General features: G+C 69.6%; 54 protein-coding genes and 1 pseudogene (1 of these 55 running past the window's edge). 20 read left to right on the top strand and 35 right to left on the bottom strand.

Going from position 1 to position 54698, the window contains the following annotated elements; all coding sequences use genetic code 11:
• From AOZ53_RS26035 to AOZ53_RS26025, 3 genes are all read right to left on the bottom strand, one after another.
• Nucleotides 1–156: the beginning of a hypothetical protein gene (locus AOZ53_RS26035; RefSeq protein WP_054428652.1), read on the bottom strand. It extends 219 nt beyond the left edge of the window; 156 of the gene's 375 nt are visible here — the first part of the coding sequence; it begins with the start codon at nucleotides 154–156; its stop codon lies beyond the left edge, outside the window.
• A 194-nt stretch (nucleotides 157–350) separates the two neighbouring features.
• Complete coding sequence (locus AOZ53_RS26030; protein ID WP_054428651.1) at nucleotides 351–710, bottom strand: DUF4148 domain-containing protein; 360 nt, start codon at nucleotides 708–710, stop codon at nucleotides 351–353.
• A gap of 365 nt (nucleotides 711–1075) precedes the next feature.
• The gene (locus AOZ53_RS26025; protein ID WP_006391018.1) at nucleotides 1076–1291 is read right to left on the bottom strand and encodes a SlyX family protein; all 216 of its coding nucleotides are present in this window, start codon (nucleotides 1289–1291) and stop codon (nucleotides 1076–1078) included.
• Between the two features lie 111 nt (nucleotides 1292–1402).
• Between AOZ53_RS26025 and AOZ53_RS26020 the strand changes: the two genes are divergently transcribed.
• Nucleotides 1403–3454 (top strand): TonB-dependent receptor, encoded by a 2052-nt coding sequence (locus tag AOZ53_RS26020; protein WP_054489975.1) that lies wholly within the window; start codon nucleotides 1403–1405, stop codon nucleotides 3452–3454.
• 140 nt (nucleotides 3455–3594) lie between these two features.
• Complete coding sequence (locus AOZ53_RS26015) at nucleotides 3595–4728, top strand: hypothetical protein (protein ID WP_156333521.1); 1134 nt, start codon at nucleotides 3595–3597, stop codon at nucleotides 4726–4728.
• 42 nt (nucleotides 4729–4770) lie between these two features.
• On the opposite strand, the gene AOZ53_RS26010 is transcribed toward AOZ53_RS26015, so the two are convergent.
• The gene (locus AOZ53_RS26010) at nucleotides 4771–5388 is read right to left on the bottom strand and encodes a nitrogen fixation protein NifQ (protein WP_054489957.1); all 618 of its coding nucleotides are present in this window, start codon (nucleotides 5386–5388) and stop codon (nucleotides 4771–4773) included.
• 159 nt (nucleotides 5389–5547) lie between these two features.
• Between AOZ53_RS26010 and AOZ53_RS26005 the strand changes: the two genes are divergently transcribed.
• Nucleotides 5548–8085, top strand: coding sequence for an ankyrin repeat domain-containing protein (locus AOZ53_RS26005; RefSeq protein WP_369816854.1), 2538 nt, complete (start codon nucleotides 5548–5550; stop codon nucleotides 8083–8085).
• A gap of 91 nt (nucleotides 8086–8176) precedes the next feature.
• Here the strand turns inward: AOZ53_RS26005 and cyoD are convergent, their stop codons facing one another.
• The 12 genes from cyoD to AOZ53_RS25945 form a co-directional block, all read right to left on the bottom strand.
• Nucleotides 8177–8527, bottom strand: a complete 351-nt coding sequence (gene cyoD / locus AOZ53_RS26000; protein ID WP_006391013.1) for a cytochrome o ubiquinol oxidase subunit IV — start codon at nucleotides 8525–8527, stop codon at nucleotides 8177–8179.
• Nucleotides 8527–9141, bottom strand: a complete 615-nt coding sequence (cyoC, locus tag AOZ53_RS25995) for a cytochrome o ubiquinol oxidase subunit III (protein ID WP_006387443.1) — start codon at nucleotides 9139–9141, stop codon at nucleotides 8527–8529. Before cyoC ends, cyoD begins: the two co-directional genes overlap by 1 nt.
• 3 nt (nucleotides 9142–9144) lie before the next feature.
• Nucleotides 9145–11121, bottom strand: a complete 1977-nt coding sequence (cyoB, locus tag AOZ53_RS25990; protein ID WP_054428647.1) for a cytochrome o ubiquinol oxidase subunit I — start codon at nucleotides 11119–11121, stop codon at nucleotides 9145–9147.
• Nucleotides 11121–12032 (bottom strand): ubiquinol oxidase subunit II, encoded by a 912-nt coding sequence (cyoA, locus tag AOZ53_RS25985; RefSeq protein ID WP_054428646.1) that lies wholly within the window; start codon nucleotides 12030–12032, stop codon nucleotides 11121–11123. Before cyoA ends, cyoB begins: the two co-directional genes overlap by 1 nt.
• A gap of 258 nt (nucleotides 12033–12290) precedes the next feature.
• Complete coding sequence (locus tag AOZ53_RS25980; protein ID WP_369816853.1) at nucleotides 12291–12845, bottom strand: response regulator transcription factor; 555 nt, start codon at nucleotides 12843–12845, stop codon at nucleotides 12291–12293.
• A 1-nt stretch (nucleotide 12846) separates the two neighbouring features.
• Nucleotides 12847–14049 (bottom strand): ATP-binding protein, encoded by a 1203-nt coding sequence (locus AOZ53_RS25975; RefSeq protein WP_054489953.1) that lies wholly within the window; start codon nucleotides 14047–14049, stop codon nucleotides 12847–12849.
• 182 nt (nucleotides 14050–14231) lie between these two features.
• Nucleotides 14232–14615, bottom strand: coding sequence for a DUF4148 domain-containing protein (locus tag AOZ53_RS25970; RefSeq protein WP_054428644.1), 384 nt, complete (start codon nucleotides 14613–14615; stop codon nucleotides 14232–14234).
• A 249-nt stretch (nucleotides 14616–14864) separates the two neighbouring features.
• The gene (locus AOZ53_RS25965) at nucleotides 14865–15356 is read right to left on the bottom strand and encodes a copper chaperone PCu(A)C (protein ID WP_054428643.1); all 492 of its coding nucleotides are present in this window, start codon (nucleotides 15354–15356) and stop codon (nucleotides 14865–14867) included.
• A gap of 25 nt (nucleotides 15357–15381) precedes the next feature.
• Nucleotides 15382–15999, bottom strand: coding sequence for an SCO family protein (locus AOZ53_RS25960; protein ID WP_054489950.1), 618 nt, complete (start codon nucleotides 15997–15999; stop codon nucleotides 15382–15384).
• Between the two features lie 59 nt (nucleotides 16000–16058).
• The gene (locus AOZ53_RS25955) at nucleotides 16059–16484 is read right to left on the bottom strand and encodes a DUF2946 family protein (protein ID WP_054489948.1); all 426 of its coding nucleotides are present in this window, start codon (nucleotides 16482–16484) and stop codon (nucleotides 16059–16061) included.
• A 34-nt stretch (nucleotides 16485–16518) separates the two neighbouring features.
• Nucleotides 16519–18036, bottom strand: a complete 1518-nt coding sequence (locus AOZ53_RS25950; protein ID WP_054489945.1) for an acyl-CoA-binding protein — start codon at nucleotides 18034–18036, stop codon at nucleotides 16519–16521.
• A complete protein-coding gene (locus AOZ53_RS25945; RefSeq protein ID WP_054428639.1) occupies nucleotides 18026–19309 on the bottom strand; it encodes an MASE1 domain-containing protein in 1284 nt (427 codons plus the stop codon). Before AOZ53_RS25945 ends, AOZ53_RS25950 begins: the two co-directional genes overlap by 11 nt.
• A 178-nt stretch (nucleotides 19310–19487) precedes the next feature.
• Here AOZ53_RS25945 and AOZ53_RS25940 point away from each other — a divergent pair, with 178 nt between their 5' ends.
• Nucleotides 19488–20261: a peptidoglycan DD-metalloendopeptidase family protein gene (locus AOZ53_RS25940; RefSeq protein ID WP_082380589.1), complete on the top strand. Its 774-nt coding sequence runs from the start codon at nucleotides 19488–19490 to the stop codon at nucleotides 20259–20261.
• 88 nt (nucleotides 20262–20349) lie between these two features.
• Here the strand turns inward: AOZ53_RS25940 and AOZ53_RS25935 are convergent, their stop codons facing one another.
• The 3 genes from AOZ53_RS25935 to AOZ53_RS25925 all read right to left on the bottom strand — a co-directional run bounded on the left by AOZ53_RS25935 (nucleotide 20350) and on the right by AOZ53_RS25925 (nucleotide 22655).
• Nucleotides 20350–21111, bottom strand: coding sequence for an amino acid ABC transporter ATP-binding protein (locus tag AOZ53_RS25935; RefSeq protein ID WP_054428638.1), 762 nt, complete (start codon nucleotides 21109–21111; stop codon nucleotides 20350–20352).
• On the bottom strand, nucleotides 21108–21788 hold the full coding sequence (locus AOZ53_RS25930; RefSeq protein ID WP_054429229.1) for an ABC transporter permease subunit: 681 nt from the start codon (nucleotides 21786–21788) through the stop codon (nucleotides 21108–21110). The genes AOZ53_RS25935 and AOZ53_RS25930 overlap by 4 nt, the downstream gene beginning before the upstream one ends.
• Nucleotides 21789–21869: 81 nt before the next feature.
• Nucleotides 21870–22655 (bottom strand): amino acid ABC transporter substrate-binding protein, encoded by a 786-nt coding sequence (locus AOZ53_RS25925; protein WP_006390998.1) that lies wholly within the window; start codon nucleotides 22653–22655, stop codon nucleotides 21870–21872.
• A gap of 192 nt (nucleotides 22656–22847) precedes the next feature.
• Between AOZ53_RS25925 and AOZ53_RS25920 the strand changes: the two genes are divergently transcribed.
• Together AOZ53_RS25920 and AOZ53_RS25915 are read left to right on the top strand one after the other, a co-directional pair.
• Entirely contained in the window at nucleotides 22848–23936 is a 1089-nt protein-coding gene (locus AOZ53_RS25920) for a P1 family peptidase (RefSeq protein WP_180180161.1), read from the top strand.
• Nucleotides 23937–24083: 147 nt separating this feature from the next.
• Nucleotides 24084–24707: a PAQR family membrane homeostasis protein TrhA gene (locus AOZ53_RS25915; protein ID WP_054428636.1), complete on the top strand. Its 624-nt coding sequence runs from the start codon at nucleotides 24084–24086 to the stop codon at nucleotides 24705–24707.
• A gap of 10 nt (nucleotides 24708–24717) precedes the next feature.
• Here the strand turns inward: AOZ53_RS25915 and AOZ53_RS25910 are convergent, their stop codons facing one another.
• Nucleotides 24718–25191 carry an Lrp/AsnC family transcriptional regulator gene (locus tag AOZ53_RS25910; RefSeq protein ID WP_020926585.1) on the bottom strand — a complete coding sequence of 158 codons (474 nt, stop codon included), beginning with the start codon at nucleotides 25189–25191 and terminating at the stop codon, nucleotides 24718–24720.
• A 138-nt stretch (nucleotides 25192–25329) separates the two neighbouring features.
• Here AOZ53_RS25910 and kynU point away from each other — a divergent pair, with 138 nt between their 5' ends.
• Nucleotides 25330–26580, top strand: a complete 1251-nt coding sequence (kynU, locus tag AOZ53_RS25905; protein ID WP_054489944.1) for a kynureninase — start codon at nucleotides 25330–25332, stop codon at nucleotides 26578–26580.
• A 58-nt stretch (nucleotides 26581–26638) separates the two neighbouring features.
• The gene (locus AOZ53_RS25900; protein ID WP_054428634.1) at nucleotides 26639–28045 is read left to right on the top strand and encodes an amino acid permease; all 1407 of its coding nucleotides are present in this window, start codon (nucleotides 26639–26641) and stop codon (nucleotides 28043–28045) included.
• 6 nt (nucleotides 28046–28051) lie between these two features.
• On the opposite strand, the gene AOZ53_RS25895 is transcribed toward AOZ53_RS25900, so the two are convergent.
• A complete protein-coding gene (locus AOZ53_RS25895) occupies nucleotides 28052–28957 on the bottom strand; it encodes a LysR family transcriptional regulator (RefSeq protein ID WP_054479465.1) in 906 nt (301 codons plus the stop codon).
• A 102-nt stretch (nucleotides 28958–29059) separates the two neighbouring features.
• On the opposite strand from AOZ53_RS25895, the gene AOZ53_RS25890 reads away from it, so the two are divergent.
• Nucleotides 29060–30193 (top strand): threonine synthase, encoded by a 1134-nt coding sequence (locus AOZ53_RS25890; protein WP_054489971.1) that lies wholly within the window; start codon nucleotides 29060–29062, stop codon nucleotides 30191–30193.
• On the opposite strand, the gene AOZ53_RS25885 is transcribed toward AOZ53_RS25890, so the two are convergent.
• Nucleotides 30165–31085 carry a LysR substrate-binding domain-containing protein gene (locus AOZ53_RS25885; RefSeq protein WP_054428632.1) on the bottom strand — a complete coding sequence of 307 codons (921 nt, stop codon included), beginning with the start codon at nucleotides 31083–31085 and terminating at the stop codon, nucleotides 30165–30167. The two genes, AOZ53_RS25890 and AOZ53_RS25885, sit on opposite strands and share 29 nt — an antisense overlap.
• A 109-nt stretch (nucleotides 31086–31194) precedes the next feature.
• Here AOZ53_RS25885 and AOZ53_RS25880 point away from each other — a divergent pair, with 109 nt between their 5' ends.
• Nucleotides 31195–32505, top strand: a complete 1311-nt coding sequence (locus AOZ53_RS25880; RefSeq protein ID WP_054489942.1) for an SLC13 family permease — start codon at nucleotides 31195–31197, stop codon at nucleotides 32503–32505.
• Here the strand turns inward: AOZ53_RS25880 and AOZ53_RS25875 are convergent.
• The 4 genes from AOZ53_RS25875 to AOZ53_RS25860 all read right to left on the bottom strand — a co-directional run bounded on the left by AOZ53_RS25875 (nucleotide 32477) and on the right by AOZ53_RS25860 (nucleotide 35764).
• Nucleotides 32477–32899, bottom strand: coding sequence for a VOC family protein (locus AOZ53_RS25875; protein WP_054428630.1), 423 nt, complete (start codon nucleotides 32897–32899; stop codon nucleotides 32477–32479). The two genes, AOZ53_RS25880 and AOZ53_RS25875, sit on opposite strands and share 29 nt — an antisense overlap.
• 111 nt (nucleotides 32900–33010) lie before the next feature.
• The gene (locus tag AOZ53_RS25870; protein ID WP_054428629.1) at nucleotides 33011–33703 is read right to left on the bottom strand and encodes a helix-turn-helix transcriptional regulator; all 693 of its coding nucleotides are present in this window, start codon (nucleotides 33701–33703) and stop codon (nucleotides 33011–33013) included.
• Between the two features lie 88 nt (nucleotides 33704–33791).
• Entirely contained in the window at nucleotides 33792–34754 is a 963-nt protein-coding gene (locus AOZ53_RS25865; RefSeq protein ID WP_054428628.1) for an alpha/beta hydrolase, read from the bottom strand.
• The gene (locus AOZ53_RS25860; RefSeq protein WP_054489940.1) at nucleotides 34751–35764 is read right to left on the bottom strand and encodes a tripartite tricarboxylate transporter substrate binding protein; all 1014 of its coding nucleotides are present in this window, start codon (nucleotides 35762–35764) and stop codon (nucleotides 34751–34753) included. Before AOZ53_RS25860 ends, AOZ53_RS25865 begins: the two co-directional genes overlap by 4 nt.
• 156 nt (nucleotides 35765–35920) lie before the next feature.
• On the opposite strand from AOZ53_RS25860, the gene AOZ53_RS25855 reads away from it, so the two are divergent.
• Nucleotides 35921–36871, top strand: coding sequence for a LysR family transcriptional regulator (locus AOZ53_RS25855; protein ID WP_054479457.1), 951 nt, complete (start codon nucleotides 35921–35923; stop codon nucleotides 36869–36871).
• 12 nt (nucleotides 36872–36883) lie between these two features.
• On the opposite strand, the gene AOZ53_RS25850 is transcribed toward AOZ53_RS25855, so the two are convergent.
• The gene (locus AOZ53_RS25850; RefSeq protein WP_054479455.1) at nucleotides 36884–37747 is read right to left on the bottom strand and encodes a hypothetical protein; all 864 of its coding nucleotides are present in this window, start codon (nucleotides 37745–37747) and stop codon (nucleotides 36884–36886) included.
• 127 nt (nucleotides 37748–37874) lie between these two features.
• Nucleotides 37875–38342, bottom strand: coding sequence for a CopD family protein (locus AOZ53_RS25845; RefSeq protein ID WP_054489969.1), 468 nt, complete (start codon nucleotides 38340–38342; stop codon nucleotides 37875–37877).
• Nucleotides 38343–38550: 208 nt separating this feature from the next.
• On the opposite strand from AOZ53_RS25845, the gene AOZ53_RS25840 reads away from it, so the two are divergent.
• The 8 genes from AOZ53_RS25840 (at nucleotide 38551) to AOZ53_RS25805 (ending at nucleotide 47071) form a co-directional block, all read left to right on the top strand.
• Nucleotides 38551–39060, top strand: a complete 510-nt coding sequence (locus tag AOZ53_RS25840) for a sigma-70 family RNA polymerase sigma factor (RefSeq protein ID WP_054428624.1) — start codon at nucleotides 38551–38553, stop codon at nucleotides 39058–39060.
• On the top strand, nucleotides 39057–40040 hold the full coding sequence (locus AOZ53_RS25835) for a FecR domain-containing protein (RefSeq protein ID WP_082380644.1): 984 nt from the start codon (nucleotides 39057–39059) through the stop codon (nucleotides 40038–40040). The genes AOZ53_RS25840 and AOZ53_RS25835 overlap by 4 nt, the downstream gene beginning before the upstream one ends.
• 112 nt (nucleotides 40041–40152) lie before the next feature.
• The gene (locus tag AOZ53_RS25830) at nucleotides 40153–42771 is read left to right on the top strand and encodes a TonB-dependent receptor (RefSeq protein WP_054489938.1); all 2619 of its coding nucleotides are present in this window, start codon (nucleotides 40153–40155) and stop codon (nucleotides 42769–42771) included.
• Between the two features lie 68 nt (nucleotides 42772–42839).
• Nucleotides 42840–43898 (top strand): hemin-degrading factor, encoded by a 1059-nt coding sequence (locus tag AOZ53_RS25825; protein WP_156333520.1) that lies wholly within the window; start codon nucleotides 42840–42842, stop codon nucleotides 43896–43898.
• Between the two features lie 10 nt (nucleotides 43899–43908).
• A complete protein-coding gene (locus AOZ53_RS25820) occupies nucleotides 43909–44742 on the top strand; it encodes a heme/hemin ABC transporter substrate-binding protein (protein ID WP_054428621.1) in 834 nt (277 codons plus the stop codon).
• Nucleotides 44726–45724 carry a FecCD family ABC transporter permease gene (locus tag AOZ53_RS25815; RefSeq protein WP_054428620.1) on the top strand — a complete coding sequence of 333 codons (999 nt, stop codon included), beginning with the start codon at nucleotides 44726–44728 and terminating at the stop codon, nucleotides 45722–45724. The genes AOZ53_RS25820 and AOZ53_RS25815 overlap by 17 nt, the downstream gene beginning before the upstream one ends.
• On the top strand, nucleotides 45721–46509 hold the full coding sequence (locus AOZ53_RS25810) for a heme ABC transporter ATP-binding protein (protein ID WP_054428619.1): 789 nt from the start codon (nucleotides 45721–45723) through the stop codon (nucleotides 46507–46509). Before AOZ53_RS25815 ends, AOZ53_RS25810 begins: the two co-directional genes overlap by 4 nt.
• Nucleotides 46510–46588: 79 nt before the next feature.
• Nucleotides 46589–47071, top strand: coding sequence for a YajQ family cyclic di-GMP-binding protein (locus tag AOZ53_RS25805; protein WP_008167359.1), 483 nt, complete (start codon nucleotides 46589–46591; stop codon nucleotides 47069–47071).
• A gap of 455 nt (nucleotides 47072–47526) precedes the next feature.
• On the opposite strand, the gene AOZ53_RS25800 is transcribed toward AOZ53_RS25805, so the two are convergent.
• The gene (locus AOZ53_RS25800) at nucleotides 47527–48975 is read right to left on the bottom strand and encodes an AlkA N-terminal domain-containing protein (protein ID WP_054489936.1); all 1449 of its coding nucleotides are present in this window, start codon (nucleotides 48973–48975) and stop codon (nucleotides 47527–47529) included.
• A gap of 145 nt (nucleotides 48976–49120) precedes the next feature.
• On the opposite strand from AOZ53_RS25800, the gene AOZ53_RS25795 reads away from it, so the two are divergent.
• Nucleotides 49121–49672: a methylated-DNA--[protein]-cysteine S-methyltransferase gene (locus AOZ53_RS25795; protein WP_197286524.1), complete on the top strand. Its 552-nt coding sequence runs from the start codon at nucleotides 49121–49123 to the stop codon at nucleotides 49670–49672.
• Nucleotides 49673–49679: 7 nt separating this feature from the next.
• Here the strand turns inward: AOZ53_RS25795 and AOZ53_RS25790 are convergent, their stop codons facing one another.
• From AOZ53_RS25790 to AOZ53_RS35130, 6 genes and pseudogenes are all read right to left on the bottom strand, one after another.
• Nucleotides 49680–50285, bottom strand: a complete 606-nt coding sequence (locus tag AOZ53_RS25790; protein ID WP_054489934.1) for a phosphatase PAP2 family protein — start codon at nucleotides 50283–50285, stop codon at nucleotides 49680–49682.
• Between the two features lie 108 nt (nucleotides 50286–50393).
• Entirely contained in the window at nucleotides 50394–50819 is a 426-nt protein-coding gene (locus tag AOZ53_RS25785) for a hypothetical protein (RefSeq protein ID WP_156333519.1), read from the bottom strand.
• Nucleotides 50820–50914: 95 nt separating this feature from the next.
• Entirely contained in the window at nucleotides 50915–52876 is a 1962-nt protein-coding gene (locus AOZ53_RS25780; protein ID WP_231690690.1) for a sensor histidine kinase, read from the bottom strand.
• Nucleotides 52786–53469 carry a response regulator transcription factor gene (locus AOZ53_RS25775; protein WP_054489961.1) on the bottom strand — a complete coding sequence of 228 codons (684 nt, stop codon included), beginning with the start codon at nucleotides 53467–53469 and terminating at the stop codon, nucleotides 52786–52788. Before AOZ53_RS25775 ends, AOZ53_RS25780 begins: the two co-directional genes overlap by 91 nt.
• A 110-nt stretch (nucleotides 53470–53579) precedes the next feature.
• Nucleotides 53580–54008 (bottom strand): arsenate reductase (glutaredoxin), encoded by a 429-nt coding sequence (gene arsC, locus AOZ53_RS25770; protein WP_054489932.1) that lies wholly within the window; start codon nucleotides 54006–54008, stop codon nucleotides 53580–53582.
• Between the two features lie 77 nt (nucleotides 54009–54085).
• Nucleotides 54086–54698, bottom strand: a pseudogene (locus AOZ53_RS35130) (PepSY domain-containing protein); the annotation flags it as partial.

The raw sequence follows: 54698 nt of genomic DNA, 5'->3' as shown, positions 1-54698 counted from the left end.
CAGCGCTTGCGCCACCGCCTCGTGGAAGGCCGGTTTGTCGGCCTTTGAGATCTGCGTGATGAGGGCGTTGTTCAACATGACGGCGGGCGCCGCCAGGACCGGCCCGGACGCGACGCCGGCGGCGAGTGCGAAAGCGATGAGACGGATGGTTTTCATTGCGGACTCCCTCGTTGTTGTCAGGGCCGCGCGGGCAGCCCATTGATGGTCAGGACCGATGGTACGCGAAGCGTCGGCGTCTTGTCTCGATCCGCCCGCGGCCAGGGGCCGCGGCTTGCGCACACGCAAAAAAAGCCGCCCGGCAGGGGCGGCCAAGGTACAACAAGGGGAGGGGTAAATCGATCGGCGCCGACTCAGTTGGCGCGGTGGTAGGCGCCCGAGAACGGCATGTCGTTGGGTTCGACGTTCGAGACCTGGCCGGCGGCCTTGGCGGCGGCCAGTTCGGCTTCCACCTGGGCGCGGGTCACGCCCGATTGGGGGGCGCCGTACACGCCCTGGAACGGCATGTCGTTGGGTTCGACGTTCGAGACCTGGCCAGCGGCCTTGGCGGCGGCGAGTTCCGCCTGCACCTGGGCACGGGTCGGGCCTTCATACGGGGTGCCGTAGACGCCCTGGAAGGGCACGTTGTTCGGTTCGATGTTCTGCGAGGCGTAGGCGCCGGCGCTCAGGGCGGCCAGGGACATCAGCAAAGCGGTGGCAAGGGTCTTTTTCATGGTGAATCTCCGATTTCAGAAGCCGGGGAGCGAATCGGCGGCCTATCCGTCGTAGTTCGTTGTTGTTTCCCGATGGCTCTATAGTGCGCCGGATATCACTAGGGATAAACCCGTATATCGGTAAAAGATCTTTCCATAAATGGAAGGAATAAGTAATTTCGAGCAATTAGTCGCCATCAATGGCAGCGATAGCCGGCGCAACGCCTTGCTGGAGCGCGGCGTGGAGAAGGGGGGAATGGCACGATGCCGGCAACAGGCGGCAGGCGATCCGGGCAGGCCGGGCGAGCTGTGGCGGGTGGGGGCGTTGGGGCAGACGGGAGCGACGGGACGCCCTGGAGCGGCCGGGCGGCCGCCCGCGGCCGGGGTCAGTAATGCGGCGGCAGTTCGTCGCGCAGGCTGCGGAACGGCGCCGCGCCCTCGGGCGCCTGCTGGCGCAGGTCGGCCACCTCGCGTTGCAGGCGGTCGATCTGTTGTTGCTGGCGCACGATGATCTGGTTCAACTGTTCCAGCAGGTCGTCGGCGAAACTGGCCTTGACTTCCAGGTCCAGCAGCCGGCGTTCGATGTCTTGCGAGTTTTCCATGGGAGTATTAGAACCCATTCCCCGCGACCCGCGCGCAAGGAGATCCGATTGACCGACGCACGACGCCGCCGTGGCGTGTTGGCCCGCCCGATCCTGCACAGCCTGCTCGGCATGGCGCCGGCCGTGGCCGCCATGGCCGAATCGCAGGCGCCGCAACTGGCGCCGGTCGTGGTGAGCGGCACCCGCCTGGGCGCGTCGCCCCTGGAAACCCCGGCCTCGGTGGACATCGTCGAGGGCGCGGAGATGCGCCGCGCCCAGCCGGGCATCAACCTGTCCGAGGGCCTGGCGGGCGTGCCGGGCCTGCAGATCCAGAACCGGCAGAACTACGCGCAGGATCTGCAGCTGTCCAGCCGCGGCTTCGGCGCGCGCTCCACGTTCGGCGTGCGCGGGGTGCGGCTGTATGTGGACGGCATCCCGGCCACCATGCCCGACGGGCAGGGCCAGACCTCCAACATCGACATCGGCTCGCTTGGCCGGGTCGAGGTGCTGCGCGGCCCGTTCTCGGCGCTGTACGGCAATTCCTCGGGCGGCGTGATCCTGGCCTATACCGAGGACGGGGCGGTGCCGTCCGAAATCGGCGCGTCGGCCTGGGCCGGCAGCGACCACACCTGGCGCTACGGCGCCAAGGCCTCGGGCACGTCCGGCGACCTGGACTACGTGCTCGATCTGTCGCGCATGACCACCGACGGCTACCGCGACCACGGCGCGGCGCGCAAGAACCTGGGCAACGCCAGGCTGGGGGTGCGGCTGGACGACGCCAGCCATTTGACGATCGTGGCCAACAGCGTCGACCTGAGGGCGCAGGACCCGCTCGGCCTGACCTACGCGCAGTTCCAGGACGCGCCGCGCAGCGCCGACCTGGCCGCGCAGTACGACACCCGCAAGACCGTGCGCCAGACGCAGGGCGGACTGGTCTACGAACGCCACGTCGACGGCGCCAACACCTTGCGCCTGATGCTGTACTACGGCCAGCGCGACACCACCCAGTTCCAGGCCATCCCGCCCGCGGCGCAGGCGGCGCCGACCCAGGCGGGCGGCGTGATCGACCTGCGGCGCCGCTATGGCGGCGCCGATCTGCGCTGGACCTCGGAGCTGGGGCCGGCGCAGCGGCCGCTGACCCTGGTCGGCGGCTTTGCCTACGACACCATGCGCGAGAACCGCAAGGGCTACCAGAACTTCACGGGCGAGGGCGCCAGCCGCCAGCTTGGCGTGCAGGGCGCGCTGCGGCGAGACGAAACCAACACGGTCTACAACGCCGATCCCTACCTGCAGGCCTCGTGGCGGGTCGCGCCGCGCTGGACGCTGGACGCCGGCCTACGCTACAGCACGGTGGACTTCCGCTCGCGCGACCACTATGTCGCGCCCGGCAATGGCGATGACAGCGGCGACGCGCGCTACCGCCGCGCGCTGCCGGTGGCCGCGGTGCGCTACCAGCCCGATGCGCGGACCAGCCTGTATGCCTCGTACGGCCGGGGTTTCGAAACCCCGACGCTCAATGAACTGTCGTACCGGCCGGGCGGCCTGCCCGGCCTGAATTTCGCGCTGGCGCCGGCGCTCGGCACCCATGCCGAAGCCGGCGTGAAGACCGGCCTGGCCGGCGGCCAACTGACCGCCGCGGTGTTCCATGTGTCGACCGAAAACGAAATCGTCTCGGCCGGCAGCACGGGCGGCCGCGCCACGTTCCGCAACGCCGGCCGCACGCGCCGCGACGGCGTGGAGCTGGGCTGGTCCGCCGGATTCGCCGGCCATTGGCGCGCGCAGCTGGCGTACACCTGGCTCGATGCGCGCTACCGCGACGACGGCGGCGGCGACATCCGCGCCGGCAACCGCATCCCGGGCATCGCGCGGCAGTCGGCCTACGCCTCGGTCGGCTGGGCGCCGCCGCAGGGGTGGCAGGCGGGCATCGAGGCCCGCTACCTGAGCCGCCTGTACGCCAACGATGCCAACGACGCGGTCGCGCCGGGCTATGTCGTGGCGGCGTTGTCCGCCGGCTACGTGAAACAGGCGGGGCCGTGGGAATGGCGCGCCCATGCGCGGGTCGACAACCTGTTCGACCGGCGCTATGCCGGATCGGTCATCGTCAACGAGAGCAACGGCCGCTACTACGAACCGGCGCCGGGACGCGGCGTGGGCGTGGGGCTGGGGGCGACGTATCGCTATTGAGGCAGGCGCTGGCGCGGGACGCCGCGGCGCGCGCGCCGGGAACGAGGGCAGGCCGAAATGTCGGACGGTTTGCCGGGTCGAGGCTTTAGGGGTGACCGATAAAATAGTTTTTACATTCTGATCATCCGGGAGCATCGATCGTGGCTGCAAGACTGAAGGGGCCACGCGCCTGGATCGCGGGGCTGGTTGCTGTCCTTGCGCTGTTGCCGAGGCTGGGGCATGCGCAAGCGGGTGTGCAAGGATGCAGATTGCTCGATGGTGGCGACACCGTGACGTTCCAAATACCGCCGTCGGTCAGTTTCGATCTTGATCGCCAGTTGCCCGGCGGCTCCATTATTTACATCAGCAAGAGCTATGAGTTCAGGTATCGCTGTTTCAACAATGCCACGACTCCGAAGCGGGTAGCGCTCGTGGTCCTTGGCGACTATGAGCCGATCAGGAACTCCCTGAGAGAAGCCTCGTTGAGGCTGTCAATCGTTTACGACAGCCTTTTTAAGGGGCAATGGAGCCCGGATCCCTTGTATCCGACGTACTTACCCTACTTCAGTGTCGATGAGCCTTACCTGGGGGATACCGGCGAACGCATCGGGCGCATCCTCATGGTTCTGAATTTGGAACAGAGGGTCTTGAAGCCCCTGCGTGCGTTCCTACCCGCCACGCATGCGTTCAAGTTGGTCGCGGATGAAAGCTCCTTGACGGCGCCTGGCATTTTCTTGAACACCACGCCCTCGCGTTTCCAGTATGTCCCCTCCTGCGTCGGCTCGGTCAATGTCGATAACACGGTCACATTCGACACGGTGTTGACGACGGCAAGCTACAACGGCAAGTTGCCGCAGGCCAAGCCGTTCAATCTGACGGCGCGCATCAATAGTCCGGCGGCCTGCCCGGGGTTGGAGTCGCTGACAGGCCCGCCGGCTTCCAGCAATCCCCTGGACGGGTTCTTCTTGCCTACTGTCGTGTCATTCCTGCCGCAAAGCGGCGAACGCACGGATATTTTCGACCGGGAGATTTTCCTGAAGAATGCCAATGGTCAGGAGAACGGCCTGAAACTGAGCATCACCAATGCCGCCAACCAGCAGGTCAAGTTCGGTCCCGTTCCGATGGATCAGTACGGCATATCAGATGTCCGTTACGTCGGCAATGCAGGCCCGACACTGTACGACACCAAATTGTCAGCGACCCAGGCGTACACGGCGCATCTCGAACGGACTGGCGCCGAGCTGAAGACCGGTAGCTACAGCGCGCAGGTGCTCGTCAAGCTAACCTGGTTCTGAGCCGGCGCAGGGCGCAGGCGCCGCGCGCCCTCAAGCGCCGGCTCAACGCCGGCCGCCATCCCCATAGCAGAACCCATGGTCCTCGCAGTCCGCACAGCCGGGCGCGGCGGCGGCGGGCTGGCCGGCATGCTCGAACGCGGAATACGCCAGGAACTTCTTCCAGCGCAGATTTTGCGTGTTGCGCGCCACCAGGCCGGGATAGTGGCGCGTCAGCAGCGCGGTGACGTCCTCGCGTCCGGTCAGGCCCAGGTCGCGCCACAGGTGGTCGGGGCGCAGGCAGGCTTGCGCCAGCACGCTGGTGACCCAGGCGGTGGTCGAGGCCTGGCCGCTACAGGCATCGAGCAGCACGCGCAGCAGCCGCGTGAAATCCGCTTGCGGGCTGGCCAGGCCGCGCGCCGCGTAAGCCAGCAGTTGCGCCCGCAGGTTGGCATAGGCCGGCGCGGAGCCGGCCTGCGCGCCAGGGAACAGGTTGGCCAGCACTTCGGCCAGTTCGGTCGGCGACAGGCCGGTGCGGGCCAGGTCGCGATGCGCCAGGCTCTTGCCGATCACCGTCGCGAAAAAGCGGGTGTCGGGATGGCCGGGCACGGCCTGCTCCAGCAGGCTACAGGTCAGGGCATCGATGTCCCGGGCGGGCGGGGCGGCGGTCAGGACGGCATCCATGGCGGTTCAAGGCAAGATTTGAAGGAATCGTTATATGCTGAAATATATAACGAAGGGGGGATGACCCTTTCTGCGATGTGTCAAAGCCGCCGGCATCGGGCGCGGCGGCGGACAGATGGGGCGGTATCATCGGCCCGCTTCCCATTACAGGTCCCCACGATGTCCCGTCTTGCCCCTCTTGCGGTTCCCCGCCGTTTCGGCGCCGTTGCGCTGGCGCTGGCCGGCCTGTTCGCCATGTCCGCGCCGCCGCCCGTCGCGGCGCACGACATCGGCGCCGCCATCGAGGCCATGCGGCTGGGCCGCTATCCGCTGCGCGAGCCCGAGCGCCGTGTCTGGGGCACTGAAAATGCCAAGGACGCCTTGCTGGTCGGCCAGCTGGAAAACCGCCTGTTCCTGTATCGCTATCTGCGGCCGGGCGGCGCGGGCTCGCCCTCCGAGCTGGCGTTCCGTTCGCGGGCGCTGGTGATCGACCCGGCGGCGTGGCGCGCCGACCGCGCGGAAAATGTCAGTGTCACGGCGCCGCGCGACGGCCAGGTCTTCTATTGGGTGACCTACACCTATCCCGATGCCGCCGAGGGCCGCGCCGATGGCTTCCTGGTGGATGCCTCCGGGGCCGTGATCCGCGTGCAGGCCGATGCCGCACGGGTGGTGGCGACGGCCGACCAGCCCTGGGACGAGACGCGCCGCGCGCAGGCGCTGGCCACGCTCAAGCCGGCGCTGGCGGGGTATCCGAGCCGCTTGCCGGCGTGGCCCGCGGACGTGCGCTTCGAGACGCGGCCGGCGGGCGATGTGCCGGCCGCGTTTCGCGCCTTGCACCAGGCGGTGCGCGCCATCCCGCGCGCCAAGGCCGCCGAGTTCGGCCGCGCGCTGGCGGACCTGCGGCGCTTCATGCTGGAACACGACTATCGCGAGATCGACCCGGCGGGCAAGGACGCCGAGGCGCTGACCGCGTTGAACGACTATGGCTTCTGGCTGGGCGAGTCGGGCCGGGGCGGCGAGCTGGCCGAAGCGGAGCGGGTGCTGGGCGAGGTGCTGCGCCGCGACCCGGCGCGCACACCGGCCTACCTGAACCGCGCCGATGCGCGCCTCAAGTTGCGCGACCGGCAGCGCGAGCTGCGCGACTATTACGAGACGCTGGCGCGGGAGGACTTCCGCCAATACTGCTCGCGCCGCCTGGCGGCGGGCGAAGCGATGCCGGCGAACGTGGCCGCCCGTATCGGCGCCGCCCTGGACGCCAGGACGCTGGATGCCGCGGCGTGCCGGCCGCGGCTGGCGATCTTCGAGGCCATCCGCGCGGGCGACCTGGACGCGGTGCGCGCCGAACTGCGCGGCGGCCAGGATCCGAGCGGCGTCAACGAGTACGGCGTGTCGGCGCTCAGCGCCGCCACCTATGGCCGCCAGCCCGGGATGGTGCGGGCGTTGCTGGCGGCCGGCGCCAAGGTCGACGGTCCCAATCGCGGCGCGCCGCTGCTGGCCGCGGCCCTGCCGCCGTCGGGCGACAGCCGCCCGGCGGCCGAGCGCTATGCGTTGGCCGACGTCCTGATCGCCGCCGGCGCTTCGCTGGAGGCGCCCGACTCGAATGGCACGCCGCTGCTGCTGCGGCGGGTGTCGTACTCGGCCGAGGACAAGGACACGCTCGACTACCTGCTGGCCAAGGGCGCCAACCCGAACGGCCGCGACAAGAGCGGCCGCTCGGTGCTGCACGCGGCCATGGGCAGCCCGTCGAAGTTCTGGTTCGCCGACAAGCTGCTGGCCAAGGGGGCGGACATCAATGCCGTCTACATCCGCATGTATTACGGCGACCAGGCCATGTGGGAAACGCCGTTGCTGGAAGCGCTGCGCGAGTCGCCCAGCGGCGAGCTCTCGCCGCAGACCGTGTATCCGGTGTCCGAGCGCGTGGCGTTCGCGCTGGCGCACGGCGCCGACCCGACGGTGGGCGGCTATGGGCCGAAGGGCGGCCAGCAGCGCGCCGGCATGGACGAGGCCCTGAGCCTGGCGGCGCGGCAGATGTCGCCGGAACTGGTGGACCGCCTGGCGCAGGCCGCCGCCGGCAAGCCGCGCGCGCCGCTGACGGCGGCGCCGCTGTCGAGCCTGCTGCGGCAATGGAACGAGGTCGAGAACCGCGCCGACGCGCAAGGCAATGGCCCGCAATGGGATGGCCTGCGCGCGCGCTTGCGCGCCACCGCCGAGCGGCTGCTGGCGGCGGGGGCGCCGCTGGCCTATGACGGCAACCCCTCGGGCGTGACCCGCCGCGATGTCGCGCCGTTGTCGCTGCCCTGGCTGCCCGACGATCTGTACCTGGCCTGGTTGCAGGCGGGCGCCAATCCGTCGGATCGCAGCGACGGCGAACTGCGGCTGCGCGGCGTGGTGGACGCGGACGCCTTGCCCCTGGTCATCATGCTGCGGCTGGGCAACGATGCCAAGGCGCGCATGCTGCTGGAGCACGACGCCGGCCTGTACGCCACGCCGGCGCGCTGCGGCATGGCGGTGGCGGACATGCTGGCCTGGAAGCTGGGCGACAACGGGCCGCTGGGGCCGTCGGCCGCGCGGGCCTTGCGGCAGGTGCTGGATGGCGCGGCCCGGGCGCCGGCCTGCGACCTGGAGCAGGGCGCGCGGGTGCAGCCGTTCGTCGGGGTCAGCGCGCGTGAACTGGCGCAGCGCGCCGGCGTGACGCTGACGGTGAAGGCGCCGGACTGAGCCTCGGGCCATGTCCGCCAGGTTGCGGGCGCGGCCCGCCAAAAAAACAGGCGCCTCGCGGCGCCTGTCTGTCGTCATCGAATGACGGGTCTTACATGGCGTGGCCCATGTTGACGTTCATGTTGTACAGCACCCAGGCCGAACCCCCTACGATGATGGCGATGATCATCACGGTGAAGACGAACGTGGCCAGGTTGTCGCGGGCCGATTTCGAAGCGCCCATGTGCAGGAAGTACACCAGCTGCACCAGCAGCTGGAGCACGCACAGCGCCACCACGCCGATGATGGTGATGGTGTGGGACAGCGCGCCGCTCATCACCAGGCCGAACGAGCCGAAGGTGAGCAGGAGCGAAAGCACGAAACCGATGATGTAGGACTTCACGGTGCCGTGGTCGGCGGCGTGATCGTCGTGGCCGTGTGCGGCCGCAGCGGAGTGCGACATCAGAGGGCTCCCAGAAGATAGACGAAGGTGAAGACGCAGATCCAGACGATGTCCAGGAAGTGCCAGAACAGGCTCAGGCACGCCAGACGACGCTTGTTGATCGAGTCCAGGCCATGGCGGCGGATCATGTCGATCATGACGACGATCCAGATCAGGCCGAACGTCACGTGCAGGCCGTGCGTGCCGATCAGCGTGAAGAACGCCGACAGGTAGGCGCTGCGGCCGGGGCCCGCACCTTCGGTGATCAGGTGATGGAATTCATAGACTTCCATCGCGATGAAGCCCGCGCCGAACAGGAACGTGACCATCAACCAGCCGATTGCGCGGCTCTTGTTGTTGGCGTGGACGTTCAGGTTGGCCATGCCGAAAGTGAAGCTCGAGAACAGCAGCAACAGGGTTTCGACCAGCACGAACTTCAGGTCGAACAGTTCCTTGCCGGTGGGGCCGCCCGCGGTGGCGTTGGCCAGCACCGCGAACGTCGCGAACAGCACCGAAAAGATCAGCAAGTCGCTCATGAGGTAGACCCAGAAACCGAAAACGGTCTTGGATCCATCGTCATGGTGCGCGTGATCGTCGTGACCCGCGTGGGGGTGAGTGGCTACGGCTTGAATCATGGCTCAGGCGGCCTTCTGCATTTTTTCAAAGTGGGCGTTTTCGATGCGTTCGACTTCCGCGGCCGGGACCCAGTAGTCGACGTCGCGGTCATAGGCGCGGACGATGAACGAACCGATCATGCCGACGAAACCGACGATCGACAGCCACCAGATGTGCCAGATCAGGGCAAAGCACATGACCAGGCCGAACGCGCCGATGAAGACGCCGGCGGCGGTGTTCTTCGGCATGTGGATGTCTTCGTACTTGGCCGGGCGCTTGTAGGCCTTGCCGCTCTGCTTGTCTTCCCAGAACTGGTCCAGTTCATCGACGTGAGGAACATGGGCGAAGTTGTAGAAAGGCGCGGGCGACGAGATCGACCATTCCAGGGTGCGGCCATCCCAGGGATCGCCGGTGATGTCCTGGTTCTGCTTGCGCTGGCGCACGGACACGAACACTTGCTGCAGCAGGAACCAGATGCCCAGCATGATCAGCGCGGCGCCGGCCAGCGCGACCAGCAGGTAGGGCTGCCATTCGGGGTTGTCGTAGTGGTTCAGGCGACGCGTCATGCCCTTGAAGCCCAGGATGTACAGGGGCATGAAGGCCAGGAAGAAGCCGACGAACCAGCAGTAGAACGAGTAGCGGCCCAGGCGTTCGTTCAGTTTGAAGCCGAAAGCCTTGGGGAACCAGTAGGTCATGCCGGCGATGCAACCGAACACCACGCCACCGATGATGGTGTTGTGGAAGTGGGCGATCAGGAACAGGCTGTTGTGCAGCACGAACGACACGCCGGGGATGGCCAGCATCACGCCGGTCATGCCGCCGATGACGAACACCAGCATGAAGCCCAGCGTCCACAGCACCGGCGTGGTGATGCGCAGGCGGCCGCGGTAGATGGTGAACAGCCAGTTGAAGATCTTCGCGCCCGTCGGGATCGAGATGATCATTGTGGCAATGCCGAAGAACGCGTTGACGTTGGCCCCCGCGCCCATGGTGAAGAAGTGGTGCAGCCAGACCAGGAACGACAGCACGCCGATGGCGGCCGTGGCGTAGACCATGGACTTGTAGCCGAACAGGGTCTTGCGGGCGAACGTGGCGACCACTTCGGAGTACACGCCGAAGGCCGGCAGCACCAGGATGTAGACCTCGGGGTGGCCCCAGATCCAGATCAGGTTCACGTACATCATGACGTTGCCGCCCATGTCGTTCGTGAAGAAGTGCGTGCCCAGATAGCGGTCGGCGGTCAGCAGCGCCAGCGTGGCGGCCAGCACCGGGAAGGCGGCCACGATCAGGACGTTGGTGACCAGCGAGGTCCAGGTGAAGATCGGCATCTTCATCAGGGTCATGCCCGGCGCGCGCATGCGCAGGATGGTGACGATGAAGTTGATGCCGCTGAGCGTTGTGCCCAGCCCGGAGATCTGCAGCGCCCAGATGTAGTAGTCGACCCCGACACTTGGGCTGTAATCGAGCCCGGACAGCGGCGGATAGGCGAGCCAGCCGGTCGCGGCGAATTCACCGACGAACAGCGAGATCATCATCAGCGCGACGCCGGCGCCGAACAGCCAGAAGCTCAGCGAGTTCAGGAACGGGTAGGCCACGTCGCGGGCGCCGATCTGCAGCGGCACCACGATGTTCATCAGCCCGGTGATGAAGGGCATCGCCATGAAGAAAATCATGATGACGCCGTGGGCGGTGAAGATCTGGTCGTAGTGGTGGGGCGGCAGGAAGCCGGCGGAGTCGGCCGAGGCGACGGCCAACTGGGTACGCATCATGATGGCGTCGGCGAAGCCGCGCAGCAGCATGATCAGCGCGACGATGATGTACATCACGCCGATGCGCTTGTGGTCGACGGAGGTCAGCCATTCCGTCCAGAGGTACTTCCACTTGCCGAAGTAGGTGACGGCGCCGAAGACCGCCAGGCCTCCCAGGCACACGGCGGCCAGCGTAACCATGACGATGGGTTCATGGTACGGAATGGCCTCTAGGGTGAGTTTCCCGAACATTATTGATTCAATCCTGCGACAAGATTATTCGACGTGGGGGTGCACGTGGCATCGTCGACGCCGGCCATCTTGGACATGGTGCTGCCCAGGATGTAGTCGAACATGGACGGCGGCACCGAGGCGTACTTGACGACCGGGTTGCGCTCGCTGCGCTTGGTCAGTTCCTGGTACACCGCCGGAGTCAGCGAGGCGCCCGAAGCCTTGGCTTCCTTGACCCAGTTGTCGAAACCTTCCTGCGACGTGGCGATGGCCTTGAAGCGCATGCCGGAGAAGCCGGCGCCGCTGTAGTTGGCCGAGATGCCGGCGTAGGTGCCGGGCTCGCGCGCGTTCAGGTGCAGCTTGGTCTCCATGCCGGCCATCGAGTAGATCTGGCTGCCCAGCTGGGGAATGAAGAACGAGTTCATGACCGAGGCCGAGGTGATCCGGAAATTGACCGGGACGTCGACCGGGAACGCGATCTCATTGACCGTGGCGATGTCGTACTCGGGGTAGATGAACAGCCACTTCCAATCCAGCGACACCACCTCGATGGTGACCGGCTTGTGCTCGGAGACGAGCGGCTTGTAGGGATCGAGCGCGTGCGTGGAGCGCCAGGTGATCACGGCGAGGATCGCCACGATGATACATGGCACGGTCCAGACCACGACTTCGATCGCCGTGGAGTGGGCCCACTTGGGCTGGTAGTCGGCTTTGGTATTGGATGCGCGGTATTTCCAGGCAAACGTCAGGATCATGATGATGACCGGGATCACCACGATGAGCATCAGACCGGTTGCCGTGAACAGCAGGGTCTTTTCCTGAGCGCCAATGTCTCCCTTGGGGGAGAGGATTTCCATGTTGCAGCCGCCAAGCAGCATGACCGCGCCGACGCCGAAAATGCGCGTAAGGGTCGCAAGGAGGGGGTGTTTCACGTACAGCCTTGGATGGATGGTGGGAAATGCTGCGGAGCAGCAGACTGGAATGCTGCTAGGCAGCAACGTCCATCCTATCGGGTTGATTTGGGTCAAGGCTGCGACGAATGGTCGCATTGCCCGGCAGGCTTTTGCCCCCAAGGCGCCGTGTTAAGGGTTTTCCCAGGCGGGAGCGAGCTTTGCGGGGAGGGTGCAGGTGCGACGATATGTCGCACCTGCACAAAAGGGGATTGTTGCGATGTGTGGCATCCGCGCCAATCAGTCGACCAGGACTTCGCGTTCCGGCCCCGGTTTCTTGGCCAGCTTGCGCTGCAGGGAGCGCCGGTGCATGCCCAGCAGGCGGGCGGCGGCCGAGACGTTGCCGCCGGTCTCGTGCAGGGCCTGGTGGATGTGCTCCCATTCTAGGCGGTGCAGCGGCGTCATGGTGCTTTCGATCGTAACGCTTTCCGGCTTCACCAGGCCCAGGGTGCGCAGGATCATCGGCGCGGTGGCGGGCTTGGGCAGGTAGTCGTCGGCGCCGCGCTTGATGGCCTCGACCGCGGTGGCGACGCTGGCGTAGCCGGTGACCAGCAGGATGCGCATGTCGACGCGCAGGGCGCGAAGGGGACGGATCAGGGTCAGGCCGGAGTCTTCGCCCAGGCGCAGGTCGACCAGCGCGAAGGCCGGGCGGATCTCTTCGGCCACGCGCAGCGCTTCGGCGATGCCGGTGGCGGTTCGGGTTTCCAGGCCGCGGCGCGACAGGCTGCGCTGCAGGGTGCGCACGTAGAGCTCGTCGTCGTCGATCAGCAGGCCAAGATCGGTGGGATTCAACATATCAGGTCCCGGGAGTGCCGAGAGGCAAATAGAAACGGATGCGGGTGCCGCCACCCTCGGCGGCGGTCATGGTCATTTCACCGCCCATCTGCTCGACGGTGGCGTGCGACAGGGCCAGGCCGACGCCCAGGCCGCCCGGCTTGCCGCTGTTGAACAGGCTGATGGCCGGCAGCAGCGTGTGGTCGGGGTCGAAACCGCCGCCGTAGTCGCGCACTTCGCCGCGCAGGGCGCCATAGCCGTACTCCAGATGCAGGTCCACGCGCGGCTCGCTGGCGGCTTCGCCGGCGTCGGCCGCGTTGTTCAGCAGCGCCTGCAGCAGGTGGGCGATGGCCGGATCGACCCGCAGGCTGGCCGGCAGGGTGCCCGAGCGCTGCAGGTCGATGGTCGGCCGGATCAGGCGCCATTGCCCCACCACGCGCACCAGGTCCACGGCGGTTGGGACCGCCAGATTGCGGATGCGTTCCCGGCACAGGGCCAGCAGCTGGCTGAGGGTGGCGACATCCTGCTTGAGGTCGGGCTCCTTGACCTCGGCGGCGATCTCGTCGGCCAGCAGGGTCATGGTGGCCAGCGGGGTGTTCAGTTCGTGCGCCATGGCGGCGGCGTGGGTGGCCAGGGCGACGATGCCCTCGTTGCGGGTGAAGCGCTCGCGCAGCCGCGCCAGTTCGCGCTCGCGCGCCCGCAGGTCGGCGGCCAGGCGGGTGGTGAACACCAGCACGACCACCACGGAAATCAGGAAGTTGGCGCCCAGGCCCCACAGCAGCAGGGTGTGGGTGTTGACGTCGCCGCGTAGCGGCTGGCCGAAGATGGCGGCGGCGAAATAGCCGGAGATCCCCGCCAGCGCGGCGGCCAGCGCCCAGTTGCGCGGCAGCGCCAGCGCCGCCAGGGCGGTGAGGATCAGGAACATCATGCCGAACGGATTGCTCAGGCCGCCGCTCCAGCCCACCATCCAGGCCAGCACGGCCATGTCCACCAGCAGGTGGCCGAAGGCGGTGGCGTGCGACAGGTCGCGGCTGTGGCGCAGGCGCAGGCTGGCGTAGACGTTGAAGCCGATCAGCACGCCCACGCCGATCCATAGCGGCTCCAGCGGCAGGGCCAGGCCCAGCACGCTGCTGGCCACCAGGATGGTGGCGGCCTGGCCCGCGATGGCGAGCCAGCGCAGGCTGCAGAGGGTACGCAGGAAGGAAAAGGCGGAACTACCGGGCATATCCAGACACAGAGTTGCCGGTCTATCGCCGGCGGATCAGGCGTCCGGCTGCGCGGAACGCTGGCATCCGGCGCGGCGTGGGGCGCCGCGCTGCCGCCGGGCCCCGCGAGGCCGCCGGCGGCGGATGTGTGCTGGCATTGTATGAGGAATCAGGACGGGCCGCAGGTTGCGGTGTGTCCCTGTTATTGAATGGCGGACGTACCGCTATGGGCCATCGGCACCGGCGGATAGCTTTCCTGGTCGGACGCCATCTGGCCCTGCATCTCGGCGGTCTGCAGTTCCTGTTCGACCTGGGCGCGGCTTTCCCCGGGGCCGTTCGAGGCGACGGCGGGCGGATAGTCTTCCTGGCCGAAGGTGTACTGGCCGTCGGCCTTGGACTGGGCGAGTTCGGCGGCGACCTGGTCCGAGGTCTTGGCCGTGGGCGCCGGATAGCTGACACGCCAGTCGCCGTACAGGTCACGCTTGTACTGGGCGGTCGGGGCCATGGTCTGGGTTTGCTGGGCCTGTACCGCCGCGGTGGCGGTGAGACCGGCGCAGAGCAACAAAGTTACTGTCAAGGTCTTCATGAAACGCTCCTGGCAATCAAAGCAAACGGCCTGGGGGCAGGCCGCGCCGTCGTCTCCGGTGCGGCATGGGGACGATTTCCTGAGAGGCGGGGAATGCGGTGGATGCGTAGGAAAACGGCGCACCCGGTGTTCTTGATTCGACCGGGCGCGCGTCTTGGCGTTGCAAAAAACGCGGGTTGTGAGGCAAACAGCTATTTCAAGCTTGAAATACAGGTGTCAATGCGCTTGCAATGACACGGTCCCTGTTAATCAGTGTCCATGCTTGGCGGCGGGGGCCGCGCCGCCCGCCAGCGGCCGCGCGGTGGCGGTCACTGGCACGCGGCGCTGCTGGCCGTTGGCGTCTTCCACCACCAGCGTCAGCGCCACCGGGTCGCCCGCCGACACCTGTTTGGCCAGGTCGATCAGCATGACGTGGTAGCCGCCCGGCTTGAGTTCCACCGGCTGGCCGGCGGGCAGGTCGAGGGCGGGGATCTGGCGCATTTTCATGACGTTGTCCTGCATCGCCATTTCGTGCACCTCGACGTGCTTGGCGGCGTCGGATTCGACGCCGACCAGGCGCGCCGGGGCGGACGAGGTCAGGCGCATGAAGACGCCGGTGGCGTGCTGGCTGGGCACCGTGGCGCGGACCCAGGCGTCTTCCACCTTGAGGGTGGCGTCCTGCGCCAGGGCGGGGGCCTGGACCAGGGTCAGGGCGCCCAGGGCGACGGCGGCGGCGAGGGATTTGAAGGCGGTCATTTTCATGGAATTTCCTTTGATCGGGGGCGGTTCAGATCACCGTGCGCAGGTCGGCGACGCATTCCTCGGCGCTTTGCTGGTGACGCAGGGCCACGCGCAGCTTGCCTTCGGCGTCGATGATGTAGGTCAGCGCGGTGTGGTCCATGGTGTAGGACGAGCCGGTCGGGACCTTCTGGTAGAACACCTTGAACGACTGCGCCGCGGCGCGGGTCTGCTCGGCGTCGCCGCGCAGGCCGACGAACGCGGGGTCGAAGGCCTGCATGTAGGCCTGCAGGATCTCCGGCGTGTCGCGCTCGGGGTCGACGGTGATGAACAGCACCTGCAGCTTGGCGGCGTCCGCGCCCAGCAGGTTCTTGATCTCCAGCGCGCGGGTCAGCGCGGTGGGGCAGATGTCCGGGCATTGGGTGAAGCCGAAGAACAGCATCACGGTCTTGCCGCGGTAGTCGGCCAGCTGGCGTTGCCGGCCCTCGGTGTCTCGCAGCTGGAAATCGCCGGTGGGCATGCTGGCCAGGTCCATGCCGTTGAGCTTGGGGGCGTCGGGGCCGCAGCCGGCCAGCGGCAGCAGGGCCAGGGCCGAGAGCAGCCGGCGCCGGTGGCGGTCGGGCGCCGGCGCGGTGCCCGCGGGGGCGCGCGAAAGGGGGGAATGCATGAAAGCCTCGTCGGTTGACGGTTCGCAAGGGCGCGGCGGGGCCGCGCGGGAAAGCGGAGTCAGGCGGCGAGGGGCGGGGCGCGCGAGCCCAGCGGCGGCCCTTGGGCCGGTTGCACCGGCGCCGCCACGTGGGCGGGCGGGAAGGGGGTGGCGCGGGAGACGGCGAGCGCCAGCGGGGCGGTCTGCGCGGCGGGCGCCGGGGTGACGTGGGCCAGCAGGCCGAACGGGCACTGCGCGCCGGTGTCGGCGCTGGAGTGGCCGCCGCCGGACTTGCCGTCGGAAGAGAGCGCGATCTTGAAGGTGGTCAGGTCGCCGGCGGCCGAGCAGAAGGTCACTTCGAGCCGGCCGTCGTGCAGCGCGCGGGCGTCGGGCATGTAGCCCGTCGGCACCAGGGCGCGCAGCAGCAGCGCCAGGAACGCCAGCCACAGCACGCCCCGGACGCGCGGGGCGCCGGCGGTACGCGAGGGATGGGTCAGGGCGGACATGGAGCGATTGTAGGCCGAGCGGCCGGGGACGGTTTCAGGTGTCGGGATCGAGGCGCCGGATCAGGGCGATGTAGCGGCGCCGCGCCTGGTCGGCGGGCAGGCCGGCCAGCAGGCGCCAGGTGGCCAGCTCGACCTGTTCGCGCACGCCGGCGTCCGGCGCGTCCTGCGGCGGCGCATCGCCGCGCCGCGCCTGCTGCTCGTAGGCGTAGAGCCGGATGGCGACGCTGGTGGACGGCGCCTGCGGCAGGGCGCGCAACTCGATCACGGCGGCCTCGAACGCGTCCTCCAGGTCGTCGGCGCCGATCGCCAGCGTCTCCCGGTCCATCGCGTCGCCCTCGGGCTCCAGGCCGCTGGCGACGGCCAGCCGCCGCCAGAGCGCATCTTCGGTGGCCGGGTCCGAGGCCCGCGCGGTGACCTTGGCGATGGTGTTGTTGCGCAGGCGCAGGGTATGGGTGGAGGCGCCGCGGTAGCGGATGGGGCCGTCCTGCACGGAGAACGTCAGCGGCACCGCGATCGACCGTCCGGCCGGTTCGGGCGGGCCGACGCTGTCGACCGTGAAGGTGTTGCGCGAATAGTCCATCACGCGCGAGAACAGGTCGATCAGGCCGCCGCGGCCCTGGTAGACGCCGCTCAGGGGGCTGTCGCCTTCCTCGTGCCAGGCGACGTCCTCGGCGAACAGCGGGAACAGGGTTTCGAACTGGCCCGACAGCATCGCGTCGCGGTAGTGGCCCAGGATGCGTTCGACCTCGTCGCCGCTCATCGCGGCGGCGCGGCCCGGGCGCGCGGTGGCCGGGCGCTTGTCCATGAATTGCAGGATGTCAGCGGCGACCCGGTCGCGGTCGTTGTCGACGCAGATCATGTGGTAGCTGTTGTCCAGCAGCACCAGCCGGCTGTCGGGAATGGCGTCGTTCAGGAAGTGCGCCGAACGCACCGAGGTCAGCTCGTCCTCGTGGGCGTGGATGATCAGGCTGGGGCAGCTGATGGCGTTCAGGCCGCGTTGCACCAGGCGGCGCAGGCGGTCGACTTCGCGCACACAGGCCAGCGGCACCCAGCGGTAGTGGAAATTCTCGCCGCGCTCGAACTTGGCCTTGACGATGGAGCGCACCAGTTCGTTCTTGATGCCGTAGGGCTCTTCCTCTTCGACCCGCATGCGCGCGGCCAGGCCGGGGATGCGGTAGACCAGATTGCGCAGGCCGCGGTACCAGGGCGTGCTCCAGCCGTCGATGAAGACCGGCGCGGCCAGGCTCACCAGCTTGCCCTTGCGGTGCTGCACGCGCTTGCACAGCTCCACCGCCAGCAGCGCGCCCAGGCACATGCCGACCACATGCAGCGTGTCGTGGCGCGCGGCCACCTCGCGGTACTTGGCGGTGACGGCGTCGATCCAGTCCTCGGCGCGCACCGGCAGCAGGTCCTCGGGCGTGGTGCCATGGCCGGGCAGCGTCAGCGTGTGGGTCTCGATGCCGGCGCGCTTGAGGATCTTGTGCAGCGAACCCAGGTCGTACTGGGTGCCGCCCAAGCCGTGGATGAGCAGGGCTCCAGTGTTAGTTGACATCTGCCTGCTCGACTTCACCCAGGCGCCACATGCCGGCCACGACGGCCACGCTGCCGTCGAAATCCTCCAGCGGCGAGCCGCGGTCGCTGACCACGCGCCAGCCGCCGCCGGCGTGCGCCATGCGGAACAGCAGCGGGGTGCGGTCCTGGGCGCCGGCGCGGCGCGCGGCCCAGTGCAGCGTCAGGCGCGCGCGGTCGTCGGGATGGGCCAGCGCCAGCAACGCGTCCAGGGTGGGAATGGCGTTGGCCTGCATGCCGAAGGCGCCCTGGAGGTCGCCGGCCAACTCGAGCGAGCCGTCGAACGGGTTGTAGCGGTACATCAGCTGGTGGCTGCCCGCCAGCGCCAGGTCGAAACGGCCGCGCCATTGCACGGCATTTTCGAGTTCCTGCGCGCGGGCGCCGCGCAGCGTGTTGACCAGCAGGATCAGCAGCGCGGTGACCACCAGGTAGACCTGGGTGGCCAGCAGCACGTGCCAGTGGTCGTTGGCCTCGACGAAGGGGCCCTCGCCCTGGGCGCTCTGGTAGAGCGCCATCAGGGTCAGCGTGACGACGCCCAGGGTGCCGCCCAGCGGGCCCCACACCAGCGCGGTCAGCACCGCGAACACCAGCGGCAGGTAGGTCAGCTCGAAGGTGACGACGTACGGCAGGTTCTTGATCATGTCGCCGTCGAAGGTCATGAAGGTCGACACGATCAGGCCGACGTAGGCGATGACGCCCAGCACCAGGTCGCGCCGCCGCGGACCGCCCGAACGGCGCGGGCGGAAATTGGCCCAGACCGTCAGCGCGGGCGCCAGGATCAGGATGCCCGCCAGGTAGGCCGCCACCCAGGTGCGCAGCCGCACCAGGGCATGGGCTTCCTGGGTCAGCCAGAGCCAGCCGCCGCCCAGTAGCGCGGACAGGCCGGCGCCGACCACCGCGCCGGCCAGCAGCGCCGCCACCAGGCCCACGCCGCCTTCGCGCGGGGTCAGGCGCTGCACCGTCCAGGCCGCCAGCAGGCTGGACAGGCTGGCGGTGATGGCGAACACCAGCGCCGTGGCGGGCTGGCCGCGGGTGAAGCTGGTGAGCGCCAGCTGGGCGCAGAAGAAGGCGGCCAGCAGCAGCGACCAGTTGCGGCGCTGCGTCAACAGATAGGCGCCCACCGCCACGCCGGGCGGCAGCCAGACGAACACGGCATGGCTCACCGGGTCGTTGAGCAGGCGCGAGAAGACGCCGCACAGCAGGTACGGGATGGCCCATAGCAGGCAGTACAGGTTCTTTCGCGGCGCTTGGGGCATTCCCATATTGTTCCTTGCAGACGCTGTGACACAGGGCGAGCTGGCGCTCGCGGCAATCAGCGGGTTATACACGGCCCGGCATGGTCCGCGAAAGTTGCCGGGGCATACCGCCGTCCGAAAATCTTGGTACCCTTGGACGCAGTCATTCTCCACTCCGTTCCAGGATTCAGTGCTCTCCTTGCCCGCCCAGACCTTGCCTGTTCCCGATTTTGCCGGCGTTTCCGGCGTCCTGCCGGCGCGGCCGCCGGCCCGCGGCGCGGTCCGGCTCGTCCGGCTGGCGTTGCTGGCCATGCTGCTGGCGCTGCTGGCGGCCTGCGGCACGACCAAGGTCCAGCCGGGCTACTACCGGGTGCAGTCGGGCGACACGCTGACGCAGATCGCCCGCAAGCAAGGCACCAGCGTATCGAACCTGGTGCGCTGGAACAACCTGTCCAACTCCAACTCGATCGAGGTGGGGCAGATGTTGCGCGTCGCGCCGCCCGCCGGCCAGGCCGCCGCCACGCCCGCCAAGCCGCGCGCCAGTTCCTCGGGTGGCAGCCGTTCGCCGGCGCCCGCCACTGGCAAGCGGCGCACCGCGCCGCCGGGGGCGATCTCGCTGGTGTGGCCGGCGCAGGGCAAGGTGACCCGCGGCTACGACGGCTCGGGCTCCAATGGTATCGTCATTTCCAATTCCGCCGGCACGCCGGTGGTGGCCGCCGCCGCCGGCACCGTCGCCTATTCGGGCAGCGGCCTGCGGGGCTACGGGCACCTGGTGATCGTCAAGCATAACGCCAGCTTCCTCAGCATCTACGCCCACAACAGCAAGCTGCTGGTCAAGGAAGGCCAGCGGGTGAGCCAGGGCCAGAAGATCGCGGAAATGGGCAACAGCGACAGCAAGCAGGTCGGGTTGTACTTCGAGCTGCGCTACGACGGCCAGGCGGTCGATCCGGCGGGCTCCCTTCCCGGAAAGTAGGAGCCCCCACGCTGCGCGCACTGCGTGCGCTTGCTGCCCCCCGAGGGGGCTGCCCGGCCTTCGGGCGGCCGGGCGGCCGGGCGCCGCGTCAACCGATCTGGCCGGCGTCCTGCGTCAGCGTCGAGATGAATGCCGCGGTGCGCGGGTCGCGCGGGCGGGTGAAGAGGTCGCGCGAGGCGCCGGATTCGACCACGTCGCCATCGAGCAGGAATACCGCTTCACGCGACACGCTGGCGGCCAGGCGCAGGTCGTGCGTGGCCATCAGCATGGTCATGCCTTCGGCGGCCAGCTGGCGCAGCACATCCACCACTTCGGCCGCCAGGCCGGGGTCGAGCGCCGAGGTCGGCTCGTCGCACAGCAATACGCGGGGGGCGGGCGCCAGGGCGCGGGCGATCGCCACGCGCTGCTGCTGGCCGCCCGACAGATTGGCGGGCCAGGCCTCGGCCTTGTCCAGCATGTTGACCTTGCGCAGCAGCTCCTCGGCGCGCGCGCGGGCGCGGTCGGCCGGCCATTTCTGCACCGTCACCAGCCCTTCCATCACGTTGCCGATGACGGTCTGGTGCGGGAACAGCTGGAAGTTCTGGAACACCATGCCGGTCTGCATGCGCACCCGCTGCACCTGGTCGCGCGAGAGTTTTTCGCCGGGCTCGAACTCGACCCGCTCGGGGCCGATCTCGAGCGTGCCGCGGTCGGGCACTTCCAGCAGGTTGACGCAGCGCAGCAGGGTGCTCTTGCCGCTGCCGGACGGGCCGATCAGGGCGGTGACGCTGCCTTCGGCGATGGCCACGTCGACCTGCTTGAGCACCAGGTTGCCGCCAAAGGATTTCTCGATCTGTTCCAGGCGGATCATCGGTTCTTCTCGGAAAACACCGCGTGCTGGCCGAAGCGTCGCTCCAGGCGCACCTGGGCGGCGGACAGCACCGAACTGAACACCAGGTAGATCAGCGCGGCCTCGGTGTACAGGATCAGCGGTTCATACGTGACGGCGGCGATGCGCTGGGCCGCCTGGAAGATCTCGGGCACGGTCAGCACGGCGGCCAGCGAGGTGTCCTTGACCAGGGCGATGAAGGAATTCGACAGCGGCGGCACCGCCACCCGCGCGGCCTGCGGCAGCACGGTGCGGCGCAGCGCCTGGGCGCGCGTCATGCTCAGGGAATAGGCGGCTTCCCACTGGCCGCGGGAGATCGACTCGATGGCGCCGCGGATCACTTCGGAGTTGTAGGCGCCGACGTTCAGCGTGAAGCCGATCAGCGCCGCCGGCAGCGGGTCGAGCACCACGCCGACGCTGGGCAGGCCGTAGAAGATCACGAACAGCTGCACCAGCAGCGGCGTGCCGCGGATCAGCCAGACGTAGAAACGCACCAGCGCCACCAGCGGCGCCGGCCCGAACAGCCGGATCAGCGCCACCACGAAGGCCAGCGCCAGCCCCAGCGCGAACGACATCAGCGTCAGCGGGACGGTGAACACCAGCCCGGCGTGCAGCAGGGGCCAGAACGAGTCGGCCATCAACTGCACCCAGGCCGGCACCGCGAGGGCGTCGACCTGGGCCAGGATCCAGTCGGGCAGGACGTTGTGCAGCCAGGCGGGGAGCGTCATGGAGCGGACCGCTTATTGCTGCGCCGACAGGTCCGTGCCGAAGTACTTGACCGAGATGGTCTTGTAGGTGCCGTCGGCCTTGATGTCGGCCAGCGCCTTGTTGATGGCGGCCACCAGTTCGGGATTGTTCTTGCGCAGCAGCACGCCGGAGTTGCTGAACTCCGCGGCCTTGTCGGTGGCGGCGATCTTGACCTTGGCGTTGGGCTTCTGCTTCTTGAAGTCCAGGAACGACAGGTTGTCGTTGACCGTGGCCTCGACGCGGCCCGAGGTCAGCAGGTCGATGGCTTCGTTGAAGCCTTGCACCGCGACCACTTCCGCGCCGTGGCTCTGCGCCAGCTTGCCGAAGTTGCTGGTGAGCGTGTTGGCGGACTTCTTGCCCTTGAGGTCGGCGAACGACTTGATGGTGGTGTTGTCGTCGCGCACGATCAGCACGGCGGCCGACGAGATGTAGGGATCGGAGAAGTCGTACTTGGCGCGGCGCGCGTCGGTGATGCCGACCTGGTTGATGACGGCGTCGTAGCGCTTGGCGTCGAGCCCGGCGATCAGGCCGTCCCACTTGCCTTCGACGAATTCGGCCTTGACGCCCAGGCGCTGGGCGATGGCGCGTCCAATGTCGACGTCAAAACCGGTAAGCTGCCCGGATGCGTCGTGGAAGGTGAAGGGAGCGTAGGTGCCTTCGGTGCCGATCTTGAACACGCCGGCGGACTTGATCTGGTCCAGCCCCGACTGGGCATGGGCGGCGGACAGGGCGGCGACCTGGACCAGGCCGGCGATGAACAACGAGCGCAAGAGTTTCATGGCAATGCTCCACGGATGAGAGATCACTGCGAAAGGCCCGCGTCAGTCGCGCCGCCTTCCGGTGTAGCCGCACTCTAACAACGCGTCTATTTTTCCACAAAGCATAAGGAATAGTAAAAATATAGCGGCAAGTCATATACGGCATTCGCGCCCCGGGCCGCCCGGCCCGGGGTTCATCCAGGCGGTATCCAGATGGAGACAGGCGTGCAACAACAGTGGAACAGGCGGGCTTTCATGATGGCGGCGGCGGGTGTCGCGGCGTCCGCGGGCGTCATGCCGGCGCACGGCGCCAACGGCCTGCGCCGGGTGCCCGGCGGCGGCAGCATCACCGACGTGGCCGGCCTCAAGGTCGGGCACTACACCGACACGCGGCGGCCGACCGGCTGCACGGTCATCATCGCGGAAGCGGGCGCCACCGGCGGCGTGGACGTGCGCGGCGCGGCGCCGGGCACGCGCGAGACGGACCTGCTCAATCCCGTCAACATGGTGGAAAAAGTGCATGCGGTGATGCTGGCCGGCGGCAGCGCCTTCGGCCTGGAGGCGGCCACCGGCGTCATGCGCTACCTGGAGGAACGCAAGATCGGGTTCGACGTGGGCGTGGCGCACGTGCCGATCGTGCCGGCCGCCATCCTGTTCGACCTGGGCGTGGGCGACGCCTCGGTGCGGCCCGACGCGGCCGCCGGCTACCAGGCCTGCAAGTCGGCCAGCGCCAAGCCGCCGCAGGAGGGCAACGTCGGCGCCGGCGCCGGGGCGACGGTCGGCAAGCTGTACGGCGCCAAGCGCGCCATGAAGGGCGGCCTGGGCAGCGCCTCGCTGACCGTGGCGGGCGTCACGGTGGGCGCGATCGTCGCGGTCAATGCGGTGGGCGACGTGGTCGATCCGGCCACCGGCCACGTGCTGGCCGGCGCCCGCACCGCCGACGGCAAGATGCTGCTGGACACGCGCGCGGCGATCCTGGCGGGCGACCTGCCGACCTCGATGCGCGAAGGCGCGGCCACCACCATCGGGCTGGTGGCGACCGACGTCAAGCTGACCAAGGCGCAGGCGCAGAAGATGGCGCAGACCGCGCACGACGGCCTGGCCCGCACCATCAACCCGATCCACACCATGCTCGACGGCGACACCGTGTTCGCGCTGGGCACGGGCGTGTCCAGCAAGCCCGCCAACATGATGCTGCTGGGCGTGATGGCGGCCGAGGCGATGGCGATCGCGGTGCAGCGCGCCATCCTGGCGGCGCGCGCGCTGGAAGGCTATCCGGCGGCGGTGGATTTCATCGCCTGAGCGCCGCTTTCTGTTGGACCAAATGGCGCGCCTGCAAGCAGGAACGCCATTTGCTGCTGCCCCCCGTGTTCGTGCTGACCCCAAGCTGTCATATCGCGCCGGCATGATCGAAAGCGTCGGCGCACCGCCTGCGCGGGAGGGGATGGCATGTACGAAGGAGAGCGCTTCAACGGGGCCACGCACCTGGCCGGCCTGGCCTTGGCGGTGGCCGCCTCGGGGGCCCTGATCGCGCGGGCCGCGGAATTGAAAGTCGAGTGGCGCCAGACCGTGGCCTGCGCCGTGTTCGCGGCGTCGATGATCGCCGTCTATGCCTCGTCGGTGCTGTATCACTGCTCGCGCGGACGCCGCAAGGCGCTGTGGGCCAAGGCCGACCACTGCGCCATCTACCTGCTGATCGCCGGCACCTACACGCCGCTGGCGTTCGTGCCGCCGGAACTGGGCTGGGGCGCCGCCATGGCGGTGGCGATCTGGCTGCTGGCGCTGTACGGCATCGGCCGCGAACTATGGTGGGCGCGCGGGGCCGCGCCGGCGTTGCCGCTGTACCTGGCGATGGGATGGCTCGGGGTGATGTGCGCCGCGCCGATCGCCGGCGCGCTGTCGGGCGCGGGGCTGGCCTGGCTGCTGGCCGGGGCCGGGCTCTATACGGTGGGCACGGTGTTCTACGCCAACGACAAGCGCTGGCGCCATGCCCACGGCATCTGGCATCTGTTTGTCATGGGCGGGTCGGCCTGCCACTTCGTCACGGTGTTCGGCTTCCTGCGCCACGCCTGAGCGCGGGCCGTCAGCGCCAGGCCGCCAGCGGCAGCATGCCGCCGCGGTTCTTCACTTTCCGCATGACGATATGCGAACACAGGTCGCGCACGCCCGCGATCTTGCTGAGCTTGTCCTCCACGAACTGCGAGAACGCCGCCAGGTTGCGGGTGCGCACCGTCAGGATGTAGTTGGAGGCGCCGGTGACGATGCTGGCCTCGGTGATCTCGTCATACAGGGCGATGCCGGCCAGGAATTCCTCGTGCCAGCCGGCGCGGGACTGGTCCAGCGACACGTGCACGACGGCCTCCAGTTCGAACCCCAGCCGCTCGGCGTCGAGCACGGCGCGGTAGCCCCGGATCAGCCCGCCTTCCTCCAGCGCCCGCACCCGCCGCAGGCAGGCCGACGGCGACAGCGCCACCTGCTCGGCCAGGTCCTGGTTGCTGAGCTGGCTGTTCTCCTGCAGGCGGTAGAGGATGCGGTGGTCGATGGCGTCCAATTGCATGGTGCAATCCAATTCGAAAAAATGGTCTATGACGCAATTTAATGCGAAATCCTAGGGTTAGCCACGCCTTGTTTTGCAACTATTCGGCTTGGTCACGCTGCTAGTATGTAGCCAGCATATTGCCCGAAGGAGCTGTGAATGCATACCCGTGAAGCCTGTGTCGCCGCCGACCGGCAGGACCCCCTGGCGCCGTTGAAGGCGCGTTTCGATCTGCCGCCCGGCGTGCTCTACATGGACGGCAATTCGCTGGGCGTGATGCCGCGCGCCGCCGCGGCCCGCGCCGCCGAGGTCATCACCCAGGAATGGGGCACGGGCCTGATCCGCAGCTGGAACACCGCCGGCTGGTTCGAGCTGCCGTCGCGGCTGGGCGACAAGCTGGCCGGCCTGCTGGGCGCGAAAGAAGGCGAGCTGGTCATCACCGACACCACCTCGCTGAACATCTTCAAGGCCCTGGCGGCCAGCCTGCGCATCCAGCAGAAGCGCCAGCCCGAGCGCCGCGTGATCCTGTCCGAGCGCGACAACTTCCCCACCGACCTGTACATGATCCAGGGCATGATCGACCTGCTGCAGCAGGGCTACGAGATGCGCCTGATCGACGACGAACTGCCGCTGGAGCGGGCGCTGGACGAGGATGTGGCCGTGGTGCTGCTGTCGCACGTCAACTACCGCAGCGGCCAGATGCACGACATGGCCGCGGTCACGCGCCAGGCGCACGAGCGCGGCGCGCTGGTCATCTGGGACCTGGCGCACGCCGCCGGCGCGGTGCCGGTGGACCTGAACGGCGCCGACGCCGACTACGCCGTGGGCTGCACCTATAAGTACCTGAACGGCGGCCCCGGCTCGCCGGCCTTCATCTGGGTGGCGCCGCGCCACATTCCCGACTTCTGGCAGCCGCTGTCGGGCTGGTGGGGCCACCAGCGTCCGTTCGACATGACGGTCGCCTACGAGCCGGCCGGCGGCATCCGCCGCTACCTGTGCGGCACTCAGCCGATCGTGTCGCTGGCCATGGTCGAGTGCGGCCTGGACGTGGCGCGCGAGGCCGACATGGCCGAGGTGCGCAAGAAGTCGCTGGCGCTGGCCGACCTGTTCATCGCCCTGGTCGAGGAACGCTGCGCCGGCCATCCGCTGACGCTGGTGACGCCGCGCAACCACGCCGAGCGCGGCAGCCACGTCAGCCTGCGCCACCCGAACGGCTACGAGGTCATGCAGGCGCTGATCGCGCGCGGCCTGATCGGCGATTATCGCGAACCCGAGGTGCTGCGCTTCGGCCTGACGCCGCTGTACTTCGGTTACGCCGACGTCTGGGACGCAGTCGAGATCCTCAAGGACGTGCTCGACAGCAAGGCCTGGGACAAGCCCGAGTTCAAGCAGCGCTCGGCCGTGACCTGAGCGGCGGCGCACCGGCCCAAGCGACATCCAACAAGAGAGCGCAGTACCGGAGGAGGCAATGAAACAACCACAAGGCTTCGGCAAGATCGCCGAACGGGAGCAGGGGCTCAAGCGTCGCCTGACGTCCGGCCAGATGAGCATGATCGCGATCGGCGGGGCCATCGGCACCGGCCTGTTCCTGGGCAGCAAGTTCGCGATCGGCTTCGCCGGCCCCAGCGTCATCATCAGCTACGCCATCGGCGGGCTCATCACGCTGCTGCTGATGGGCTGCCTGGCCGAGATGACGGTGGCGCATTCCACCTCGGGCTCGTTCGGCGCCTACGCCGAGCACTACATCGGCCCGCTGGCCGGCTTCCTGGTGCGCTATGCGTACTGGTCGTGCGTGGTGCTGGCGGTGGGCACCGAGGTCACCGCGGTGGCCGAGTACATGAAGTTCTGGTTCCCGTCGGTGCCGGGCTGGCAATGGGTCTGCCTGTTCTCGGCGGCGCTGATCTTCATCAACGCCATGAGCGTGAAGGCGTTCGGCACCATCGAGTACTGGTTCTCGACCATCAAGATCAGCGCCATCGTGGCGTTCATCATCCTGGGCGCCTACGTGGTCTGGGGCAGTCCGCAGTACGGCGCGGCGCAGTACACGGCGCACGGCGGCTTCTTCCCCAACGGCGTGTGGGGCATGTGGATCGCGGTGGTCATCTCGATCTTCAGCTACCTGAGCGTGGAGATGATCGCGGTGGCGGCGGGCGAGGCCGAGGACCCCGAGCGCGCGGTGAAGAAGGCGTTCCGCGCCACCATCGTGCGGCTGGTGGTGTTCTACCTGCTGACGCTGGCGCTGATCCTGGCGATCGTGCCGTGGGACCAGGCCGGCAAGGGCGGCAGCCCGTTCGTGACGGTGATGGAAGCGGTGCAGGTGCCGTACGCGGCCGGCGTCATCAACTTCATCGTGCTGGTGGCGGCGCTGTCGGCCATGAACAGCCAGCTGTACATCACCACCCGCATGATGTTCAGCCTGTCGCGCGCCGGCCACGCGCCGGCGGCGCTGGGCAAGCTGACGCGCAGCGGCACGCCGCTGAACGCGCTGCTGCTGTCGACCAGCGGCATCGCCATCGCCACCGTGCTGAACGTGCTGTATCCGGAGACCTCGTTCACGCTGATGATGGCGATCTCGATGTTCGGCGCGCTGTTCACGTGGATGATGATCTTCGTCACGCACTACTTCTTCCGCCGCCGCTGGGCGCGCGAGGGCGGCGCGGCGCTGTCGTTCCGCATGCCGGGCTTTCCGCTGCTGACGCTGCTGGGCGCCGGCGCCATGCTGGCGATCCTGGTCACGACCTATTTCACCGGCGTGTTCAAGATGACGCTGGTGTTCGGCGTGCCGTTCCTGCTGGTGCTGGCGGCGCTGTATCTGCTGCTGTTCCGCAAGTCCGCCGCGGCGGTGGTGCTGGAGGCGCGACAGCAGCGCTCCTAGCGTCTTTCAAACGGCGCCCGCGCCCTGGCGGATCGCCGCCAGCATGGCGCGGGCGCGCGCCGGCAGCGAACGCGATCCGTACACCGCATGCATCTGCGGCGCCATGCCTTGCGCCGAGGTGGCGGTGTAGCCGGGACAGACCCGCACCAGCGTGCCGCGGGCGATCTCCGGCGCCGCCGCCCAGTCGGCCAGCCGCGCGATGCCCACGCCCTGCAGCGCCAGCGCCATCAGGCCGCTGCCGGTGCTGACCCGCACCACCGGTTCGGCATGCATCCGCACGATGCGCTTGTCGCGCCGCAGGTGCCAATCCTTCAACACGCGCGGACCGGTATGCATGATGAGCCGGTGCCGCGCCAGCTCCTCGGGTTCGCGCGGCAGGCCCAGGCGCGCCACGTAGTCCGGGCTGGCGCACAGCAGCCGCTCGTAGGGCCACAGGCGCGCGCCCAGCAGGTCGCTGGACGCCGGGAAGCCGCCGCGGATGGCGAAATCCAGGCCCTCGGCGATCGGGTCGATTGCCTTGTCGGTGTAGTGGATGTCCACCGTGACGCCCGGATGCTCGGCCGCGTAGCGGCGCAGCACGGCCGGCAGCAGGGTCACGCCCAGCAGGTCGGGCGCCGAGAAGCGCAGGCGGCCCTGGTCGCCTTGCTGGGCGTCGCGCAAGGCCTCGCGCGCCTGGCTTTCCAGGCGCAGCAGCTCGCGCGCGTATTCGAAGTAGCTTTCGCCCTGCGGCGTCAGCACCACGCTGCTCTTGCTGCGCAACAGCAGCTGCGCGCCGACCTGGCGCTCCAGCGCCTGCACCGCGCGGGTGACGGCGCTGGGCGAGGCGCCCAGCGCGCGCGCCGCCAGCACGAAGCTCTGGCGTTCGGCGACGGCGCAGAACACCTGGTATTCCCATAGGGCGCCACGTTCCACGGCGATTCTCCATTGCGATTATCGCAACATGATATTGCAACGCCGAGTGCGGGAGCGGACCTAGACTGCGACCCTTCCCGACTTTCCGCCAGGTTGACCGCCATGCACGATCCCCACTATTTCGATCCCCTCACCGGCGCGCGCCATGCGCTGGGCGAGGCCCGCTGGTGTTCCGAGGCGCGCACGCCGCTGATGATCTCGCCGCTGCCGGGCATCTCGCGCGACGACATCGATCGCGGCGAGCGCTCGCTGTGGCGCTACCGCGCCGCGCTGCCGGCGGCGATCGAGCGTCCGGTGTCGATGGGCGAGGGCTGCACGCCGATGGTCGAGCGCGCCTGGGGCGGGCTGCGGCCGCATTTCAAGCTGGAATGGTTCAACCCCACCTGCAGCTTCAAGGACCGCGGCGCCGCGGTGATGCTGTCGTGGCTGCGCCAGATCGGCATCGACGCCATCGCCGAGGACAGTTCGGGCAATGGCGGCGCCGCCATCGCGGCCTTCGGCGCGGCGGCGGGCATGGGCGTCACGATCTTCGCGCCGGCCTACACGTCCAGCGCCAAGGTGGCGCAGATCCGCGCGTTCGGCGCCGACGTGCGGCTGGTGGAGGGGCCGCGCGAGAACGCCGAGACCGCCGCGATCGAGGCCTCCGCGCGGATCTTCTACGCCAGCCACAACTGGCAGCCGTTCTTCCTGCAGGGCACCAAGTCCATCGCCTACGAGATGTGGGAGGACTTCGGTTTCGAGGCGCCGGACAACGTGGTGATTCCGGCGGGCGCGGGCAGCAACGTGCTGGGCTGCGCCATCGGCTTTGCCGAGCTGCTGGCGGCCGGACAGATCAAGCGCCTGCCGCGCCTGTTCGTGGCCCAGCCGCTGAACTGCTCGCCGGTGGACGCCAGCTTCCAGGCCGGCGTCGACACGCTGGTGGCGCGCGACGTGCTGCCGACCGTGGCCGAGGGCACCGCGATCAGGCAGCCGGTGCGCCTGCGCGAAGTGCTGCAGGCGATCCGCGCCAGCGGCGGCCAGACCGTCGCGGTGCCGGAGGCGGACATCATCGCCGCGGTGCGCAAGCTGGCGGCGATGGGGCTCTACGCCGAGCCCACCAGCGCCACCGCCGCGGCGGCGCTGGACAGGCTGCGGGCGCGCGGCGCCATCCGCGACGCCGAGCGCACCGTGGTGCTGCTGACCGGCACCGGCATCAAGGCCACGCAGTTCATGACGGATCTGTATTCGGCGGCGTGACCGCCGCCGCGTCCGCCAGCAGGTGGTCGAGCAGGCGGCGGGCGCGGGCGCTGAGGGTCTCGCGCGACTGCACGCACAGCAGCAGTTGGCGCGCGGCCCAGGCGTCGGACAGCGCCACCGGCGTCACCCGGAGCAGCTGGCGCATGCTGTCGGCCGTGGTCTCGGGCACGATGCCGACGCCGACGCCGGCCTCGACCAGCCGGCACATGGCGTCGAAGCTGCGCAGCTGCACCCGCAGCTTGATGGGCTTGCCGACCACCAGCGCCTGCCGCGCCAGAAAGCGTTGCAGCGCGCTGCTGCGGTCGAGTCCGACGAAGTCCTCGTCGAGCACGTCGCGAAAGGCGACCTCGGCCCGGTCCGCCAGCGCGTGGCCGGCCGGCACGATCAGCACGAAGCGGTCGGCGCGGTAGGCATAAGTCTGCAGGGCGCCGGTGTCGACCGTGCCGGCGACGATGCCGATATCGGCCGAGCCGTCGGCGATGCACTCGACGATCTCGTCGCTCAGCATTTCCTGCAGTTCGACGTTGATGCGCGGGTGCGCCGCCAGGAAACCGCCCAGCGCCTCGGGCAGGAAGGCGGTCAGCGCGTTGGTGTTGGACAGCAGGCGCACCGAGCCGCCGAATTCGCCGGAGAAGTCGGCCAGGTCGTCGCGCAGGCGGTCGGCCTGGGCCAGCATGATGCGGGCATGGGCGGCCAGCTTCAGGCCGGCCGGGGTGGGGATGACGCCCTGGCGGCGGCGCTCCAGCAGCGGCGCGCCGAGCGAGGCTTCTAGGTTGCGGATGCGGGCGCTGGCGGCGGCCAGCGCCAGGTTGGCGCGGGCGGCGCCGTGGGTGATGCTGCCGGCCTGCACTACGTGCAGGAACAGCGCCAGGTCGGTCAGATCGAAACGCATGGCGGCGAGCCTACGCGATGCGCGCAGGCAGCCTCTGCGAATCGCGCATTTTCAGCCGCGGACAGGGTCCGTACACTGCGCCGATTCGTGTTCTCGTGGTGGTTTGCCCATGCATCTTGTCGCCTCCGGTTTTCCGATTCTACCCGCGCTGATCACCGCGATCACGATCGCGTTGTGGGCCTTTTCGCGCTTGCCGGAATACCTGACGGCGCTGCTGTTCTTCAGCGCCGCGTTGATCGTCGCCGCCGCCCCGCGCGAGGTGGTGTTCTCCGGATTCTCGTCGGCGGCATTCTGGCTGGTGCTGAGCGGCTACGTGCTGGGCCTGGCGCTGAAGTACACGGGCCTGGCCGACCGCATGGCGGGCGCGCTGTCGCGGCGCCTGTCGGGTTCGTATCCCAAGGTGGTGGCCGGCGTGGTGGCGCTGACCTACCTGCTGGCCTTCGTGATGCCGTCGAACATGGGCCGTATCGCCCTGCTGATGCCGATCGTGCTGGCCTATGCCGACCAGATCGGCCTGGTCGCGGGCCGGCGCGGGCGCATCGGCCTGGCGCTGGCGGTGGGCTTTGGCACCTTCCAGCTGTCCACCTCCATCCTGCCGGCCAACGTGCCCAACCTGGTGATGGCGGGCAGCATCGAATCCAGCTATGGCCTGCAGCTGGGCTACCTGCCATACCTGTGGCTGCATGCGCCGGTGCTGGGCATCCTGAAAGGCGCGGTGCTGGTGGCCTGTATTGCCTGGCTGTTCCGCGACACCCCCGAGGCGGCGCCGCCTGCGCCCGCCGCCCAGCCCCTGTCGGCGGCGGAAAAGCGCCTGGCCGTGCTGCTGGGGCTGACGTTGCTGGGCTGGGTTACGGACGGATGGCACGGCGTGTCGCCGGCCTGGATCGGGCTGGCGTCGGCCTGTGTGTGCCTGTTGCCCAAGGTGGGTTTCGTCAGCGGCGAGCAGTTCGGCAAGGAGGTGAATTTCCGCACCGCGATCTACGTGGCGGGCATCCTGGGGCTGGCCGCGATGGTGGCCGACAGCGGCCTGGGCGGCATCATCGGCCGCGCCTTGCTGGCCTGGCTGCCGCTGTCGCCCGAGGCGCCGATGCAGAGCTTCTTTTCGCTGGTGGGGCTGTCGGCGGCGCTGAACTTCGTGGTCACGGCCAACGGCGTGCCGGCCCTGTATACGCCGCTGGCCGAGACGCTGGCGCAGGCCTCGGGCTTTCCGCTGATGACGGTGCTGATGGCGCAGGTGGCCGGCTACGCCACCGTCATCATGCCGTACCAGGCCTCGCCCATCGTGGTGGCGATGGGCATGGGCCAGGTGCCGGCGCGCAGCGGGCTGGCGCTGAGCCTGCTGACCGCGCTGGTGTCGTTCGTGGCGCTGGTGCCGCTGGACTACCTGTGGTTCAGGCTCCTGGGAATGCCGGGATCGTGACCAGTTCCTCCTCGGCGGGGACGGCGTCGGGCGCCGGCGCGAACACGCGCAGGCGGTGGCCGTCGGGGTCGAGCGCCACGAAGGTGCGGCCGAAGTCCATGTTGGTGGGCGCCTGCAGGATCGGCAGGCCGCGCAGGCTCCAGTCGAGGTGGCGCCGGTTGAGCGCGTCGGCGTCGGGCACGGTGAAGGCCAGTTCGGTGCAGCCGCCGCGGCCGGCGGCGGCCGGTTCGACGGTGTGGCGCGACCACAGGCCCAGCATCAGGCCGGAATCGAGCGCGAACAGCGCGAAGGTGGGCGAGCTTTCGACGGGCGGGCGGTTCAGCAGCGCGCTGTAGAACGCCGCGCTGGCCTCGGGCTTGTCGACGTAGAAAATGACGAAGTTCTTGGCGGACATGATGCGCTCCTGGTTGAATGAGCGCCCATCTTAGAGAGACATGCTGTCAGATTTTGTCAGTAGTCTTCATGCCGATGTCGCACCCGCCGGCGCGGCGGCGGACGCCCCGGATCAGCAGCCGTCGGACTTGGCGGTATTGAGGGCGCGCCATTCCTTGAGCAGCACGTGGCGGCGGCGCGGATAGCGTTGCCCGGGCTCGAGCGTGGCGATGCGGTCGGTGCGGAAATGGCGGAAGTCCTGGCGCAGTTCGCACCAGGCCATGACGATGCGCACGCTGTCGAAAAAACCCAGGGCGAACGGCCAGATGACGCGCTCGGAATCGGCGCCCTTGTCGTCGCGGTAGGTGATGGCGATCTTCTGTTCGCCGCGGATCGCCTGGCGGATCAGGGACAGGTCGACCCGGTCGACCACCGCCCAGCTGCTGGGGCCGACCAGCAGCGGAATGGCGTCCAGTTCGTCGCGCAGTTCCTGCGGCAGCACCGCGCTGATCTTGGCCAGCGCGTTGGCGGCGGCCTGGCCCAGCCGCGCGTCCGAGCGGCCGGCGACCCAGCGGGTGCCCAGCACCAGGGCCTCGATTTCTTCGGTGCTGAACATCAGCGGCGGCAGCATGAAGCCGGGCCGCAGCACGTAGCCGATGCCCGGCTCGCCCTCGATTTCGGCGCCCTGGGCCTGCAGCGTGGCGATGTCGCGGTACAGCGTGCGCAGGCTGACGCCCAGGTCGGCGGCCAGGCGGTGGCCGCTGACGGGCAGGCGGTGGCAGCGCAGGGTCTGCAGCAGGTCCAGGAGGCGTTCGGTGCGGGACATGGGGGGCGGGCAAGGGCGCAACGGCGTAATGCTGCCACGAAAACGGCAGCAGCCGGAAGCCTCGGCCCGCCGTCCTTATCCTGCTGACTCAACCCGGCAGCGCCGCCAGCCAGTCGTGCACCCGCCCGGCCAGCGCCAGGCTGTTGCGGTCCATCATCAGCATGTGCGAGTTGCCGTGGATGCCCTGGTCGGGCAGCGACAGCACCGTGACGCTGGCATGGCGCGCGGCGAATTCCCGCACCCGCGCCCGCATCCGCGGCCAGCGCGGGTCGGTGTCCATGTGGTCGCCCATCACGATCAGGGTAGGGGTGTCGTAGCGGGCATCGGGCCCCAGGTCGGGGATGCTGGCCGGCTCCAGCGCCACCAGCGCCCGCACCCGCTCGGGCTGGGCGTGGGCGGCGCGGATGCCGAACACGCCGGCCTGCGAATGGCAGACCACGATGGCCGCGCCGATCCGCTCCAGGAAAGCCTGGTAGGCGCGCAGGATGGCGGCATCGGTGTGGACCCAGCGCGGCACCATCTGCGCGGCCAGCGCGTCGAACGCCTCCAGCGGGAACTGCGTGTCCGGGTAGGCGCTGCCGGGGCCGGGCCGGGTGCCCGGGCGGCCGATGCGAAAGCGCGTGTAGCAGTCCTCCCGCGCCTGCACCACCGGCGCGTCGGGCCAGACGTGCGGCGCGGCGCCGGCGCGGCCGCGTTCCACCGCATCGCACAGGTAGGCGTCCCAGCCGCGCCGCAGGAAATAGTGCAGCCAGCCCGGGCGGCCGTCCGGCGTGGTCTCCCAGGCCGCGCCGGTCATGCCGCCGCCATGCCAGAACGCCAGCGGCGGCCGGCCGTTGGCCGGCTCCGACAGGAAGTACTGCGCGTACATCTGTTCGACGCGGTAGGTGCCGTTGGGATCCAGCGCCACCGGCTGGCCGCCTTCGGCCATGACCAGCTCGCGCCGCGGCAGGCCGCTGAGCGCCAGGTCGCGGCCGCCGACGTGGAACGCGCCCATGTCGCGCAGGCGGATCGGCGCCAGCGCCGGGCCGTCGTCAGGGGCAGCGGCCATCATTCGGCCTTGATGTGGTTGGTCTCGATGACCTGTTTCCACTTGGCCGTTTCGGTGGTGACGAAGCGGCCCAGGTCGGCGCGCGAGCCGTCGGCGGTCTCGACGCCCAGTTCGCGCATCTTGGCCGCCACCTCGGGCGCCTGCAGCGCCTGGGCGAAGGCGTCGTGCAGCGTGTCCAGCACCGGGGCCGGGGTGCCGGCCGGCGCCATCACGCCGAACCAGGGCGTGATCAGAAAGTCGGGCACGCCGGCCTCGGCGAAGGTCGGCACATCCGGAATCGCCGGCGCGCGCGCGGCGCTGGCCACCGCCAGGGCGCGCAGCTTGCCGGCGCGGATGTTGGCCAGCGAGGCCGGCAGGTTGTCGAAGTACATGTCGACCTGGCCGCCGAGCAGGTCGGCCGCCACCTGGCCGGCGCCCTTGTACGGGATGTGGGCCAGGTCGATGCCGGCGCGCTGCTTGAGCAGCTCGGTCGCCAGATGGGCCGAGCCGCCGATGCCGGAGGAGGCCGAATTGAGCTTGCCGGGGTTGGCGCGGGCATACGCCAGCAGCGCCGGCAGCGTGTCGGCCGGCACCTTGGGATTGACCACCAGCACGCTCGGCACGGTGCCGATCATGGCGACGGGGGCGAAGTCCTTGACGATGTCGTAGGGCGCCGGCTGGTAGAGCGACGGCGCCACGGTGCAACCGAACGCGCACATCAGCAGCGTCTGGCCGTCGGGGGCGGCGCGCGCCACCGCCTGCGCGCCGATGTTGCCGCCGGCGCCGGCGCGGTTCTCGACGATCAGCGGCTGGCCGAGACGCTTGGAAATGTTGTCGCTGAGCAGGCGCGCCAGGATGTCGGGCGTGCCGCCGGCGGGGAAGGGCACCACCAGCGTGATCGGGCGGCTGGGGAAGTCGGCGGCCTGGACGGCCAGCGGCAGGCAGGCGGCCAGCGCCAGCAGGGCACGGCCGGCCCAGCGGGCCAGCACGGGGCGCAGGCGCCGCGGCGCGGGAAGGTGGCGGGTGGGGCCCATGGTTGTCTCCGTAGCGGGTGGCCGGGTCGAAACGCCCGGTCCGTGGCGGACTGTAGCCAAGCCGGCGGCGCCTGCCCAATGCCGGTGGCGCAAGACCACCATATCGAATTCGGTATGGTTCTTTTCAGTCATTCAGTTACGGCATAGCATCTCGCCATGAGCGACGCCCACTCCTTGCCCTCCCTGCGCAGGCTCGACATGAACCTGCTGCTGACCTTCGACGTGCTGATGCGCACGCGCAGCGCCACCGCCAGTTCGCGCCTGCTGCACAAGACGCAGCCGGCCATCAGCCGCGACCTGGCGCGCCTGCGCCTGCGGCTGGAGGATCCGCTGCTGGTGGTGGTGAAGGGCCGCTTCATCCCGACGGAGCGCGCGCTGGAACTGCATGCGGCGGTGCACGACGCGCTGGCGCAGCTCGAGGCCGCGCTGCGTCCGGCCGAGGCCTTCGATCCGGCGCGCGCCGAGGGCGTGGTCAACATCGGCACCGGCGCGCACAGCGAGATCCTGCTGGCCGCGCCGCTGATCGAGCGGCTGCATCGCGCCGCGCCCGGCGTGACGCTGCGCTTCCAGTCGCTGCACGGCGACTTCGCGCCCGACGACCTGGAGGCCGAACGGCTGCACATCGCCATCGGCCTGTTCGGCAAGGTGCCGGCGCGCTTTCACCGCGACGCGCTGTATACCGACCGTCGCGTCTGCGTGCTGTCGGCGCGGCATCCCTGGGCCGGGCGCGGCGCGCTGACGCTGGCCGACCTGGGCGCCATCAAGTGGTTCGCGTTCGAGCAGATGTACGGCCGCGAGACGACCTTCGACCGGCTGCTCAAGCCGGGCGCCGGCCGCATGACGTTCTCGGCCTATCTGTCGGGTTTCGGCGTGGCGCCCTACGTGCTGGTGGACACTGACTATGCCACCACCATGCCGGCCAGCGTGGCGCGGGCGCACTGCCGCCATTTCCCGCTGGCGATGCTGGAAATGCCGGCGCGGCTGCGGCGCATGGAACTGGCGATGGTGTGGGCGCGCCGCCAGCACGCCTCGCCGTTGCAGGCGTGGCTGCGCGGCCAGGTGCGCGACGTGCTGCGCGAGCGCCTGGCCGCGGACGTCCCGGCTTAGCGGGCGACCGGCTTAACGGGCGACCGGCTTGCCGGTGGCCACGTCGATGGCCGAGCCGTCTTCCAGGCTGACGCGGTAGATCTCGCGCAGCACGTTGCCGGCGAAACCGATCTCGACGATGGACACGTCCTTGAAGGTGGTCTGGATGCCGTCGGGCAGCACGGCGTTGAACTTGGCGGACTCCTGCTTCATGGCGTCGGCCAGGCGCGCGTCGTACAGCGCCATGCTGTAGACCAGCGTGGTGTGCGGGTTGTGGGCGCGCACTTCCTTGCCGTCCTTCATCACGTTGACGCCGCTCACGCCCATGGTCTTGACCAGGTCGCGGCCGGCGTCGGCCATCTTGGCGTAGACCGGGCCGGTCACGCGCGGCAGCGGGCCGTCGCGCAGCGGCGCCAGGGCAGCCGTGGTCACGGTGTTGTAGGCCATCATGGCCTCGAAGCCCGCGCCGCTCTTGACCACGCCCAGGTCCAGCCACCACGGGTGGCCCGCGCCCTTGGCGGCTTCGGTCGGGTAGAAGTCCTTGAGGGTGACCTGCAGCGGCGCCGGCGGCTTGGGCAGCGCGCGCAGCATGCGCTGCGGTGTGGCGCTGTCGGCGCTGTGGATGTGGACCACGGTCACGTGCGGGATGTTGGGCGTTTCGGCCTCGGTCTTCAGGCCGAGGGCCAGCAAGTCCTGCTTGAGCGCGCCGTTGACCTTGGCGTCCAGCACGGCGTTGACGTCCTGCGGCAGGCGGTAGACCACGCCGTAGGTCGTCTTGTGTTCGCGGAAGGCGGGCTGCTCGAGCGCGCTGTTGTCGATGGGGGCGGCGGCGAAGGCGGCCGAGAGGGTGGCCAGGGACAGGCCCAGGGCGGCCAGGGGCAAGACGCGTTTGATCATGGATTTTCCTTTTATGTGTAAGACCCGCGAGAGTCCGGTCCAGTGTGGCCACGCCGGATGTACGGCGTATTGCACCAGTCCAAAGAAATCCGATAGGCGGCCGAGCCTGGCCGATAGCTGCGCCCGGCTATAGCAGGAAGACGGCCGCCACGATCAGCAGCCCCAGCGCCAGGTTGACCCCGACCCAGCGGCGGATGCCGGCCATGGCCTGGCCGCCGCGCGGCCATTCCGAGGCGGCCACCGCCGCGCGCAGGCGCGGATAGAGCGCCGCGCGGATGTAGGCATAGATGGCCGTCATCACCAGCCCGCCCATGGCCATCACGGTCCAGGCGCGCGGCATGAAGAAGGCGCCGCCGCTGCGCGCGGCCTGGGCCGCCTCCTGGCCGATCATGACCGCGCCGGTCGCCAGGATCAGCACGATGGCGGCCAGCACCGCGTTCAGGAACGGGCCCAGCACCGCGGCCATCAACCGCAGGCGCTGCGGCGGTTCGAGTTGCGCGGCCGCCGGCCGCAGGAAACAGTGGGCGAACAGCATGCCGCCGACCCAGAGGATCACGGCCAGCAGGTGGATGAGTTTGAGGGCGCTGTAGAGCATGGTGTCGGAGTTCGGGAAGGGGCCGCGCCGGCGCGATGCCGGCGGCGAGGCCTGGCTGTGGGCGGTGGCCGCCGGAGAAAAGGCGGCCGAATCTGTCCCCATCATATATCCCCATGCCGCCCGGGCGGGCTTCTTGACGCGTGTCAGGGTTTTGCATTTAGAATGAGATTGATTTTTATTTGTGATCAAGAGAGTTCGGGAGTCCACCGTGTCCAACCTTGCGCTTGCCTCCGGCGACGCCGTCCATCTGCTCTACCGCGCGCACCACGGATGGCTGCATGGCTGGTTGCGGGGCAAGCTGGGCAATTCCTGCGATGCCGCCGACCTGGCGCAGGACACCTTCCTGCGAGTGCTGCGGCACCGGCACGAACTCGACGCGCTGCGCGAGCCGCGCGCCTACCTGACCACCATCGCCAAGCGCCTGGTGCTGAATCACTACCGGCGCCGCTCGCTCGAACAGGCCTACCTGGACGCCCTGGCGGCCATGCCCGAGGCCACGGCGCCGTCGCCCGAGCAGCGCCTGCTCATCCTCGAAACGTTGCAGGAAATCGACGAGATGCTGGCGGGCCTGGCGCGGCCGGCGCGCCAGGCCTTCCTGATGGCGCAGCTCGAAGGGCTCAGCCATATCGAGATCGCCGCGCGGCTGAACGTGTCGGTGCGGTCGGTGCACCGCTACATCGCCAAGGGGTACGAGCAATGCATCATGGCGGTGATGTGAGCGCCCAGTGGGGCGTGGCGGGCGAACTGCCCGCCGTCGACCGCAAGGTCGCGCGCGAGGCGGCGCGCTGGCTGCTGCGCCTGAGTTCCGAGCGCGCCACCGATGCCGACGTCCATGCCTGCCAGCAATGGCGCGCCAGCAAGGCCGAGCATGAATATGCCTGGCAGCGCGCGCAGCGCGTCAATCAGCGCTTCGGCCTGATCCCGGCGTCCCTTGGCATGGCGGCGTTGAACCGGCCCGAATCGGCCGGTCGGCGCGCGGCGCTCAAGACGCTGGCCGCGCTGATCGTGGCCGGGCCGGCGGGTTGGGCCGCCTGGCGCGCCAGTCCGTTCGAATGGACCGCCGACTACCGCAGCGCGACCGGCGAACAGCGCCAGGTGGCGCTCAGCGACGGTTCCTCCATGCGCCTGAACACCGCCAGCGCGGTCGACGTCCTGTACGACGCCGACCAGCGGCTGGTGCGGCTGCGCGCCGGCGAGATCGCGGTCCATGCGGTGGCCGAGACCGGCGCCCATGCGCGGCCCTTCGTGGTGCGCACGAAGCAGGGCGATATCCAGGCGCAGGCGGCGCGCTTCTGCGTGCGCGAAGACGGTTCGGCCTGCCGCGTCAGCGTGCAGGAGGGCGGCGTGACGCTGCGCCGCGGCGACGCCAGCCTGGCGCTGGCCGCCGGCGAGCAGGCCTGGCTGCGCGATGATGACGCGCCGCGCATCGAGCCGGCCGACCCGCATGCCGCCGACTGGACGCGCGGCGTGCTGCACGCCAGCGCCTGGCGCCTGGACGCCTTCGCGGCGGAACTGGGCCGCTACCGGCCCGGCGTGCTGCGCTGTGATCCGGCAGTCGCCGGGCTGCGCATCTCCGGCGCCTTCCAATTGCAGGATACCGACGCGGTGCTGGCGGCCTTGCCGTCCACGCTGCCGGTGCAGGTGCGCTACCGCAGCGCTTACTGGGTGACGATCATGCCGCGCGCGGGACAGGCCTGATTTGTCGTTGTTACAAAAAAGCCGGGGGCGAGCTGTCCGGTTGGCGTTGGCCGAGGGTCATGGTCAGTAGAGGCAAACAAATGCCGATACCCGTTGGATCGAAAGGACGACCATGGCTCACTCCCCCGCCAGCCGCGCCCGCGGCACCCCCTTGAACCGAGAGGCTCCATGCCGATTGACCCGCCTGGCCCTGGCGCTGCGCATTGCCACCGTGCTGGCTGCCCCGGCCGTCGCGCTGTGGCCGGCCGCGGCCGCGCAGGCCCAGGCCGCGCCGGCCGAGCAGGCGCGCAGCTACCGCATTCCGGCCGGCCCGCTGGCCGAGAATCTGTCGCGCTTCGCCGACAACGCCGGCGTCACGGTGCTGTTCGACGCGGCGCTGGTGGGCCAGCGCCGCGGTGCCGGACTGAACGGGGAGTATTCCGTGGCTGACGGTTTCGCCCGCCTGCTGGCCGGCAGCGGCCTGGCCGCGCGCGAGCGCAGCCCCGGCGTGTTCGTGCTGCAGGCCTTGCCGCAGACCGGCGTGACGCAGCTGACGCCGGTCACGGTGGAAGGCGAGGGCGCGGCGGTCACGCCGGCCTGGGAAACCCGCAGCGACCGCAAGCGCCTGGACGACGCGCAGGTGCGCAGCTGGGGCGACCTGAGCAAGCGCCTGGAACCGGGCGTGAACTTCAACCGCCAGAACAACAGCATCAACATCCGCGGCCTCGACCAGGACCGCGTGCTGACGCGCGTGGACGGCATCCGCCTGCCGTGGCTCGACGACGGCGCGCGCGGCGTCAAGGGCGGCCTGGAGGCGGTGGACTTCAATTCCCTGTCGCGCCTGGACATCGTGCGCGGCGCCGACGCCAGCGCCGGCGGTTCGGGCGCCATCTCGGGCATGGCCGACCTGTACACGCTCGATCCCTCGGACCTGCTGACCGACGGCAAGACCTTCGGCGCGCTGGCCAAGACCGACTACGACACCGCCGACAGCAGCTGGGGCGCCAACGCCGCGCTGGCCGGGCAGATCCACAGCAATACCTTCTGGCTGGTGCAGGCGGGCGTGCGCAACGGCCACGCGCTCGACAACCGCGGCGACGTCGGCGGCTACGGCCCGCGCCGCAACCAGCCGACCCCCGAGGACTACGACCAGCGCAGCTTCCTGCTCAAGCTGCAGCAGCGCGTCGAAGGCGGCCACCGCTTCGGCCTGACCGGCGAATACTTCAAGCGCAAGGCCACCCAGGACAGCATGTTCGAGCAGGGGCCGGGCACCAGCTACCTGATCGGCGAGAACACCACCCGAAAGGAAACCGAGCGCCAGCGCGTGTCGCTCGATTATTCCTACAAGGCGCCCGCCGAGGGCGGCTGGATCGACAGCGCCACCGCGGTGGTGTACTGGCAGCGCATGCAGCTCGACAGCGCGCTCGACGGCGAGCGCAGCCGCGATTCGCGCGCCAACATCATTCCCGGCGATCCGCTCCTCTACGGCTTTCCCAGCGGCGCCTACGGCCGCAACAACTCCATCCGCCAGACCATGTTCGGCGCCAACGGCGAGCTGACCAAGCGCCTGGCGGGCAACGCGGTATCGCAGCTGTGGACCGTGGGCGGCGAGTGGTACGGCAACAAGACCGAGCAGAACTCCAATGGCTACGACAACTGCCCGACGGTGCGTCCCGGCACCCCGGCGCTGTTCGGCCCGCGCACCTGCGACATGCTGCACACCAACCAGGCCGACGTGCCGCTGTCCAAGGGCAGCCAGTGGGCGCTGTGGGTGTCCGACGAGTTCAGCTTCGGCGACGGCCGCTACACCGTCATGCCGGCGCTGCGCTACGACCACTACGAGCAGACGCCCAAGTCCACCGAGAGCTACGCCAGCAACCGCAACGGCGGCGTGCTGCCGCCCGAGAACAGCGGCGGGCGCTTCTCGCCCAAGCTGCTGACCACCTGGAAGGCGGCCGACGACCTGAGCCTGTACGCGCAGTACGCGTATGGCTTCAAGGCGCCCAGCGCGACGCAGCTGTACACCAACTACGGCGGCCCCGGCACCTACCTGCGGGTCGGCAACCCCTACCTGAAGCCGGAAACCAGCAAGGGCTGGGAGCTGGGCGCCAAGCTGGGTTCCGATTCGCTCGGCGGCGCGTTATCGTTCTTCGACAACCGTTACCAGAATTTCATCGACAGCAATGTGCCGCTGGATGCCAACTCGCCGCAATGGCAGCCGGGCTGGGCCGGGCAGTACCCGCTGGGCGTCACCGGCAACGTCAACCGCGCCAAGGTGCGCATCTACGGCGCCGAGGCCAGCGCGCACTGGAAGTTCTCGCCGGGCTGGCGCACCTGGGGCTCGCTGGCGTGGGCCGTGGGCAAGGATGAGGGCACCGGCCAGTACCTGAACTCGGTGGCGCCGCTGAAGGCGGTGCTGGGCGTGGGCTACGGCCGCGACGTGTGGGGCGTGGACGCGATGCTGACGACCGCCCTGCGCCGCAACAAGGTCGAGTACCCGGAAGCCGGCGCCACGACGCCCAACCGCGACTTCCAGGCGCCCGGCTACGGCGTGGTGGACCTGATGGGCTACTGGCGGCCGACGGCGGTCAAGGGGCTGCAGGTGCAGGCCGGCGTGTTCAACCTGTTCGACAAGAAGTACTGGGAAGCGATCAACGTGCCGACCGCCGGCGCCACGGCCCTGCCGCGGCCGGTGGACTGGTACACGGAACCGGGGCGCAGCCTGCGCGTCTCACTGACTTATCAATACTGACCCGCGCTGCCGCCGCTGCGCGTCAGCGGCGGCAGTCCTGATTTTCCATTCCGGCCGGAGAGCCCGCAATGAACCAAGAAGTGAAGCACACCGATTTCGATACCCGCGCCGCCGACCTGCGCGCGCGCAACGACGCGCTGGCGGCGAGCCAACCCGGCCTGCGCGCCCGCAACCTGGCGCAGGCGCTGGGCGTGTCCGAGGCCGAATGGGTCGCCGCCGGCTGTGGCGGCGTCAAGGCCACCGAACTGCACGGCCAGCCGCAGGAGATCTTCCGCGAACTGGGCACGCTGGGACCGGTGATGGCCTTGACGCGCAATGACTGGTGCGTGCATGAACGCCACGGCGAATACCTGGACATCCAGGCCGACGGGCCGGTGGGCCTGGTGCTGGGTCCCGACATCGACCTGCGCGTGTTCTTTTCGAGCTGGCGCTCGGCCTGGGCGGTCGAGCAGGACGGCCGCCACAGCCTGCAGTTCTTCGACGGCGAGGGCGTGGCGGTGCACAAGGTCTACCGCACCGAGGCCACCAACGCCGCAGCGTTCGATGCGCTGGTGGCCCGGTTCGCCGGCGCGTCGCGCTGGCCCGAGACCACGCCCTATGCGCCCGCCGCCGACGCGCCGCGGGTCGAGGACAGCGCGCAGTGGCGCCAGGCCTGGCTCGGCATGCAGGACACGCACGAGTTCTTCCCGCTGCTGCGCAAGTTCAAGGTGTCGCGCCTGGCGGCGCTGGAGGCGGCCGGCGAGGACCTGGCCCAGACCGTGCCGGTGGAATCGGTCGAGCGCATGCTGGAGTCGGCCGCGGGCAGCGGCCTGTCGATCATGTGCTTCGTCGGCAACCGGGGCATGATCCAGATCCATACCGGACCCGTTGAGCAGCTGCGCCGCACCGGTCCCTGGTATAACGTGCTGGACCCGAAGTTCAACCTGCATCTGGACACCACCGCCATCGCGTCGGCGTGGGTGGTCAACAAGCCCACCAGTGATGGCTGGGTGACGTCGCTGGAGCTGTATTCTTCCAGCGGCGACCTGATCGCGCAGTTCTTTGGCGAGCGCAAGCCGGGCAAGCCGGAACTGCCGGGCTGGCGCGAATTGATGTTGGGTCTGTGCCGCGTGCCGTTGGCCGCGTGAGGATGAAGCAATGAAGAAATGGCTGGCGATGGCGGCGGGATGGATGCTGGTGGCTTGCGCGCAGGCGGCGCCGCCGGCGCGCGTGGTGACCCTGGGCGGTAGCGTGACGGAGATCGTGTATGGCCTGGGGCAGGGCGACAGGCTGGTGGGCGACGACCAGTCCAGCCTGTACCCGGAAGCCGCGACCAGGCTGCCGCGCGTCGGCTATTACCGCGCGGTGCCGGTGGAGGGCGTGCTGGCGCTCAAGCCCGACCTGGTGCTGGCGTCCGAGCAGGCCGGCCCGCCCGAGGCGCTCAAGCGCCTGGGCGAAGTCGGCGTGAAGGTCGTGAGCGTGCCGGACGCGCCGTCGGTCGACTCGCTCAAGGCGCGCATCCGCGCCGTCGCCGGCGCGCTGGACGTGGCGCCGGAAGGCGAACGGATGGTGCAGGAGGTCACGCGCGAGCTCGACAAGGCCGAGGCGCTGCCGGCCACCCGCGCGCGGGCGCTGCTGCTGATCAACCGCAACGGCGCGCCGCAGGGCGCGGGGCATGGCACCGCGGCGGCCGAGGTCATGCACCTGGCCGGGCTGGCCAATGTGCTGGACGGGCAGCAGGGCTACAAGCCGCTGTCGCCCGAGGCCATCGGCGCGCTGGCGCCGGACCTGATCATCGTGACGCGTGAATCGCTGCAGGCCAGCGGCGGCCTGGAAGGCTTCGCGCGGCTGCCCGGCATCGCCGTGACGCAAGCCGCCGCGAAGCAGCGCATCATCGTCATGGACGACCTGCTGATCCTGGGCCTGGGGCCGCGCCTGCCGCAGGCGCTGACCCAGCTCAAACAGGAGGCCGCGCATGCCATGGCGCGCTAACCCGCCCCTGGCGCTGGTGTTGCTGGCGGTGGCGTTGGTGGCGGCGGTGCTGGCGGCCAGCGCCAGCGGCGCGGTCTCGATTCCGTTGCGCGAGCTGCCGTCGCTGTTGTGGGGCACGCCCACGCCGGAGCAGGCGTTGTGGCGCAATGTGCTGATCGACATCCGCCTGCCGCGCGTGCTGCTGGCGGTGGTGATGGGCGCCGGCCTGGCGATCTCGGGCGCGGCGCTGCAGGCGCTGTTCCGCAATCCGCTGGCCGAGCCCGGCCTGATCGGCATTTCCGCCGGCGCGTCGCTGGGCGCCGTCATCGCCATCGTGATGACGCATGGCGGCTTCTGGTACACCGCGCCGGGCGCCTTCATCGGCAGCCTGATCGCGACGCTGTCGGCCTACATGGTGGGCCGGCGCGTGCCGGGCGTGGCCGGGCTGCTGCTGGCGGGGGTGGCGATCACCGCCATCGCCTTCAGCCTGATCGGCCTGTTCACCTTCATGGCTTCCGACGCGCAGCTGCGCGACCTGACCTTCTGGAACATGGGCAGCCTGGCCGGCGCCAGCTGGAAGCTGCTGGCCTTCCTGGGGCCGTGGGTGCTGCTGCTGTCGCTCTGGCTGATGCGCCAGTGGCGCGTGATGAACGCGCTGCTGCTGGGCGAGCGCGAAGCCCAGCACCTGGGCTATTCGCTCAAGCAGGCGCGGGCCCGGCTGGTGCTGGCCTGCACCCTGATCGTCGGGCCGCTGGTGGCCGCCAGCGGCACCATCGTGTTCGTCGGCCTGGTGGTGCCGCACCTGGTGCGCATGACGCTGGGCGCCAACCATCGCCTGCTGCTGCCCGCCTGTCTGCTGGGCGGCGGGCTGGTGATGACGCTGGCGGACTGGCTGGCGCGCATCGTGGTGGTGCCGGCCGAACTGCCGATCGGCCTGGTGACCGGACTGGTCGGCGGGCCGTTCTTCCTGTGGTTGCTGGCGCGCGGCCGGAGGCACGGTTGATGCTGGCCGCTGAAAACCTGACCCTGGCGCGCGACGGCAAGCGCATCCTGGAGCGCGTGTCGCTGGCGATCCATCCTGGCGAAGTGGTGGGCCTGCTGGGCAGCAATGGCGCCGGCAAGTCGACCCTGCTGGGCGCGCTGTCGGCCGAGCTGGGCGCCGACGGCGGCAGCCTGACGCTGGATGGCCGCCCGCTGGACGCGATGCCGCCGCGCGAACAGGCGCGCAAGCGCGCGGTGCTGCCGCAGAAGCCCGGGCTGACCTTCGACCTGGGGGTGCGCGAGGTGGTGGCGATGGGCGCCTATCCCTTTCCCGAACTGTCGCCGGCCGAGGTCGACGCGCTGGCGCGCCAGGCCCTGGAATGGGCCGACGTCAGCCACCTGGACGGGCGCCGCTATCCGCAACTGTCGGGCGGCGAGCAGCAGCGGGTGCAGTTCGCCCGGGTGCTGGTGCAGTGCCGCGCGGCGCGGGCCGCGGGCGAGGCCCGCTATCTGCTGCTGGACGAGCCCACCGCCAGCCTGGATCCGAAGCACCAGGCCGACCTGATGCGGCGCGCGGCGCAGCTGGCGCGCGAAAGCCATACGGGCGTGCTGGTCATCCTGCACGACATGAACCTGGCGGCGCGCTGGTGCGATCGCCTGCTGCTGCTGAGCGGCGGCCAGGCGGTGGCGCTGGGCACCCCGGCCGAGGTGCTGACGCCGGCCAACCTGTTCCTGGCGTATGGCATCGAGGCGCAGGTGATGCCGCATCCGCTGCAGGCCGACCGCTTGCTGGTGCTGATGGCTTGATGGGGGCGAGCCCCGGTAAAATGGGGCATCGCGGCGGCCGCGGCCGCCTTTTCCTCATCTACCGACAGGACCTAGTGTCATGCCTACTTTCGACGTCGTCTCCGAAGTCGACAAACACGAACTCACCAACGCCATCGACCAGGCCAACCGCGAGCTCGCCACCCGTTTCGATTTCAAGGGCACGGATGCCAAGTTCGAGCTGGAAGGCTTCGTGGTGACGCAGATCGCCTCCAGCGCGTTCCAGCTCAAGCAGATGCTGGATATCCTGCGCGGCCGGCTGTCGGCGCGCGGGATCGACGTGCGCTGCCTGGATGTGGCGGATCCGCTGGAGAACCTGGGCGGGGCGCGGCAGAAGGTGACGATCAAGCAGGGCATCGAGCAGCCGGTGGCCAAGAAGCTGATCGCGGCGATCAAGAACGCCAAGCTCAAGGTCGAGAGCCAGATCAATGGCGACAAGCTGCGGATCAGCGGGAAGAAGCGGGATGATCTGCAGACGGCGATTGCGTTGTTGAAGAAGACGGATGTGGATTTGCCGTTGCAGTTTGAGAATTTTCGGGACTGAGCTTTTTTGGGCGGCGGGGGGCTTCGTAGGCCGCCCGTTGCGCGGGGCGCCTGGGGGGTGGGCGCCCACGATTGCGGTCCGGAGCGTTCGCTCCGGACTTGCCTAGGCGGCCCCCCCCTTCCTCATCTTCGTCCAGGCCTTCGGCCTTCCCTTCAGATTCCCTCGGGCGCATCGAGGTTGCCCACCCCCCAGGCGCCCCACGCAACGGGCTACCGGCGTCTGGGTTTGCGGCGCTGTCAGGTCAGTGGGGCGGCGGCGAGGTTTGCGTTGCCCGCAGAAAAAAGGCCGCCCTGCGCGGCCTTTTTTTGCATACGCATTGTGCTGCGTCGAAGGGGTGTGCGCTGCGCGCTCGCGGGGGGGCTAGAGGCTTTTCCGGGGATTGGCGGGTTGGGTCTTGTTGGGCTGGCCCATCGGGGGACTCGCGCTTGCATGGCGGCGCGGCCCGTTATTCCTTTTCAATATTCCGCCCACAGGTGCTGGGCCGCGTAGGCGCGCCAGGGGCGCCAGGTTTCGGCGCGGGCGAGGAGTTGGGCGGGGGTGTATTCGCGGGCTTCGAGTTTTTCCAGGGCGCGGATCAGGCCGATGTCGGAGGCGGGGAAGGCGTCGGGTTCGCGCAGTTGGCGCAGGGCGATGTATTGGGCGGTCCATTCGCCGACGCCGCGGATCTCGCGCAGGCGGGCGACGGCGGTGTCGAGGCTGTCGGCGGCTTCGAACAGGCGCGGGTTGGCCAGGGCGGCGGCGGCGACGGCGGAGAGGGTGGCGGCGCGGCTGCGGGGCATGCCTAGGGGGGCGAGGTCGGCGGGGGCGATGGCTTCGGGGCGCGGGAACAGGTGGGTCAGGTCGCCGTCGGGCTGGTCGAGCGGCTGGCCATGGGCGGCGACGAGCTTGCCGGCGAGCTTGATGGCGGCGCCGACGGTGATCTGCTGGCCGAGGACGGCGCGCAGCGCCAGTTCGAAGCCGTCCCAGGCGCCGGGCACGCGCAGGCCGGGGCGGGCGGCGGTGAGGGCGGCCATGACCGGGTCGTGGGCCAGTTGGGCGGCGAGCGCCGCGGGGTCGCTGGCCAGGTCGAAGACGCGGCGCAGGCGGGCGATGATGGCGGGCAGGGCGTGCAGCTGGGGGAAGCGCACGGTGGCCTGCAGCGCGTTGCCGGTGCCGGGCTCGACGCGGACGGTGCCCTGGGCGCCGTCCAGGCCAATGGTGCGGGTGTAGCTGTCATCGCTCACCCGTTCGATGCCGGGGATGGCGCGGGCGCGCAGGAAGGCCAGCATGGCGGGCCAGTCGTAGGGCGGACGGTAGCGCAGCAACAGCTTGATTTCGCCTTGCGGGCCGGCCGACACGTCGGGCTTGCCGGAGCGCCGCAGTTGGCCCGGCGGACGGCCGAACAGGGCCTGGAAGATCTCGTTGAAGCGGCGGATGCTGCCAAAGCCCGCGGCGAAGGCGATTTCGGCCATGGGCAGGCGGGTTTCGTGGATCAGCTGCTTGGCCAGCAGCACGCGGCGGGTCTGGGCCACGGCCACGGGCGAGGCGCCCAGGTGCTGGCGGAACTGGCGCCGCAACTGGCGTTCGCCCACGCCCAGGCGCGCGGCCAGCGCATCGACGCCGGCCTCGTCCAGCGCGCCCAGTTCGACCAGGGCCAGGGCGCGCGCGACGCTGTCGGGCAGCTCCCGGGCGGCGCCCGCGGCGGGCGCGGTTTCCGGGCGGCAGCGCAGGCAGGGGTGGAAGCCCGCTTCCTGGGCGGCGGCGGCCGTGGGGTAGAAGACGACGTTGCGCGACAGCGGGGTGCGCGCCGGGCAGACCGGGCGGCAGTAGATCCGCGTGGTCTTGACGGCGGTGAAGAAGCGGCCGTCGTAACGGGCGTCGCGCACGCGGATGGCGCTGTAGCAGGCATCATGGTCGAGGTTCATGGGGCCATGCTAGCGCCGGACGCGGGCGACCGGCTAGCGGTTTTCGGACACTGTTGTCACGCTCACTGCCATGTCCGGAATCCGCCAGCGCGATGCCGGCGGCCGGCCTATATTGGGCGCATTCCCACCGCATCCGGAGCCCGTCATGCCGATTCAAACCTTCACCCTGGAACGCGTTGCCACGCCCATCGGGCAGATGCTCGTGCTGACCGATGCGCGGGAATGCCTGCGCGCGGTCGATTGGCAGGATTACGAGCCCCGCATGCATGCCTTGCTGCGGCGCCAGTACGGCCAGGGCGCGGTGCGGGTCGAGGACGCCGCGCGGGTCTCGGCCGCGAGCCGCCGGTTGCAGGCGTATTTCGAGGGCGAGGTCGATGCGATCGACGGGCTGGAGGTGGCGCTGGGCGGCACCGATTTCCAGCGCCAGGTGTGGCGCGCGCTGCGTGACATCGAGCCGGGAGAGACGGTCAGCTATGGCGTGCTGGCCGGGCGCATCGGGCGGGCCTCGGCGGTGCGCGCGGTGGGCATGGCCAATGGGGCCAATCCGGTGGGGATCGTGGTGCCCTGCCACCGGGTGATCGGCGCCGACGCGTCGCTGACCGGCTACGGCGGCGGCCTGCATCGCAAGCGCTGGCTGCTGGATCACGAAGGCCGCTGGCGCGCGGCCGGTGGCGCGCCGGTGGCGCGCGCGGCGTGAGAAACGGTCAGGCGCGGATCCAGCCGCGCGCGATGGGCAGCGCCAGCAGCTTGCGGTAGAGCCCCTGCAGCAGCAGGGTCAGCGGCGCGCCGACGCGGCGCCAGACCGGCATGACCAGCCCGGCCGCCACCGGCGCCAGCAGCAGGCCGCCGGCGATGTCCAGCGGGAAGTGCACGCCCAGGTAGACCCGCGACAGGCCGACCACGGCCGCCAGCAGCAGCGTGACATAGCCCCAGCCGGCCCAGCGCCGGTCGAAGATCAGCGTGAACGCCAGCGTGGCGAGGATGATGGTGTGGTTGCTGGGGAACGACGACGTGGCCTTGTGGGCGAAGAAGGCGTGGCCCAGGCCTATCGTGAACGGCCGCGGATGCGGCCACAGCGCGCCGCACAGGTAGCTGATGAACAGCGCCGCGCCAATGCCGGCCAGGGCCTTGAGCACCAGGTCGCGCTGCGCCTGCCCGCCCCACAGCCAGAGCGCGGCCAGAACGATCGGCAGCAATTGGATCAGCCGGTTGGCGACGATCAGGCCGGCCTGGATGCGCCAGGCGGGGCTGGCGGGATCGGCGTTGATCAGAAGAAACAGGGACTGATTAAGGGGTTCCAGGAATTCCATGACTCGTCATCTGACTGAAATTATTCGTCAGGCGCGATGGTAGACAGGTTTGCCGTCAAATCCCTTGCAAAATGCGGCGGAATCCATGGATTTACTTCTGGATGCGATTTAGCCGGTCTGGCCGGCCAGCCATTCGGCGGCGCGCGCCGGTTTGCACAGGTAGAGCGCGCATTCGGCGGCATCCAGTCTGGAGCGCGCCAGCGCCAGCAGGGGCCGGGCCACTTCCGGCGGCAGGGTCTCGGTGAACCGGTCGATGAACCCGGCCCCGGCCGGCGAGGGCGCGGGCGAGGCGTCCGCCTCGCGCAACAGGCCCAGCGCGATGCCATACAGCCAGGACGAAAACGGGCCGGGACCGCGCTCGCGCCAAGGCGCGGCGGCGGCGTCGAAGCCGGCGGCGCCGTCCGCCAGACGGCGCCGCAGCAGTTGCGCCAGCGGCTCCGCGTGGCGGCGCAGCAGGTCATGCAAGCTCGGCGCGGCGAGAGCCTCTCGCGAGACGTCTGGTGGGCGGCGGCGGTACAGCGAAGGCGTGGGCATGGACGGTCTGCGAAAAAAGCACGCCGGCGCGCCGCGAGGCGCGCCGGCCAACGCCGCATTACATCGGCCGCGCCGGTTTTTGGGTATCCCTGAAATCAGGTAATCGCCGCGCCCGCCGGCAGCGGCAGGCGCGCGCACAGCCGCGTGCGGCCGGGCGCCGAGGCGATGTCCAGCGTGCCGCCGACGCGGGCGATGCGGGTGGCCATGCTGCGCACGCCGACGCTCAGGTTGGCGCGGTGCACGGCGTCGACGTCGAAGCCGACGCCGTCGTCCTCGATCTCCAGTTCCAGTTGGCCAGGCGCCGGCTGGCGCAGCGTCACGCCGACCCGCCGGGCGCGGCTGTGCTTGACCACGTTGGTCAACGCCTCTTCGATCAGGCGCGTCAGCGCCAGGCATTGCAGGGCCGAGGGCGCGCCGTCCCACGCGGCGGGCACGTCCCAGCGCACCGCCACGTCCAGTTCGTCGAACAGCTGGGTGTAGCGGTGGCGCAGCGGCGCGATCCATTCGCGCGGGGTGGCGGGCGGCGTCATGTCGGCGCTGGCGCCGTTGTCGATGGTCTGCCGCAGGTCGTTGCGCAGCAGGTTGAGCATGGACAGCACCTGCCGGTTCCGCAGCGGCTCGCCGGCCTGCTCGACCGCCGCCGTCATGCGCACCAGCGAGCCGCCCAGGCCGTCGTGCAGGTCGCGCGCGATCTCCAGCCGGTCCTGCAGCCGGCTGTTGGCCAGCGCCAGCTCGTGCTCGCGCGCCAGGGTGGTGGCCAGCTCGGCGCGGGCGCGTTCGACCGAGATTTCCAGTTCCTGGTTGAAGCGTTCGATTCGCCGGACGCTGCGCGCATGGCGCAGGCCCAGCACGGCCGACATGCCGATCAGCACGGCGACGCTGGTGTAGGGAATGTAGGTGCGGCCGCCGTCGATGAGCTTGAGGATCAGCAGCAGGTCATGCAGGGCGGCGGCCAGGAAGATCACCAGGCAGGCGGCCAGCAGCATCTGCTCGCGGTCGCGGCTGCGCACGGCGTGCACGGTGCATTGCAGGCAGTTCAGGTAGAACAGCGCCGAGACCGTCAGCACGATGATGCGCTGCATGGTCGACACGGCCGCATCGGGCACGCCGAGAGCGGCGGCCAGCATCACGGCGACGGCGATCCACAGCGCCTTTTCTAGGCGCGGCCAGGACTGGCCGCCGAAGCGCCAGGTAAACAGGCAGAAGCAGGCGATGTGCAGCGTCAGCGCGACGGTATTGGCGCGCGCCGCCATCAGGGTGGTGCCGAACGGCCAGGGGCTGACGGCCAGCACGTTGGCGCAGAACAGCACCCAGAAGAACGCGGTCAGCGCGTACCAGCCGTGGCTCGATTGCCGCGGCTTCATCGCCCACAGCAGGAAGAACAGCGCGCCCAGCGTGGCCGAGATCACCAGGTTGACCAGAAACAGGTCGCGGTTGCGCCACCAGCGCAGGTCGTGTTCGCGCGCCAGCGCTTCGGGTTCGCCCAGGTAGACCGGACCCAGGCCGGGCGTCTGGCCGGCCACGCCGGTCACGCGTATCCAGAGGGTGTTGGCGCCGTCGCGCACCGCGGATTCGGGCAGGCGCCAGTAGCGCGGCATGTTCCAGCTGCGCGACAGCGGCTCTGCCAGGCTGGCGTCGCGCCACAGCAGATCGTCGTTCAGGTGGATCTCGCCGGCCATGACGATGGACTCGACCGCCAGCGCGGCCTGGCCCGCCGGCGCGCCGTCGCAGCCATGGCGCCAGTCGATGCGGTACCAGACCACGCCGGTATGGCCAGGCCAGCGGGCGTCCCAGTTGTCGGGTAGCGCGACCGCCTGCCACGCTGGGCCGTCCGCGGGCCGTTCACCGCCGGGGCCGGCGAGCGCGGCGCGCACGCCGGTCACTTGCGCCACGCAGGCCGGGGAGGCGTCCTGCGCCAGGGCCGGCGCGGCCAGCAGCGCCAGCCAGGCCAGCAGCGCCAGCCACGTCAGTCGAGCAAGCCGCGCGAGCGCGCCGTGTGGATCGCGCGGGTGCGCGAGGAGACGGCGAGCTTGCGGTAGATGTGCTTGATGTGGCATTCGACGGTGTAGCGCGACAGGTACAGTTGCTCGGCGATTTCACGGTTGCCCAGCCCCTCGGCCACCAGTCGCAGGATCTGCCCTTCGCGCGGGCTGAGCGTTTCGCCCGCGTCGGCGGGCGCGGGCTGGGCCGGCGCGGGGCGCATTTCGGCGATGATGCGGCGGGCCACGAACGGATCGATCGGCGCGCCGCCGCGCAGCACGCTGCGCAGCGACAGCAGCACTTCCAGGTCGTCGCGCTCCTTGAGCACGTAGCCGGTGGCGCCGGCGCGCAGCGCGGCCAGGATGGCGTCTTCGGTGCTCCAGGCCGAGATGACCAGGATCGCCAGCGCCGGGTCGGCGGCGCGCAGCTCGGCGATCAGGTCGATGCCGCTGCCGTCGGGCAGGCCCAGGTCGATCAGCGCCAGCGCGACCGATTCGTCGGCCGCGCGGCGCCGCGCCTCGGCCAGCGAGGCCGCGAACAGCAGCGCGTCGGCCGGGTAGCCCAGCTGCCCCAGCAGCCGTTCCAGCCGGCGGCAGACCAGCGGTTCGTCTTCCACCACCAGGACCGGGGCGGGCAGGGCAAGCGCGGAGACGGGCGGCAGGTCGGTCATGGCGGCGGACAGGGGAGCCACGGGCGAATTTGCCCGCATGGCATTTTGCCGGCCTCTCTCCGGGCTGGCTATCCCTGAAACTGGGTAGGCGGCGTCGCGGGACGGCGCGCTCACTTGGCGATGCGCTTGCCCTGGGCGTCGATCACCGCTTCGCCGTCTTCCTTGGTGAAGGCGCCCTGCTGCGGCGCGGGCAGGATGTCCAGCACCAGTTCGGACGGGCGGCACAGGCGCGCGCCCAGCGGGGTGCTGACGAAGGGGCGGTTCAGCAGGATGGGGTGGGCCTCGATGGCGTCCAGCAGGGCGTCGTCGCTTAGCGACGTGTCATCCAGGCCGAGTTCGGCGTAGGGCGTGCCCTTTTCGCGCAATGCGTCGCGCACCGTGATGCCGGCGCGCTTGAACAGCGCCTGCAGGTCGGCGCGCGAGGGCGGCGTTTCCAGGTACAGCACCACGGTCGGCTCGATGCCGGCATTGCGGATCATGGCCAGCGTGTTGCGCGAGGTGCCGCACTTGGGGTTGTGGTAGATGGTGACGTCGGACATGGCGCTTTCCTTGCGATGGTGCGGGGACAAGGCAGGAGCATAGTGCATTCCCGCCCGGTCCTCGCCGCCGCCCGGCCTCAGGCGCGCAGCTTGCGGCCCAGCCGGCGCCAGCCGATCACCACGCCGGTCAGGCTCAGGGCCGCGCCGCCCAGGCTCAGGAACACCAGCAGGATGTCCCACAGCGGCCGCCGCGTCAGCAGGCCGGTCCAGTCCCAGCTGTGCAAGAAGGCGAACAGCCAGCGGCTGGCGCGGTTGCCGCGGTCCTGCCGGCTCAGCACCAGGCCGGTGCGCGGGTCCAGGTAGACCCAGCTGGCCTGCGGGTCGTCGAACACCAGGCGCCACACCGGCAGCGGCTTCTCGATATGGCCGAGCATGGCGTGTTCGTCGCGGCCGTAGTAGTAGAAGTCGTAATGGCCCAGCACCTGCAGGTCCGTCAGGGCGGCGCCGGGCACCAGGCGAGCGGCGGCCGCGCGCAAGGCCACGGGGTCGAGCGTGACGGGCTGCGCGTCGGCGGCCGACAGCAGCCGCGGCGCGCCCGGGCCGCTGCGGGCCAGCACCAGGTCGCGGCCGTCGACGCGGGTCCAGCGCAGTTCGCGCGGCGCGGCGGGCAGGGCGGCGATCAGCGCGGCGGGCGGCGCCTGCGGCGCGGCCGCGTCGTAGGCGCCGCCCGCGTAGGCCGATTGCGCCAGC

It is taken from the genome of Achromobacter sp. 2789STDY5608621 (assembly GCF_001299375.1).
GTDB lineage: Bacteria > Pseudomonadota > Gammaproteobacteria > Burkholderiales > Burkholderiaceae_B > Achromobacter > Achromobacter insuavis.
Note: the sequence above shows the minus strand (reverse complement) of the source record. Positions and strands in the feature narration are given on the sequence as shown.

What these genes read in the sequence shown, in the direction of transcription:
- AOZ53_RS26030 (WP_054428651.1), bottom strand. Translation starts at nt 710, where the DNA reads ATGAAAAAGACCCTTGCCACCGCTTTGCTGATGTCCCTGGCCGCCCTG.
- AOZ53_RS26025 (WP_006391018.1), bottom strand. Translation starts at nt 1,291, where the DNA reads ATGGAAAACTCGCAAGACATCGAACGCCGGCTGCTGGACCTGGAAGTC.
- AOZ53_RS26020 (WP_054489975.1), top strand. Translation starts at nt 1,403, where the DNA reads ATGGCGCCGGCCGTGGCCGCCATGGCCGAATCGCAGGCGCCGCAACTG.
- AOZ53_RS26010 (WP_054489957.1), bottom strand. Translation starts at nt 5,388, where the DNA reads ATGGATGCCGTCCTGACCGCCGCCCCGCCCGCCCGGGACATCGATGCC.
- AOZ53_RS26005 (WP_369816854.1), top strand. Translation starts at nt 5,548, where the DNA reads ATGTCCCGTCTTGCCCCTCTTGCGGTTCCCCGCCGTTTCGGCGCCGTT.
- cyoD (WP_006391013.1), bottom strand. Translation starts at nt 8,527, where the DNA reads ATGTCGCACTCCGCTGCGGCCGCACACGGCCACGACGATCACGCCGCC.
- cyoC (WP_006387443.1), bottom strand. Translation starts at nt 9,141, where the DNA reads ATGATTCAAGCCGTAGCCACTCACCCCCACGCGGGTCACGACGATCAC.
- cyoB (WP_054428647.1), bottom strand. Translation starts at nt 11,121, where the DNA reads ATGTTCGGGAAACTCACCCTAGAGGCCATTCCGTACCATGAACCCATC.
- AOZ53_RS25980 (WP_369816853.1), bottom strand. Translation starts at nt 12,845, where the DNA reads ATGTTGAATCCCACCGATCTTGGCCTGCTGATCGACGACGACGAGCTC.
- AOZ53_RS25975 (WP_054489953.1), bottom strand. Translation starts at nt 14,049, where the DNA reads ATGCCCGGTAGTTCCGCCTTTTCCTTCCTGCGTACCCTCTGCAGCCTG.
- AOZ53_RS25970 (WP_054428644.1), bottom strand. Translation starts at nt 14,615, where the DNA reads ATGAAGACCTTGACAGTAACTTTGTTGCTCTGCGCCGGTCTCACCGCC.
- AOZ53_RS25965 (WP_054428643.1), bottom strand. Translation starts at nt 15,356, where the DNA reads ATGAAAATGACCGCCTTCAAATCCCTCGCCGCCGCCGTCGCCCTGGGC.
- AOZ53_RS25960 (WP_054489950.1), bottom strand. Translation starts at nt 15,999, where the DNA reads ATGCATTCCCCCCTTTCGCGCGCCCCCGCGGGCACCGCGCCGGCGCCC.
- AOZ53_RS25955 (WP_054489948.1), bottom strand. Translation starts at nt 16,484, where the DNA reads ATGTCCGCCCTGACCCATCCCTCGCGTACCGCCGGCGCCCCGCGCGTC.
- AOZ53_RS25950 (WP_054489945.1), bottom strand. Translation starts at nt 18,036, where the DNA reads ATGTCAACTAACACTGGAGCCCTGCTCATCCACGGCTTGGGCGGCACC.
- AOZ53_RS25945 (WP_054428639.1), bottom strand. Translation starts at nt 19,309, where the DNA reads ATGCCCCAAGCGCCGCGAAAGAACCTGTACTGCCTGCTATGGGCCATC.
- AOZ53_RS25935 (WP_054428638.1), bottom strand. Translation starts at nt 21,111, where the DNA reads ATGATCCGCCTGGAACAGATCGAGAAATCCTTTGGCGGCAACCTGGTG.
- AOZ53_RS25925 (WP_006390998.1), bottom strand. Translation starts at nt 22,655, where the DNA reads ATGAAACTCTTGCGCTCGTTGTTCATCGCCGGCCTGGTCCAGGTCGCC.
- AOZ53_RS25920 (WP_180180161.1), top strand. Translation starts at nt 22,848, where the DNA reads ATGGAGACAGGCGTGCAACAACAGTGGAACAGGCGGGCTTTCATGATG.
- AOZ53_RS25915 (WP_054428636.1), top strand. Translation starts at nt 24,084, where the DNA reads ATGTACGAAGGAGAGCGCTTCAACGGGGCCACGCACCTGGCCGGCCTG.
- AOZ53_RS25910 (WP_020926585.1), bottom strand. Translation starts at nt 25,191, where the DNA reads ATGCAATTGGACGCCATCGACCACCGCATCCTCTACCGCCTGCAGGAG.
- kynU (WP_054489944.1), top strand. Translation starts at nt 25,330, where the DNA reads ATGCATACCCGTGAAGCCTGTGTCGCCGCCGACCGGCAGGACCCCCTG.
- AOZ53_RS25900 (WP_054428634.1), top strand. Translation starts at nt 26,639, where the DNA reads ATGAAACAACCACAAGGCTTCGGCAAGATCGCCGAACGGGAGCAGGGG.
- AOZ53_RS25890 (WP_054489971.1), top strand. Translation starts at nt 29,060, where the DNA reads ATGCACGATCCCCACTATTTCGATCCCCTCACCGGCGCGCGCCATGCG.
- AOZ53_RS25885 (WP_054428632.1), bottom strand. Translation starts at nt 31,085, where the DNA reads ATGCGTTTCGATCTGACCGACCTGGCGCTGTTCCTGCACGTAGTGCAG.
- AOZ53_RS25880 (WP_054489942.1), top strand. Translation starts at nt 31,195, where the DNA reads ATGCATCTTGTCGCCTCCGGTTTTCCGATTCTACCCGCGCTGATCACC.
- AOZ53_RS25875 (WP_054428630.1), bottom strand. Translation starts at nt 32,899, where the DNA reads ATGTCCGCCAAGAACTTCGTCATTTTCTACGTCGACAAGCCCGAGGCC.
- AOZ53_RS25870 (WP_054428629.1), bottom strand. Translation starts at nt 33,703, where the DNA reads ATGTCCCGCACCGAACGCCTCCTGGACCTGCTGCAGACCCTGCGCTGC.
- AOZ53_RS25865 (WP_054428628.1), bottom strand. Translation starts at nt 34,754, where the DNA reads ATGATGGCCGCTGCCCCTGACGACGGCCCGGCGCTGGCGCCGATCCGC.
- AOZ53_RS25860 (WP_054489940.1), bottom strand. Translation starts at nt 35,764, where the DNA reads ATGGGCCCCACCCGCCACCTTCCCGCGCCGCGGCGCCTGCGCCCCGTG.
- AOZ53_RS25855 (WP_054479457.1), top strand. Translation starts at nt 35,921, where the DNA reads ATGAGCGACGCCCACTCCTTGCCCTCCCTGCGCAGGCTCGACATGAAC.
- AOZ53_RS25850 (WP_054479455.1), bottom strand. Translation starts at nt 37,747, where the DNA reads ATGATCAAACGCGTCTTGCCCCTGGCCGCCCTGGGCCTGTCCCTGGCC.
- AOZ53_RS25845 (WP_054489969.1), bottom strand. Translation starts at nt 38,342, where the DNA reads ATGCTCTACAGCGCCCTCAAACTCATCCACCTGCTGGCCGTGATCCTC.
- AOZ53_RS25830 (WP_054489938.1), top strand. Translation starts at nt 40,153, where the DNA reads ATGGCTCACTCCCCCGCCAGCCGCGCCCGCGGCACCCCCTTGAACCGA.
- AOZ53_RS25825 (WP_156333520.1), top strand. Translation starts at nt 42,840, where the DNA reads ATGAACCAAGAAGTGAAGCACACCGATTTCGATACCCGCGCCGCCGAC.
- AOZ53_RS25820 (WP_054428621.1), top strand. Translation starts at nt 43,909, where the DNA reads ATGAAGAAATGGCTGGCGATGGCGGCGGGATGGATGCTGGTGGCTTGC.
- AOZ53_RS25815 (WP_054428620.1), top strand. Translation starts at nt 44,726, where the DNA reads ATGCCATGGCGCGCTAACCCGCCCCTGGCGCTGGTGTTGCTGGCGGTG.
- AOZ53_RS25805 (WP_008167359.1), top strand. Translation starts at nt 46,589, where the DNA reads ATGCCTACTTTCGACGTCGTCTCCGAAGTCGACAAACACGAACTCACC.
- AOZ53_RS25800 (WP_054489936.1), bottom strand. Translation starts at nt 48,975, where the DNA reads ATGAACCTCGACCATGATGCCTGCTACAGCGCCATCCGCGTGCGCGAC.
- AOZ53_RS25795 (WP_197286524.1), top strand. Translation starts at nt 49,121, where the DNA reads ATGCCGATTCAAACCTTCACCCTGGAACGCGTTGCCACGCCCATCGGG.
- AOZ53_RS25790 (WP_054489934.1), bottom strand. Translation starts at nt 50,285, where the DNA reads ATGGAATTCCTGGAACCCCTTAATCAGTCCCTGTTTCTTCTGATCAAC.
- AOZ53_RS25785 (WP_156333519.1), bottom strand. Translation starts at nt 50,819, where the DNA reads ATGCCCACGCCTTCGCTGTACCGCCGCCGCCCACCAGACGTCTCGCGA.
- AOZ53_RS25780 (WP_231690690.1), bottom strand. Translation starts at nt 52,876, where the DNA reads ATGCCACATCAAGCACATCTACCGCAAGCTCGCCGTCTCCTCGCGCAC.
- AOZ53_RS25775 (WP_054489961.1), bottom strand. Translation starts at nt 53,469, where the DNA reads ATGACCGACCTGCCGCCCGTCTCCGCGCTTGCCCTGCCCGCCCCGGTC.
- arsC (WP_054489932.1), bottom strand. Translation starts at nt 54,008, where the DNA reads ATGTCCGACGTCACCATCTACCACAACCCCAAGTGCGGCACCTCGCGC.